Here is a 57,671-nt window from a genome sequence, read left to right as displayed (position 1 = left end):
CGCATCACTCACAGGGCCTGCCAGATATTGGCCCAGCCCCATTGCGATTACAAAAGAAGTCATCGTTAATTGAACAAACGAATCATCCGTCGAAAATGCTTGCGCCATATGCGGCAAGGAAGGCAAATAAATATCGATGCTCATTCCCGCCAAAGGGACAAGAAGATTAGCCAATACGGCATACCGAGTTTTATTCATATTGGCAATAATACTCTTTGTAATAATCAGAAGCCAGACAGCATTGCAAGAACGATAGTTACCGGAGACTGCTATCTCAGCTCATCAAGTTTTAGTTCGGTTTCAAGTTAAAAACAACGCGTTTGCCGGAATGACCAAAAAACATCTTACTATAAGGAGACTGGCTTATCACCTCTTTATTTTTATAAAGTCTTCGTTTCGATTTTCTTTAATGAATTGCTCTACAATACTTGAAGCATCTAGTGGCGGACGGCGTTCAGCGCGCTGCCATAGAGCATACCCACGTCTTTGAAATTGGCTTTCCTCAGCAAAACGAAATCGTTGATATCCTTTCTTTTTATTTTCGTCCGTTATCATGATATTCCATAACTTATCGAGATGCTCTGGAAGTAAAGCTTCTTGAAGCGAAAAAAAACCATTGTCAATAAATAGCTTGACTGTTGCCATATCATTGGCACATTTTTTTGCAATTTCGGGATTGACTTGATTTAAATCAATTTGATTAATAACTTGAATAAGTATTTTTATTTTATCAAAGTCAAGGTAAAGAGGCATTTTATTTCCTTTGTTATCGATATGATAAAGCTGCCTGAATGATCCCGTTCCCACAATAAGATAAGTATCATTATAGTGATCCGGAATAGGAATTTCAGGAAACGTGGGCAATATATAAATTTTATATTCTTCTCCCGCGCCAATAACCTGTAATCCGGATTCGTCGTATTCTTTTGGGATGCCGCGACGACGAGCTTGATATTCATCCATTCTCTTATTATATCGATTATTAACAAGAAGACTTAAAAAAGCCAATTCAGGATCCTTCTTTTCATTTGCTTCTTTTAAGAGAAAATGCGTTAAAGCCTCAGGCCGAATAAAAATAAATTCATCAATTGGCGTATCGATTCGATCCAATATTCTATCCCATAAATAAACTGGTGACTCACCTTCTTTTTGGGTAGCAGGCTCACCTAATAATTTATAAAGGATAACAGGATCAAAGTTTAATTTAAGCATTCCTTTATTCCAGCAATCAGTAACGATAAACCATTGCAATTGATGTGTAAAATCACCATGTCGCGGCGACACTTCCGGATCTTTAAAATGAAAACCCAAAGCAATTATTTTCCTAATCAAGTCAGGCGATAAGTCACCGCCTATCATCGAAGGTGTTTTCCTATAACTCCAAAGTGATGTTTTACCATATCGGGGCGTTTCTTCTCCTGTTTTTGATTTCTCAATTATTTTTGCTTTTCCTTCAGGGCTAAATTCAAGATCAGGAACTTGATTGAACTGAAAATGATCAAACCAGGATGAAAGCAAGCTACTTAAAAGTTTATAATTTTTTGCGATTCTTTTGGCAGATGGGTTTTTGTCAGATTGATTTTCCTGAAGTATGGCTTCATATAAGCCATTTTCTTTAGCAAGCTGAATCAGCAATGAATTTAAACTCTTAAGAGAAGGAATACAGCGCTCACCGTTACTTAACAATGCGCCAATATGCGCAAAATCCTCTCTTGCTTTTTCGTCCAGAGAAGGATAATCTCTATCGAATTCGCGTTTAAGTATTTGATAATAATCATCATGAAACATAAACAAACCCATTTCATATAATGATATTAATTAGTATATCATTTGTATCAGAGTCGCAATTCAATTATTAATACGGCCGCAAGTCTTCCGGGATCGCCGCTGTCATTGGATCACTCTGTGCCAGAGGGATTTGAAATTCAATTGCGAGGAGCGTGACTGTCTTGGCATGGCTGGTCGGTGTTTTAGCATCACCCGCAGCATATTATCATCCCGTTATCTGATCGCTAACACTGGTCAATAACACCATCAGGTTGATGAATTTCGAGTCAGTGACTGAATCACCGCTTAACGCATTGCAAGGTCAAATGATCAGGTATTGCGGTTTGTTATATCGAATTAGCCCTCCAAAGATGTAAATTGAAAGGCTAAGGCTTAGAATTTAATCGCAGCGTGTGTCACGCATGCCTGTTGAAAGAGCATTAACACACAAACTGCAAGATCATGATTATCATGGTTGAATATTAATAATACATTAATATTCAATCTATATAATATCAAAAAAATTATATACATACGAGGATTTTATGCAGCGCCAAGTAACAGTTACTACGCCAACAAACAGCCAAAGTGTCATTACCATTGATGATTCCAGAATGCTGGGCAAGGGGAATTATGGGAAAGTATATGCCGGTAAAGTCACTATCACCAAAAAAGAGCTGGCCGTTAAATTAATCGCGGTATGTGGCAGCAAAGAAAAACAAGATTGCGACAATGAAATTGCGACAATGAAATTGCTGACAGGAGCAAAGTTCAAGAATATTATCCAGCTTCACGGATATGATTTTTCAATAAATTCTTTTAATTCCACCTTTACAATTGCTATGACATATGCGGCTAATGGTACGCTGCTTGATTGGCTGACCGGAAAAAGGCAACCGTATTTTCCGCCTCAACAACAAAAACAAATAATGCGTGGTATTGCAAATGGATTGTCATATATACATGAGGCCAATGTCATTCATTGCGACCTCAAGACAGATAATATATTGCTTGATGATAATATGGAGCCAATGATATGTGACTTTGGGCTCTCCAAAAGAGTCGGTGTTGACGACCTTTACAATATTCAAGGGAATAAATTGTTTTCATCACCAGAGCTCTTATTAGCCATTTGCAATGGACAATATGAACGTCATAGTGAAAAATCCGACATGTATGCTTTTAGTTTGCTATGTTGGTGCATCGTTACAAAATCCGAAGTTCCATATAATTATTACGATAAAAGAGGCGATCTGAATGGATTATTCAATTGGGTGGTCGTCCAAAATAATAGAGAAGTTATTCCGCCTGAGCCGCAATGCCCTAAACAGGTTGCAGATGTCATAGAACTTGGATGGGACAGGCTCCCTGAAAAACGTCCAACGGCAAGACAAGCATTTAAAATGCTAAGTGATAACCAGGGTAAACGTGAAGTTGCGGATGAGAATGTGAGCGATTCCCCACTTGCTGCCGCAGTTTCTGCATCAAGCAATACACTAATTTCTACTAAGATCTCGCCCTTAGACGCCGCATCATCTGCTTCTTCGTACACAAACTTACTCATTACCTCAACAATCGTTTCAAACACCGATTCATCTAATATAACGACATCGGCATGTGAATCACCGCATATTCAGCACTCACAGGCGCAGCATTCCAGGGATTCATTGGTTGAATATAACCAAAAATCCAAAGACTCTGATTGTTTCGCAAGATTATTTTCAAGATTGAATGAAGTGTTTATTAATCCTGATGAAAAGAAAGCACATCTATATACTAGGAAAATCTTGTAATCTTGTTTTAAACCGGGTCAGGCTTGCATACTTTCTAATTCTTTCTTAAAAATAAGATATTGAATCATTTAAATAACTCCGTCTCCTAAGTTCGATTTCATTCCGAATTATTTATAGAATCCTGGCGTGCTATAATATAAATAATGTCAAAACATTCCAATAAAACAAGAACGACGGAGTAAATCATGGAAGCGCGAAACAATACCGAAAAATTGATTGCCTTGGCAAACAAAAAGATAGAACGTGGAATTTATACGCGGCTCGCTCAAGCCCTGAATTGTGAAGCCATCAGTTTTGAAGATTTACTCAATGGTAATGGATCCATACCACCCACACAGACCAGAGTTACATTTTATGGGCACAGTGATGGTGATGTGTTTGGGGGCGGACATAAATATTACAATGCGGAAGAGTTTTCCAATCACGTGCTAGCGATTTTGAAAACAAACCCCGGCATTAGAGAAATCGATTTGCTTGCCTGTAATGTTGGTGCGTTTGACATGAATGGCGAATGCTATGCATCCAAAGTAAAGCAACTGTTATCGAAAAGTGGATATGACATTCAGATCAATACCTTTGTCGTAGATAATAGTGATAACAGTATTGTAAAATCATTTTTCGTCGTTGGTAACCTGAACGTGGATGATCAGTCTGGTGAGAAAAATGCGACAGGCACGTCATATTTGAATGCAGACGAATTTTCTCTGGATATACTGCGCAGTAGTGACCAAGGCCTTTATGCTGCATACATGGCTGTGCGGGAAGACAGGGAGCATCTGGAAGAATACAAACTGATTTCAGCAATTTTAAGCACATTTTATGAAATCATAGAAGCCGAGATGAATTCGGATGAATTCACAAAACAGGATGCTCTTAAAATATTTAAAAAAAGCATGGCCACTCATAAATTTTTTCGTGGAACTGAGGATTTCGAGTCCACATTAGACTACATTATCAAGAAATATAACATTCAATTTATGGAAAATGAAAAAACAGCATCCTTTCGCTTCAATAATGTATCTTACGGGTTCAAATATCGCAAGGATATCAGTCGTGAAGCAAATTATTTTGATGATATGCAGCTTGTTGCAAAACAAAAATATGTCAAATCCTATAATGAATGCTCACAAATGCGATCTGAACGTGCACGAGTCATGAAAGGCAGTCTATCTGACATACGTACACACCTGAAACCAGTCATGCTTCCTGGCAAGACGGCAGTCAGAACAAAATCACCTCATGGCGCCCGTGATTTTCGCATACAAAGCCATGCCAGCAGTTATTTACGTAAATCCAACATTAATGATTTCAAAATATTCAGCCATGCCAGCGGCGATATCTTGTCACAAAAGAGTTATGACGGCGAAGCAATCACTGTCAGCGTCAGACCACCGCCTAAGGGTAAGTAACTCTTAACCTATGCCATCCGGACACATTTGACCGGCTGTGCGCCACTTATTCCTCAACTTAAAAACACACAGTCGCACCCTGGTATATTGAAACAAAATTAACAATGCATGCGTTATCAAATCGAGAACAATTGAACGCTATTGTTGCTCGTACACCCAAGAACAGGATACATCGTCAATGCAATCTTTCTTGACATGGTTAAACTCTTGTTAATTGTTTAAGCATGTGACAACAATGGAAACATTACCCTGCTTTCTGTAAAAACGCCTGTTTTTCCTTTTCGGATGAATAACGCATCATCGTTTGCAATTTCTCTTGACTCAAATGATGAGCAATCTCTGGGAGTAAAGCCCAAAACAATGGTTTCTGCTCCCTTACACGGTAATAGTAATATATTAATTATTTCCTCCAGATCAACTTCAGCCTTACAAAAAACATCGTATAATACGAGTTGATTGTTATTAACTTGCGCGATTGCAATAGCGTCCAGTAAAGGTAGGTAATAAACGCATTCACTTAAAATTGTAAGGCCATAAAACATCACGAGATCAGCATTTTCATGCATAGACAGCACACTTATAGGATATGAATTTTTTGCATATTCGTAGAGTTTGTCTCTATTTCCCTGTATTTTCATATCCAGCTTTTCAAAACTTCCTGATGCATTGCCTTTTTTTATATCTTTAAAATACTCATATTCTTTAACACGGGTAAAACCCAGTTTCGGATAAAAGTTTAATACAGAATGGTTGGCAAAAAGATAAATCAGGTCACACCTGGTATTCCATTGATCAAGAATATGCTCCATTAGAAACTTGCATAATCCCTGATTCCTATACTTCATAGCGGTCATTACTGTACCGATTTGAATATATCGCTGCCGCCTGCCGAATACATAAAAATCCATGATATTCACAGACACATTGGCAACCGCGCTGCCCTGATCAAACAGGGTATAAGGAATATACTTTTCCTTCCAGAAACCCGACTGATACCAGTCTTCAAAGGAAAGCTTGAATATATCAACGGCCAGCTGATTGAAAGAATCCCGCAGCTGATTATCCGCCTGGTAGCCAGTCAAAAACCTGTATTGATCCGCGCTCAATCTCATCGTATCTTAATCCGCTTGCCAGTTTGTCCATTCTTCAGGCGAAATAAAACTCAAAGTATTTGCTGTCTGATTGAATGACTATTTTTCACCATCGAAATAATCCCACGATATTCTTTTTCATAAGATTTCCCGCAAAGACATCAGCCCGTGGATTTTCTCATAATTTTAGAATTTTGTCGTTGACAATTCATTAATATTCCCTACAATTTATTGGCGGTCACCAATATTGACACCTCTTTCACGTTCTATCGGGATGTTCTCGGATTAACGCCGCTGGTCAAGGAGTGGTTTGTATGACTCCAAAAATTCTTGGTATCAGCGGTATAACTGGCGCCGGCAAAACAACGCTATGCAAAGCGCTTGCGCATGAATTCAAATCAACGTCGATTTTCTGGGATGATTTTGATCTGATATCCACCAGCCCCTCAGATTACGTAGCTTGGTATCATCGCGGACAAGACTACAACGAATGGGATTATCCTGCTTTGGCTGAAGGAATCAGATTGCTGAAGACTAATCATCCCTTTTTGCATCCTGTACATCAATCCATACTGGAACCATCTGAATTTATTATTTTTGACGCTCCGCTTGGCAGACGCCATATTCAAACAGGACAGTTAATCGATGTTGCAATACACCTGTCGACGCCGCTGGATGTGGCTCTGTGCAGGCGATTGCTCAGGGATTACAAAAGTGACGCTCAGACAAAAAATGATCTCCTGGATGACCTCCAATACTATTTGTCATATTCAAGGCCTTTGTTTTTTGATGACGATATCAAAGCGCATGCCGACTTGATTATTGACGGCATGCTTAGCCTTGATGAACAAGTCCAGCGCATTTTGGAATACTTGTAATGGCACCTATTATCCTTTATCAACATCTTGTACAATCGATGACACACAATGAGCGCACTATACAAACAACTATAAGACGGGATTGATTAATGCCCACACTATTCATTAAGGGTTTGATCATTGGCTTTGCCATAGCCGCACCCGTTGGCCCAATTGGGGTGTTGTGTATTCAACGCTCACTTCATGACGGATTCAAAATTGGCCTTATGACCGGGTTAGGTGCGGCCTTCGCAGATGGCACCTACGGCTTAATTGCTGGATTTGGCTTGACAGCCCTATCTTCTCTTTTGATCGCTCAGCAATTCTGGATTCGGTTAATCGGCGGCATATTTTTGCTTTATTTAGGCATAAAGCTTTTCCTGACTCCGCCGCGAGAAAGATCAGCCGGCAGTTCTGATCGATCACCCTGGCACGCGCTTGGCACTACCTTTCTGCTGACACTAACCAACCCGGCCACAATCCTGTCATTTCTTGCTATATTCGCGGGACTTGGTTTGAGTCAAACAAGCTCTGATTACCTACATGCCATTACTTTAGTTGTGGGTATTACGCTTGGTTCAGCTATCTGGTGGTTATTGCTGAGTGGCGGTGTTGCTTTTATTTTGCATCATCGATTAAGTCCGGCTTTAATGCGCACTATCAATAAATTTTCTGGCTTAATTATTTTAATTTTTGGCATTTTTGCCTTATCAATGAAGTAGCACACAGCAATAGTTACATTCATCATGATTTCTTTATATCAGACTCAAGTCGCAAATCTGACAATAGTCCTGAACTATCGGGATGTGGGAAGCCTATATTATTATTTTCACTGCCAATCCATGTTAGTTTACCTTGCTTATATTCATCTGTATCAGCCAATACAATGCCAATTCTCTCCAAAGCTAAAAGCAGTGCTTGTACCTCATCAATGCCGCCGCACCAGTTGACCTTTTCATCCCTCAACCCGAAAATTTGATAAGGACAATAATAATCCTGCCCGTCAGAAAATTTCTGGGGTTTTCCAATTGATATAATAACCAGACGAGTTGCGTTATTATCTGTCAGCGTTAACGTTCTGCTTGCAACTACTTGACCAATTTCTGTTAACTGCATGTTTGTCTCATTAATTATTCACTACAAAATTATTTTATAAGCCAAAACGACTCAGCGTTCAAACAACCAATTTACCTGCCATGACGAGCAGTATGTCGTTTCAGCACCTCTCCCTTTAACTCCAAAGCACGGTCAAGCAATTTGCCTGTTTCCGATCTTCCCACCCCTCCTTTATCATACTTCTCATTACTATGGACTACACTGCTTAACTCGCGGATATCCATACCGCCTGAAAGATACTGAAGCACATCTTGCAAGACCGCATATTTTTGCGGATATCGAGAAGTAGCATCATTCCATTTGTTATTCTTGAAGCCACCGTCTTTTTTTATTTTCTCCATTTGGAGATGGATATCCTGAACAAGCAAGTCTTGTCTGTAATTGACTTTAACCTGATCCAATTTTTTTCTTACTGCGGAAAAATTTTTTTCAAGCCTTCCTTCATCATGTGACACTGCGTTTCTGTGTCCGCTGCTACTTGGGATTTCTTCTACATCATAACCATGAACATAGTCGTTTCTTGATGGAACATAGTAATACTCCTGATATGTTCTGATGTTTTCAGAGAGTTTTTCACAACGACGAACCAACTTTTCAATTTCATCTATCAAGTCTAAAGGCTCCAGATTGCTCTTTTTTAGCCTGTTCATTTCTGAAATGAATTCTTCACTTATTCTGGTTTTTAAATAGCCTAATTCACCATGCGTCGCTTTTTTAGACTCGCCTTTCTTCGGACTTAATAATTCATTCTGCCTGCCCGCATCCATATCATCATCAGCCCAGAAATGGGCCGTGTACTGAAAACTTGAAAGAGCTGATGCGATGATTTTTTCGTTAGGAGTCATGGACCGCTTGTTTTTTGGCATACCCCCTCCTCTGATATTTCATTTAGTTATTATTTTTAATATATCAGCCACGGCACAATTTTTCTATTGATGACTTGTTTGAAAATTGCAATGAGCCTGATGCCGCCATTCTTATTTTTTGAGTGATTCCATATACTTATCAATGAAATATGACATGATGAATATCAGGCATAGAATGACATGATTAAGAACAACATAGCACAGCGCATGATACCGTTTGTATGCCTTATTTCAATCCCTTAATGACACTTGACATATTATATGTATGCATTTAATGATGGGCGTATCTCCTGATGTATACCATTCACTGGCACAAGATGACAAAGAGCTCCCATGCATAAATATCAAATTAAAACCGACAGATTGGGCATGCGCCTGCTACAGATGAGCGACCTCGATTTGATCGCCGAACTCAATGCTGACCCGGAAGTGAGAAAATTCTTCCCCGATGGCGTCGTCAATCGGAAGCAAACAGCAGAGAGAATGCGGGAGTTCATCTCATTTTACGACAGCATGGGACTACCGTGTTTTGTCATATTTGACCTTGAAACAGGTGAATTTATCGGCCGCTGCGGATTTGGTCCCATTGAAACCGGCGAGATTGAAGTAGGCTACCTGATACGGCGAAAATTCTGGAACCAGGGTTATGCTTCTGAAGCACTAAAAGCATTACTAGATTGGGCCAAAGGAAACATTGATGCAGACTACATCATTGCCTTCACACCAACTGAACATCGCGCATCACAACGTGTCATGCAAAAATGCGGCATGAAATATTATAAAGTTGACATCGGCCATGGCCTGCAATGCTGTTTTTATAGAATGAAAAATCGATAACCATTGAAATAGGAAAACGTCAACCCCAACCTGACTGTATTTCCATTAAAGGCACCTACGCCAAAAGCGGCAAAATCGGGCTCACAGCCGCGTAAACGCGTGCCATCGTCGTAGTGAGCAACGAGCAGCCCAGGTTTTACCGGCAACCTGGCCGCGACATAAAAAACACCTCCGCATTTAAACGATGCCATTCAAATTAAAACACTTCTCGACTACCATTTATCTAATAACTGCAGGCTGATATAATTTCGCCGCCATTTGCTGTATGTGTTTCATAATACCAGGAACCGCCTGGTGGATTACAATTACCAGGTGAAAAAAAACATTGTTTAGTAGCGCTATTCCATACGCAGGTAGAGCCGTCATTGGTATATTGGCCTAAACTTACAGCGGTTCTTGAACACGCAGCGGAAGTCATGGGAACGGAATTTTGCTGATTATAACAAAGCGCTGCAAAGGAATAACCTGATAGTAGAAAAGTTAATGAAAACACTAATAATTTGGATTTAATCAAGTTACTACCCTCTCCAATAAATTTAGGATACATTTTAAATATAGCCCATAAAAACTGATCTGCCCACAATAAATCAGACCACCGAAATTTAGAGAAATCCGGCAGAATTACTCCTAACGAAAGGAAATATTTGCCATGAAAAAACGATTATGGAAGAATCTAATGAAGTGCATTTTGATCCTAGACAGTTAGTCAGCTCTGTTAATTAACCACACCAGTATGGAATTACTCAGGCATATCCTAGGCATTCTATTGCAAGATATTATTAATATATAACTCAAAGTAACGTAATCATTCAGCAATGTCCATTACTGAACGATTTCATTACTATAATAAAGCTATAAAAATTGTGAGCTATTATGTTTAGTTTTGCTTCATTCGTTATAGTGTTAGTAATTATTTGAAGGCAAGTGAGAAAGCCTTATGGAAAATTAAACTATATTGGGAGTTTTTTTTATTTCAAAGATATTTGCATCAATAAAATAACTAAATAAAAATTTACAATCTTTACAAAAATCCATTTCTGACAATTTATATGGCAACTCAGTGTTATAGGACTGAAATAACTTGGGGTTATTTCTAGCTCCTCTAACTAAGGTTTGCATAACCACTTCCTGCAATTTTAATTTTTGCTCCATCCATGTATAAATGACCTGACATGCTTGCTGCCAAGTAGTTTTTTCATTGGCCGCATCAAAGATATTTTCGATAACGGGCTTATAGAATTCTGATAAGCTATGATCGCTGGAAATTTTTGCAAATACTCTGGATAGTATCGTACCAGCAATATATTGAGCAATTTTATCATTATCTTTAACCGATGCGCGATCTGAACTATAAGAACCATTAGCCAACAGACAAAACGTGGGGCCTCCATCCACCGCGACAAGATTTTTTAGGCTGATCGGAGGCAGATTGAAAGCCTGACCGGCTTTATCGATCTTCATTTTTAACGTAACGAGTTCATCATTTCTAATTCCTTGAGAAAAAGAAATAATGACGCGCAGATTTCTGATATTTTTAACATCCCTCATGAAGTCATTTACCATCATTTGAAATGGACCATATTCAGCATTTCCATGCTCACCAAATGAGTGATACAACCCTAGTTTTACAACAGTATTATTTTCAGAATAAACAAAACCAATTCCCACACATCCAGCGAGATTGCACGTATAAAGTAGTGGCGGCACATTATATATAGGAAAGGTTATATAGTGTGGGTCACGCATAAAATGCGTCACATCTACATAGTATGGATTATTGCGAGAAATAGTCATTTTGTACCTCTATATTTTTATTATAGCAGGAGCAGGATAACATCTTGGAGTTGCAGCATTCTTAAAAAATGAGGACTTAAATGGGAAAGACCATCACTTTCAAATAAGCACCGCAATTTTTCTTGCAACCTGTTATTCCGTAGGAAGACAGTCACGCTTGCCCGTGGTTAACACCTTATTTCCAGAGATAATTTTTCCAACGTTTAAAGTGCACAATTTTGCTATACTTCATTTAAATCGAGGAAAATAAGAATGACAAGCAGTACGTGGCTGCCAGATAAAGCAGCAGTAAAGAAAGAGTATGATGGTATATCATGGGGATACAGAGGTTTGAATGAAACTCCAACTCTGCCTGATGGATACGGCCCGTTTATTGAAGATTGCGCCAAAATAGCGGTATTTTTACAAGATGAGAACGCTGTTATCAATCAGCTCAAACGATTGAATGTCTTATTAAAGGAAGAAGCGAAAATACAGGGCTTGAAGGTAAATGAACCCACTCCTTTTGGATATTTACAACATAAAAAAGTGTTGAGAAATGTTCTGGAACGAGAGTTGGCAAAAATGGGATTTCAACCCGATTTCGGTAAGACAACAGGCTTTCTTAAACCAGAAGTTTTTCGTTCTGCAATTAGCGCCGGTTTAATTGTAAAAGATCCCGGTGTAAGTATAGAACATGGTGAATTCACGCATGCAATTCAATGGCTATTGATTGCATGGCAGCAAAGTGATTCCGCATTTTTAAGCAAACCTGTCATCGATGTATTCAAACAATTGGGAGACGACCGCTCTGTGTATCCGCAATCATCCGGTACCGAAAAAAATATCTGGGATGTGATTGTGGATCAACAACCGACGGTTAGTCCGGATTGCAGATCACCTGAGCATTTGCACAAGCTTATTTTGACCAGCCAGGATAATGATTTGTTAATGCTGAAAATCCTGTGCGAAGAAAGGGCAAAAAAGCGCAGAGCCTCATTTCCAGGAACTGACGCTAATCCAAATAAACAAACAACACATAAAGAATATCAGGAATCTAATAAAGATAAGGCTTTACTTGTGCCGGCTCCAAAAAGTAAATTGTAATTGAAATGCTCGCCGGTATCTTCATCGTGATGGGTGCTTACTCAAAGAATCTGTGTACGCCCCCAAATGGGAAAGGCCCGATTATTCGGAAAGTCACACAGTTTTGCCGAAAGATCGCCAAAATGAGTATAGCCTCGTCAAACATCCTCTTTGACGGAGCATATTTACAGTGACATGATTCAATAGGTCATATGGCCATCATAATGCACTTTATCCGGATATTGTTTATAAGGAGAATTGCCTGTGATGGCGCTAAAAAGATGGCGACCCGTCTACCTTCTATTGAAGAGGTTGAAGCTGAATTAAGTTCTGATTAAAAGACTATTATGTGTAAAGCGATTGACATGCCGAGTTACATTATCGAGACTATATCTATGCATAAAACAGTTTTAGAAATATGAGCAATGACATTACTAAATCAACGACAGGATTGCTATTCATGACTTCCCAATATAATCATAATCTGACGTCTAAAATAACGAAGACTTTGCGTAAATTATTACAACCTATACAGCCTAATGGCACGATACTCATCGCGATTAACAATGATCCTGTCTATCAGCAATATTTTGGGTTTGCTGATATAGGTGAAAATCAATCAACATCTTTGCAAACGCAATATTTAATCGCCTCAATCACAAAACAGTTCTCCGCTGCTGCACTATTGAATGTCTTGTATATAGCGGCAAAAAACGGCAGCAAAACGGATGCTGAATTAGAAAAAAATGTAACGACAGCACTACAAAAAGCTGTTTCAAACTATTTACCTAGAACACACGAAATATGGGCAAATTCCATGCCGGAATGGGCCGACACAGTCACCTTGCATCAGTTGTTAGTACATTCATCAGGCATACCAAATTATACAAGCTTGCCTGGTTTCGACAGTTTGAAAAATATGAATGATGTCGATATTATCAGCATTTTTAAAATACATGCACTTGAGTTTGTCCCAGGAACAAAATTTTCATATACGAATTCCGGTTACTTTATGCTGGGAACGCTTATTCAAGAAATTTCCGGACAACCATTTGATCAGTATTTACAGACAACATTCTTTAATCCTCTGGAAATGCATTCTACTCATTTGCCTGTTGGCGGGACAGTTAATGATCTTAAGCAACATGATTCCAGATTTTCCAATTTAGCACGCGGATATACATATAACATTACAGTGCCGCATGCAAAATTAACGGAAGTTGATCATTACACAGCCATGCAAATTCCTGGCTCAGCCGGAGGCCTTGTATCGACAGTCTCTGATTTATTAATATGGAACAACGCGTTATATGGCGGGAAAATCCTTCCTTCATTTTTAGTGAATATGATGTTGCAGTCCTATATTCAAACTGAAAAACAAAATGAATATTATGGTTATGGTATTGAAATAAAAAACACACCATCGTTTGGCGTATACTATACGCACCGCGGTGGAATTCCTGGTTTTCAATCCAGATTGACATATATACCAGCATATCAATTATCGATTGTGATATCTGAAAATGTCCGTGGAGATAAAGAGAGACTATATCCAGAAATCGAAGCGATTAAACTTGAACTGCCGAAAACATTGCCTGAAAGTGAGCTATCACAAAGACTAGAGGAAATACTTGAAAGTAAATATCCAAGTGTTGCAGAAAATCGAATTCACTACCAGCTGACACCTCTAGAAGATTCCGTGATTAATGTATTGGCTAACTCAGCAACCCCAAGAGAGAACCATCATGAATAATTCTAAAATCATGCGTTATATTATACGTTATAATGATAAAGAATCTATTCGATTGAAAATATTGCCAAGAAAGTGGCGTGACGAAATTATTCAACAGATCCAAAAATCAGCCAACATGACGCCTACTCATTGATGACTGATGCTTACTTTGTTTTTGCATTTGATTTAGCAGGTTTTGTAAGGTTTGCGAGGTTTTGAGGAGTGATTGATGATGATGAGGCTGAATATTTCTCATGACCTGATAAAAAGAATCGACTTCTTCTTTACGTCCCTTTATTATACGCACAAAAAATCCTGTATAATTTTCAGAACATCTTTGTTTAACTTTACCAATCAATTCATTTAAACTTGAATGATTATACTGCGATAAGATATTAATAATGTCATTAAAAGTTGATGGCAATTCATTGCGATCACGCATAAGACTCATGAACTTGACAATCAAATCCAGCACCTTAGCTTGCAAGATACGTATACTTGCCGGATTAATTTCATACCTTGAAACAAAATTTCTCACAAAATCATAAGACCTAGCGGGAGAGTCATTAATTATCCGATGATCCTGGATAATTTGTCGATGGGTTTTCTGACGTCCTTTCGGCTTGTCAGATAACCACTGATCAACCACTGTTGAAAGCGATAAAGAGGGATGAGCCCTATGAATTCTCCAGCGTAATTCTCTTAATGAGTCGATTTTAGATTCAGAATTACCCCATATATTTCCATGCAATCTGCCTATTTCTGCATTAATAGCATGTATAGCTCTTTCTTTTAGCAAGAGATGATATTTATCTTGATTATTTTTTTCACTTTTTAAATGAATTCCATCCTGAACAACCTTATTCTGTTTTAATTTTTCAATTTCACTATAGATTCTGGATCTGGTTGAATCCACCATCTCATCTTGTTGAACAAGAATCTCATCTTGCAAATCACTACAATAAGCTGATAAAACAGCGCTATGACTTACAACCTTTTCTTTCTTATCAAAACTATTTGCCTTTAGCTTTAATACGTTGCTGCTATCTGAAAATTGTAATTCTGGTATGGTTGCTACCGCACCTTTAGGCTGTTTGCCAATAGGATTCAACCCAATCATGCACTCTTGATGATTCATCCTGTATTCTAAAAATAATTGAATAATCCAAGCCCTGAATGATGTGCTATTTTTAAAAACAAACAACCCCAAATTAGGATCAAAAAATTCGATTTCCCCCGTTTTTAATTTGCGCAATCCCATTGCATGGCCCGCATCCAGACGATTAAAGGAAAGCTTGTAAATTAAATGAGTGTCGAGTGATGCTATGACATTATCAACAGCTTCCCAAATATCCATTACATTTTTGCAAATGATTCCGCGTTCTTTTTGGCCTTGATTATTTTGATAAGAAAAGGTTTTTTCATCATGTCTAGGCAATGCCAAATATTTTCCGGCCGATTCAACTTCATCCTTCCACTTTATTACATGGCCATGACATACGCCTTCAAAATCTATAGATTCACTCAATCTTCCCCGAATAGGGTCAAGTCCTTGCATTGAAAGAATGAATCTTGCACCCAATTGATTAGCAAATTGATAGAGCGGGTCTGATAAAACACTACTGGATTTATACTTGCTTACGCTAAAAGAAATAGATTGAGCTGCTTGCTTTACCCCTTTAACGCAAGCTTTAATTTCTTCAAAGAGTAGACGATGCTTTCTTGCCAGCTTGTGATAACGCCCGTTTGGATCTTCAATATCCTTGAACAATTGCTCCATCATTGCCAAAGAAAATCCTGCACCATGCTGCATTGCATCGATGGATTCTTCGATTAAATCAATTTGAGTAATATTTAAAAATTGTTTTGATATTGTTATTTCGCTTGATTTCTGGAGTTTTTTTGTCTTCCAATAATTAGCAAGTATACCCGAGCTTCGTAACCAACCGCGTTGAATATGCTCAAAGGAACGAATTCTATTCTTCAATTCATTGAATAGGTTATTTTCCTCCTCAGACAAAATAGCCTTATTTTGCTTTTGGTAGCTTTCAATGTCTATAAGGACACGCGCAAGTACGAGCTGGGAATGTTTAGCCATAAAGATTTTTAATAATAATATTTTGTAATATCTATATATAAATAATAGCTTGTAAAAATTATATTTGATTATTATTAAAAACAGATTAAATGGTCATTGCCTTAAACCTTCCTTAAGAGCGCGCCACACACCAGATATCCACTGAACTATTAACTGGTATTGCGCCATATTAGACAGAGCATCTTAATCCGCTCAGAGTGTTTTGCAGCAAGATAGATAAAATTGCAAATTAAAACATAAACTTACATCATCTAATAGTTGCATTTATTAGACTGGGTTTCATATTATTGGTAACTATATTTAACTCCTTAATAACAATAAATATTTTCTTAAGAAAATATAACTATAATTATTATCAAATTGTTAGTATTTTTCACAAAACGGGAAATCTCATCTATGAACAGCAGACAATTTCTTGATTTAGCAGAAGCGATCAAAAGCAAACAATTCGAGAGATGCTTGGAAATTATTACTCAGAATCCTGAAGTGCTCGATCAGGTTTCCCGTACCAACGAGATTTGCGCTGATGCTATTTCACGGGCGAATTCAAATTTAGAGGTAAAGCGAGGCCAGATTACAGGCACCGGCTTGACTCCCCTGCATTTGGCAGTCATATCTGGAAATATACCAATTATTCAATTATTACTGGTAAAAAGACCTGATCTGGTAGATAAAATTCCTATCGAAGAAGGGAACAACATCCAGCTAACGCCTCTGGAATTAGCGTTCTATTTTGAAGACGAAGTCTTGATCTCATTATTATTTGAAAATGGAGCCGATATAAAACTCGTACAAAATCATTTCAAATCTATAGGTGAAGAAGAAAAATTTGAACAAAGTCTCTTATCCTTTAAAAACACACAACTTGCTGAAAAAATTCGTCAAAAATTGAAACCCGCAAGCAATGTGGATGACGAGCAAATTCAACCAAAAGAAGTCAGACAGATGCTCATTGACGCCTATACTCAGGCGTTATGGGACAATTTAATAAGTAAAACTAATGGGGTTGTTGGCAATATTAGACCTAATGTCGTCCGCTCTCTATATGAGGAATTGGCGGCCAAAATTAAATATGATTTTAAGCAAGATCGTGAAAAAGAAAAATTATTTGCAGAAACAGTTATTGATGAGGAAGTCATAAGAAATATTCTTATAAATATAACAAATAATTTAAAAAACGATAAGATTGATTTAAAAATCCTTGGACATACTAGAACATGGTTCACTAGCACCGGAAAAGAGCCATTCAAGCTGCTACTAAATGCCGCCAAGGCATGGCCCGATGTTTTTGAGGAAATAAAACCTACTCCTGTTGATAACAAGACTGTCACTGAAAATCAGTCTCAACCAAAACAAGATGCCGTGACTACGCGTGAATCTCAAACACAATTAGAAAATAATGACGAAGATCTTCTTGGCTTTGGCAATACTCAAGAAGCACATAACATCGGGGTTGATACTCCACCCATACCAACAGGTACACCGGTCATAGAAAGTCGTTTTAAACGCGAAAGTCGATTACAACCTGACGACGTATATTATGCTGCATGCGGTATCTTTAATGAGCATCAATTTACTTGTATTGATGCCATTACAGGTGATGGATATCCTAAAGAACTCGCAAAGATATACCGCAGGTCAGATGATGGTATGCTTTATATTATGTATTATCCCGGCAAGGATAATCATCATCCAACAACGCTTGAAAACCTGGCACAACCATTAGACCATATTATGCAAAAGGCTAATGATGCTATTGCTAAAAAATATGGAACACTTGCCTTAAACAATGCAAAAAAAATATTCGTCCTAGCGGAAAGCAATACGTATTTTGGTGTTTCTATCCGACATTATATAAAAGGCGATTTGACTGATGGAACACTAACGACAGTAGACTCCATCAACAGGAGTTATGACGAATCGTATGTCACTCAATCAAAACATCTGACACATACTAAAAGAAAAACAGTCAAAACTGGTTATCAAAATATGATTTTGGATAATTGGACTTGCGGATATCATTCACTTGAAGCCATTGAAAGAGATATCATGGGACAGGCCGCGCCAAAAGAATTCAAAGTCACCGATGATGTGATAACCAAACACGATAGATATTACAAATCAGGATTTAATACAGTTGTTGTTTCAACTTCTTCTTTGCAAGAAAACACGGAAACATCTATTTTAATGAAGGGCGCAGAAGAAGAGTCAGCCCAACAACGTGACACTTCGCCTGACGCTGCCTATAACGCTGACGAGATAAATGCGTGCATTGAATCTTACGAATTATCACGGTATCCGGAATTTCTCATCCAACCCGACTCCATCAAAGAGAAAAATGGCGGGTATGACGCATTTTCGTTAGTCACTCAGAATGAGGACAGCATTTTCGGCGATGACAATTTTTTCTTGCGAATATTGCTCCATTATATAAGAAATCAGATCAGCAAGGGCAAGAATATCAATCAATTACGCATTGCGATTCCACTTCATTTTGGCAGCGAAGGCTCCGGGCATTACGTACCCTTTGGCATTCAGCTGGATGATATTAATTCTGAAATTGCCAATAAAATACACTCGCACTTAATGGACAACCAGGAAAAAATTGATCAAATACTCGCAAATGATCCTTTTAAAAATTTATTACGTCAGATATATGGAAGCGTGACTGCTCATTTCTTCGATTCAACAGTTTTATCCTATCTTGATGAAAGCAGAGACTCAGACCGAAAATGGAAGTTCATTGCCGCATTAAACAAAAGCTTTACTAGCGTTAAGATGATACAGAGCACACCAATACAACAAACTGATGGCACATACAAACAAGGAACAGATGAAGAAAATGCAGGCAATGGATGCGGCCCCATTACAGTTGAACACAGCGTATCGTTCTTATACACTGGCGAACCAGTTACCCTGTCAGAAAATGATATTCATACCAGGGCACAATATATCGCTGAAGCTCGGCAAAGACAAGCTAAACAGCTTCAGGAATATAGACGACGCACTGAAGTGACAGCAGAAAGAGCCGATTTGCATAACGATGATCAACCTAGTTCATTTTACGTGGAAGCTACATCCTCCCCCGATGTCAAATCGGGTGAGAATAGCAGCCAATTACCTGCATATATCCCGATAAATTCAGATGATTTTATTGAGATTTCGCCTAATGAGCGCACGTCAGCTCCTCACATGCAGACGTTAAATACTACTGGGCGTCCGACGAATGATCAGAGTGAATTTTTTCCAGACTGGATAGAAAACGATATAGAAAGAGAAAGAATTTGCATTCTAAACCTTGATGATAAAGAACGCTTGGCAATTTCCAGCAAATATCAACAAGATATTTTTACCGGCCCTGCAGATTTAATCATGCAAGGCAATCCAAATATTAGAGCCGAAACAATAGCAAAAGCAACCATCTATAAAAACAGAGAAAATGAGATTTTTGCTGACTGTGTTGTTGATGCCGTCAATTTAAGCGTTATCCCAAAAGGAATCCAAGAATCTACTCATTCCGACTTGACTAAAATAAGACAAACACATGTGTCAGGAAAAATATTATTTCGATACAAGTGGGAAAACGATAATTGGCATATCCAATTCACAGGTACCACTGATGTCAGATTAAAGAAATTGTTATTAGGCCAATATCCTGAACTCGATAAAATTCGAGCCTTACAGAGAGAAGTGGATCAAATTGACCCGATTAAAAGCGATTTAACCAAGAAAAAAAATAAATCAGAAAAGCATCAAGGTTATTTAACCGAACATATAACAAGACAGAACCAATTAAAAGCGGAATTAAATAACCTCACAGAAGAATTTATTCATAAGGTAGCAGTAACTATTCCCATTCCTGTCAGTGGAAAAATTGGCAGCAACGCGGATGATTGTTTTATTACGGTAAATGACCTTGAACGATCCTTACGCCGATTTGTCCGAGATGGAAATTTAGAAATTGTTCCCAGAGAACAAAATGGAACCATTACATTAAAAATCTATACAACTGGTATCATTAGCTTGTTTGAAGATATGGGTCTTAAAAAATTACGCGACGCAAATAATCACTCGTATTATGAGGTTACCATAGACAGAAACACAGCCAAACAAAACACAGATGCCAAAGAACATTTGTTCGGCCTACGAATTCGAGTCAATGGTGAATCAAAATCAATTGATGTTTCCCATCTGTTTACCAAAGAACAGATCCAGCATTTTAGAGCGCGAGCCAGAGCAAAGACTGATAGAGCCCATTCTCAAGCAACTGTATCAACACCAACAACTGAGACACAATCAACATCAGTCGGAACGCAACCTGTTTCTTCCGGAACAAAAGATCCTGTGCTGACTGCGATACGGAAGGTTAATCATTATCTCAAAAGACGTGCTGGCGTTACCTCAGGATTATTTGCTTCAATCACTGGGTATTATAACGGCAGCGATTACTATAAGCGAAGAACAAGCTGGAAAAAGATATTAAAAAAGATCAACGCTCATATTAATGATCTTAATAATCCGAATCCCGATCTTCAGTCGCGCAAAAAATTATTGAATTTCATTCTCAGTGAAGCCAATAAATTTGATCAGGGATTTTTTGGCCTTTTTCAAAGTAATTATTATACAGCTTTGATAAATTTGCACGCAGCTATTTCTCAAAACCGGGATTATGATTTCAAAGCAATTGCCGCGCCCATTGCTACATATTGTCAAATCTATGATGAAATGGATATGTACAAAAGCGCAGCGAAGAAATATGTAGATAATTATTCCGCATTCTTTACTTCTAGCAAGGAAAAGAAAGGTAAAATAAGAGCTGATCTTGAACGAGAATTATATGACGCGCATTATGACACGCTCAGCGAAGAAGACAAAAAAGATTTTATGGATAGCAAGACAGAGCACATGTCTGAATACGATAATATGCGACGTTTTGACTATTAAAGGCTCTTATAGGCTTCGGAACCTTGAAAACTCTCGGCTTCGGATTAGAGTACTGTGCTCATAGGTGAGCACCCCTGAAATGGGGGAAGACCACATTTAGCTAATTGATTTTACTACATCTGTTGGCGCGCAGACCCGAACTACGGACCTACTGATTATGAATAGTCTATTTTCCCGTCCTGCACTCCATATGCACTCCTGACTACTGAACCCCTGAGCCGATTAGGACTGATAATCGGCTTCAGCGCGGAATGAATCAAGAAACAATTCGAGCGCAGGACACGACAAAGAGGAGATGCGCAGGAATGATATCAAGGAATATTTGTTTCAATCTGCCGATAAATTACGTGGAGACGACCCGTTTTTAAACGAATCGGCAGACTTGGAAATGCGGCGCTTCTGTGATTACGATGTGTAATGGAAAATATGATAGGCCTAGCATTGAAATTTATGAGTTTATACAGAAAGAAATGGAAGCGGGTCATGCCATGACTGTGACTACACACGAGAGTATTGAGAATAAATATCAGGGTATTTATGGCAAACATGCTTATGCTGTTACAAACGTTCATATCGATGATCTAGGCAATCGATATATCATCTGCATAATCCCTGGAGGAATACATCGCGGCAGACTTCCTGGGATCCTAAAAGGTTTGGTCTGGTGAAATGTAAATCTGATGATGCAGAATCAGTGATTGAACTGGCTGAGTTCATAAAAATCATTTCCAATGTATCATACCAGGACGTTTCACACTTGATACGAGAAATGAGTAAGCATGACCGCACGCAGTATTGTAGTGCATTCGAGGGATGTGCAAAACAACGACCCGTGAGCGCAGCGTCCATGTTTATTCGAGTACAAGTTTAACGTGCAATGGAAGCTCCTGCATCAGTCGCTGTCCTGACAGCTACCGCTGCTGCAGCGGCGCCGAAAACAACGGATACAAATATAGCGTCAACCGGCATTCGACCGACAAGCAGTGGTGTTTTCTGATGTTGAAAGATCCAATGACATGGACACTGGGGTTGTTCAGCACGCCGTATTATTCCACTTTCATTATACTGAGCCGCATTTTTTCTGAGAAAAATCCACCTGCAAATCACATCATCAGTATTGATACCTAAGGATGGCGGAGCGCCGCATTACATTAATTCTTATTACACCCATCGACTTAATGTTTGGCGCAGCGCGCAAACATCGAGATAGAGATAGCCGTGAATAAAAGTCCGTCGGGGTCAAGACCTGGTGTAGGCTGCCATTATGGCTAGAATTCTTCACAAAATGACGTCGCTTGGCATGCCAAAATCAGTAAAAGTCAGCTTGGAGAAATAAAGTTAGCGGGCAAATCACTCATAGTTTCATAGGGTTGATTTGCGCAAAAACGCCGTGAATTATCAACAGACCTGATTGAATTAACTACGAATTTTTCACCTTCATCCCTCCTTTTTGTTTTAACAACTATACTTAAATCAAAGAGCAAAATAACGAGGGTGGAGGTGGGTTATGGTTTCTCCTGAAGAGTGGAATGAAGCAGTAAAAATTCTTGCTGGAGCTTTATCGATTATTAAAGAAGAGATTGGAAATTATAATTATGGAGTCATGGGAAGTGGTGCTTATGTCTTACATGGCATCAAGTATGATAATCCAAGGGATTATCCAGATGATATTGATATTGCGACGACCCATCCACGAACAACACTGGAAACACTAGAGAGTCTACACGAATCAGGTGAAATCACTCTAAAAGAAGAGCCTGATAGTGGAGCTTCAGTGAAAAGATATAAGGTTACAATTAATACCGAAAAACCCTTTACTGTTAATGTTGATCTCATTCACGCAGAGGAATTTGGGATAGATTCGTCTATCTTAGAAACTAAAAATGACATACAAACGACTTCACTAATAGAAACTCTAAAATCAATTTATCACCGGCCTGAACACAGAGTTAAAGATCTCATCGCATTTAGAGATTTAATCAAAAATAATATGGATACATTGCAACCTTTAGTAAATTCGCCGCAATTTAAAAAAATGTTCGAACATAATATTAACTTCAGAAATGCAGTTAAAATGATGGTAGATATATTTGCCAATCCAGGAAAGTCGAAAAATGATGAATACGTTGATAGAGCTGTCGCAAGCTTATTGCCCAGCTTAACAAGCGAAGCAAAAAAAATATGGGATACAGAAATTTTACTAAAACAAAAAGAACCTCATCTGGCAAAAAATCCGCAATCATTATTTGATCATCATGCTCAAAAGAGTCAAGCTCCGGCTCCAAAAGGGCCGCCTTCTGCGGCGGAAAGACGACAAGCGCGACAAGCTCGACTGGAGCGACAAAAAATTGAAGAAGAGCAACGAAAAGCAGGCAAGGTGGAGCCTGGTAAGAGCGAGACAAAAAAGATGGGTTATTAGGGTCTGTTGACAACTTGTTAAAGAACCGGAGCGTCGGCGTTGTGGTGTAACTTGCAGCATATTATGCTTACACGAATTGACTGATGATCTTTGCTAAAGATGCTACGGAAATGCACTTATTTTTTAATAAGCTGCCGCTTGAGCGATAGATTTCAAACATGCAAGTGGCTGCCGGATTTGTTTGATCAGAAGCATTGAGCCGCGCCTGGCTTCTTCATGATCTGCGCGTCATTCCCGTGCCAGATCAAATCGCAGGACGATTTAAGGTTGACTCTTCCGTGATGATTGTAATAAGGCACCAGCGGGTGCATTACGAATTTTTAAAACTTTGAGTCATATTTCGCTTGCGATTGCAAAATATCTTTCACATTTGTCTCTGCCCATGTACGAATTGCTTCAACAACTCTAATTAAGCTTTTCCCCAATTTCGTTAATGTATATTCAACTTTTGGCGGTACGGTTGCATATATTTTACGGACAATTATCCCGTCTCGCTCTAAGCCTTTTAGTGTTTGCGTTAACATTTTTTGCGTTATGCCTGGAACAGATCGTTTAAGTTCATTAAAACGTAATGTACCACTCGACAATTGGCCTATAATTAATACAGTCCACTTATCAGCGATACGATCCAAGATTAATCGAGTAGGACAATTTGCATTATAAATATTTGGTATTTTCTTCATTATATAAGTTTCCAAATAGTAACTATACAACAATTAGGTGCCTACTTGCGAATATATACTTATCTAACTATAGTTGTAAATCTTTTAATATCAACGAAAACCCATGGAGATAATATGAAAAAAATCAAACTAGCAACTATTTGCGTCGTGACCGCACTGATGACAAGCACATCTTTTGCATCAAGTTATCAGAAATTACAGCACAACAAAGAAGTTGTCACAGCTTTTTATGAAGCAGCCATCAATAACAAGGATTTTTCTGCAGCAGAAAAGTATATGGGGTCTTATTATAAACAGCATAATCCTATGGCAGAAGATGGCAAAGAGGGATTTAAGAAATTTATTGACTATCTGCGAAATACTTATCCAAATTCACACAGTGAAATTAAACGCATCATGGCAGAGGGTGATTATGTCATATTGCATGTACACTCTATTAAAGTACCTGATGCCAGGGGACAGGCAATTGTTGATATTTTTAGATTAGAAAATGAAAAAATTGTTGAACACTGGGATGTTATACAAGATGTGCCTGAAAAATCAGCAAACGAGAATGGGATGTTTTGATTAAGCGAGATAACAAGAAAAACCTGCCGATTTGGCAGGTTTTTATACGGAGGCGAGTCTGTAAAAATTTCTGTGTAACTACCCACACCATTAAACGGTGACTCTGTCACCGAACTCGATCAGAAACCGATTCATCGCTGGCTTCCAGTTGTGAATCGGCATGGTCCATTTCCGGGAAATCCGTTCAATCGCCAAATAAAGCATATATTTTTTTAAGTGGTGGCTGCACAAGTGAGCATGTTGTAGTTCCCTCTCTCACCCCGGAACGCTATAATAACTGCGCATTAGAATCATTATAAGTACCTGTTGTAGTTCGGTAAGCCTTCCGTTTTTAGTGCACCACGCCAGTAGGCATTCGCAATTTCTCATTGAATTGCAATGGGGTCAAGTTGCCCAGTGCTTCGTGAGGCTTTTTGCTGTTGTAATTGATCAACCATTCATCAGTGATAGATTGAATATGGTCAACGTTCGATATAGCCATTCCGTGCTGGTTTGCCAGGTTGAATGAATTTGATTTTCACGCCGTTGCTTGCAGCTCAATTCGACATGACACACGAGATATTTTCCGGACCATTATCAACCCGTAGTTCACATGGATAACCACGTCTTTCGGCGATTTCATCCAGAAATTCGGTGACACGCTCAGCGGGCAGGGAAAAGCCAGCCCTAATACCTAATGCTTCACGGTTAAAATCATCAATCACATTTACTGTACGAAATCGTCTGCCATCCATCAGTGCATCTTATGCGTGCATATATTATATACAAAACAGCAGAATACAAGCAGGAACTCGTTAAAGCAAGTTGTTGATTTAGATCAATTTTTCCATGATGGAACCTTGGTAGGGTCCAATAGCTGAGAATTTTGGCCAAAGTCCAGTTCTACAGAGTTGTAAAAATGACACTTGAAAATTTGAAGCCACTTATAAATCTTATTTAATACTCAATTAAGGCAAAGTGGATATAATTAAGCCAAATATTGATAATACAACGAGTGTAAAGCCGTGTTTAGACCCAATTTACTAACTCTTCCAATTGAAACTGTGATGCACATTTACTCTTATTTAAACATAGAGTCACAAAGCGCAAGCGCATTGGTATGTACAGATCTTTACAATATGACTGCCTCCAATCATCGTTTTTGGAGAAAAGCAATAGTTGAGCACTTCCCTCACCACCAAGAAGAAGTCACTCATCTTGAACAAGCACTTCAATTGAAAAGTGATGATAACAACAATGATGATGATAGTGATCCCGCTCCTTGGTATCAGCTTTTCTGCAAAATCTACAAAGCGGAATACCTTAATTTAACAAAAAATCAACGCGAAACGTTTTCTTTAATCAAAGCAGGTCAACCTTATGATCATCGCACACTGCTAACATTGGATCAAATCACAATGGTTCGTGATATGTCAGGTATGAGCATGTTAGATTGGGCGATCAAAAAACGCAATCAAGTATTTTTAAATTATGTTTATCAAGTGGCAATCAAAGAACTATCTCAACAATCAAATCCACAAGCATTACTTAAATATGCTGCATTATGCAATCAATCATTCAATATTATTGAAGAACTCATTGCAAACGGTGCACAACTAAATCATTTTTATAAATTCAAAAAAGATGAACGCTACACAGCCCTACAAATCGCCACATACTACAATAATCTGGATGCAATAAATGGTCTCTTAAAAAATGGCGCTAGTGTTGATATCAGAGACAGAAAAGCTAGCGTTGCACAGACAGCTCTGCACATTGCTACTGAAAAGGGCCACTATGAAGCAATGGATGCACTTTTAACACATGGTGCAGATGCTAATAAACCGAGCAAACACCATGTACACTCCAGCGCTTTACATATTGCAGCTTATTATGATGATAGCAAAGCGATTGAAATACTGCTTAGATCTGATGCAAGCATCACTAGGCAAAATCGCAATGGCGACACAGCACTTCAGCTTGCACAAAAATATAACAATGAAACAGCTTGCAAAGCATTAGGTGGCAATCTGGATAATGTGCAAGATATCTATAATTATCAAATGAATAGTTAATTATGCAATCAATTTATTTCTTATGAGTAATAACCGTTGGGAACATGTTTGCTTCATAATAAATGAATTCAATATTACTAAATCCAGCGACTTCTGATGGACCCACATCCTTGAGGCAGCTGAAATTACCAACTTTCGCTGGCATGACATGCGGCATCATTTTGCCTCCAGACTGGTCATGGCGGGTGTCGATCTCAACACCGTGCGCGAACTGCTGGGACACTCGGAAATGACCATGACATTGCGTTATGCGCATTTGGCACCGGAGCATAAGGCGAAGGCGGTGGAGAAGCTGGTAGCGGCTGCAGTTAATACGCGAATTGAGGCTAGAGAACAAACAACGGAAATTGAACCCAATTGAATAAGGAGTGAGTGTTTTGTTAAAGGAAACCAGCCTGGATCATATTATCATAGACCCGGATTATCGGGATTTTTTGTCCGAAATCAAAAAGCGTTATCAGACAGCACAATTAAAAGCCGCCCATGCCGTTAACAAGGAACTAATCCATTTCTACTGGCAGCTTGGAACTGACATCATCGAAAAACAGGCCAATGCCGCCTGGGGGAGCAAATTCCTTGACCAGCTTTCCCGAGATTTGCAGTCATCCTTTCAAGGTGCCAAGGGTTTTTCAGTCAGAAACCTTAAATATATGCGAAAGTTTGCCGAAACGTATCCGCAATTGACAATTGGGCAACAGGCTGTTGCCCAATTGCCCTGGGGGCATATCGTTGTCCTAATTGAGAAAATAAAAGATCCGGAAGCAAGGGAATGGTATGCGCATAACACCCTCAAAAACGCTATCTCCCGGAATATCCTGATTATGCAGATTGAGCAGGACTTGTACAGCAGACAGGCAAAACCAGAGTCAAAAGTCTCCAACTTCAAAAACATCTTACCCAAACCCCAATCAGATCTAGCCACGCAGATGCTCAAAAATCCTTACAATTTCGACTTTCTTACTATTGGATCAGAAGCACGAGAACGAGAAATTGAATCCGCCCTCACCCAGCATATCTCCAAATTCCTCCGGGAACTTGGAGTAGGCTTTGCATTCATGGGCAGCCAATACAAACTGACAGTTGATGGAGATGATTATTTTCTCGATATGCTTTTTTATCACACCAAATTGCATTGCCATGTGATCATAGAATTAAAAGCGACAGAATTCAAACCGGAATATACCGGGAAACTGAATTTCTACCTTTCAGCAGTAGATGATTTATTAAAATCACCACAAGACAATCCCACCATTGGCCTGTTACTCTGCAAGACCCGAAAGAAATTCAAAGCTGAATATGCGTTGAGAAATATTACCAGTCCAATCGGAATTTCAGAGTATGAGCTAATAAAGGAATTACCGGAAAAGTTGGCTACCAGTCTGCCAACTATTGAGGAGATTGAAGCTGAGCTGAGTGAAGATGTAGCAGTTAACTAGCTACTATTATTCACAGGAGGTATGACTATCTACTCTTTCATTTGGCACCCGAAAACATGGAACTCAGCTTGCCTTTTTAAGATCAGGCTATAAACTGGATAAAAAAGGGGGCATCATTCATTACGGTGGATTACGATAGACCGGTTTTGCACTCCATATGCACTCCAGTGCTTTTTAGCGGGATGGGAATTGAGGGATTTACGACTGTAACTACTTGATTCTACACCTGCCGGCGCGCAGACTCGAACTGCGGGCCTACTGATTACGAATCAGTTGCTCTACCACCTGAGCTACGCCGGCATGGTCATGAAAATGCAGGCGAGAGTATAAAGAAAAATATCCTCTACTGCCAGAGAAATGGCAGTCTGCTATCGTTCATTTTTTGTCCTTTCTGGCGGGTATTTCATTTTGTCCTAAAACCCGTCTCTTGCTTGCAAGTCAATATTTATACATCTTTTGGTTTCGTTCTCACTCCTTGTAATCGATTTTCGGGACAATGAAATCAATAAACGAGCGCAGCTTGGGTTCCAGATATTTGCTTTGCTGATAATAGAGATACAGGTTGACGCTGAGCTGAAATGTATTGGGGAACAGCATGACCAGCCTGCCCTTGCGTATTTCTTCCTCGGCAAAAAACAGGGGCAGTTTGACGATGCCGGCACCGGTTACCGCACTGGTGAGCAGGGAAGTCATGTTGTTGACGACCAACGCGGGATTTAAGTAAATTTCAATATTGTTTTTGAATTTCAGGCTTTCATCCGGCAGCCTGAAACTGTGCGTGATATAGATATGCTGATTCAACTCATTGGGCAAAACGGGTTCGCCAAACTTTTTCAGGTACGCGGGTGATGCGCACAAAATTACACGAGAGGTAATCACCCTGCGCTGCACCAGGTGTGGAATATCCAGCGGAGGCGCGCCCACCAGCAAGTCATAATCCCGGTTCAGGTTGTCGATGTGCTCTATCAGCTGCAAGACGATCTTGACCTTGGGATAGGCGCGCATGAATTCATGCAAATGCGGCACAATATATTTTTCGCCGAAATAAACCGTACTGTAAATCTTCAATTCCCCTGAAGGTTCCTTGCGTATGGATGACATGGCATTTTCGACTTCTTCCAGCTTTTCAATAATGGGTTTGCAATGCTGGTAAAAAGCCTTGCCGCTGTCGGTTAATGTCAGGTAACGAGTCGTACGCCGGAACAACTGCAAGCCCAGCTGTTCTTCCAGCGCATTGATCTGTTTCATGACTGCCACGTTGCTAATCCCCATGGCTTTCCCTGCTTTGGCGAAATTACCCAATTCCACCACATTGATAAATGTATATATGTGACTGATCTTCTGCATGATTATTAACCTGTCGTTAGCTATGAAGTAATTATAGCACACATTATCAATATCAGGTTTTTGTATTATTCTGGATATAAATGGAACAGAAGAATAAGGAGTATAAATAAATTCAAATACTTACAATTAACGAGGAGTCACATCATGCAAAGCAGAGAATATGATAACACACAAACCAACCTGGAAACGGCCAGCAGCTCAGCCATAACCGCACAAGCCGCTTATGGATCGGTCATTTTCGGCATGTTTACCAGCCAGAATCTGATAGCCGCCTTGTTAAACGGCATAGGGCCCATGATTCTCGCACCCATTTCACTAAGCATTGCCTTGACCAAAGCAAGTCTGTCACTGGCCCGGTTAATCAAAAGCCGTAACCGCAATGCCGGTCTGGTCGGCGGTTTTCTTGTCGATTTACTGGTATCAATGATAGTCGGCACTTCCGCCATCGGAAGCCTCGCATTTTCCACTGTCATGGGTGCCATGGTTCCTTTGTTCATCCTGGCGACCCTGTCCATAAACACCCTCTATAACCTTGGAAAAGCCGGCATCAATCTGTTCCAATGGCTGCGCACAACTGAACCGCAAAGCCGCGCCCGCTTCAAGGCAGACACGATCAAGCACGCTATCAGTTCATTGATCAGCCTGGGCATTACGGTTCCCGTCGCCCTTGTAGTTATATTTAAAATCGCGCCGGTTGCCCTCGCCATTACCGCATCCACAGTCAGCGCGATCGGATTCACGCTGGGATTGACAGGCACCATAGCCAACCATATCCGCTCAAAACGTGCTGCCGCTCAGCAATTCATAGAAATGGAAACCTTTCCAACCACAAGCACACAAGAAATCAACGAGGAATTGAGAGCCAGGTATTCCATGAGGAAAACCCAGGTAATCAATCCTGATCCGCTGGAAGAACAAGCCGTATTCAACACACCCAAGGCAAATACCACACACAAATGGAATTATAATTATCAAAAGAACAGAATCGGCCGCGCTCATGAAAAACACCTTGACCTCGATACGACCAAGGATTATCTCTTCAAAGAAGGCGCGAAAAAAATCCGCTATCTGGATCAGATGCTGCGCAGCCGCTCCATTCTCGATCGAATCCAGTCATCAAAACGGCTTGCGAAATTGATCGTTATCAGTGACTGGTGCGCCTTGATGCTGAATGCAACGGAACGTGGCTTGCTGCTGGCGATAGAAGAGACCAATCTCTCGCCAGAACAACGCGCCATACGTGACGCCGTAAACCGGCTGGCCGCAGAAAGAATCACTAATCACATTCAGCTGCAGGCATCAAACCGTTATCAAAATCTTTTGAAAGACGCATGCCAGTCCTTCTTCAAAAATATAGGCGACACCGAAGACTTCATACGCAGCGCGGAATCCTACTTCCACGGCAGGGAAGCAAACGAAAGACTTGCGCAAGCTCAGACTCAGGCAAACCCCGTGATGGTTGACATGGATATGGAGGAATCCTTACCGCCAGTCGCGAGCCTGTCAACAGCCCAGTCTGCTGCAAATACCAGCCAGCCAGCGACGCAGGCGGCAGTGAGCGAGGCAGCCAGTCTATCTGAATTTGAGATCCGCACAGCGGCAGCTGCAACGTCAGAACCGGTTGATGCCGTTACAGAAAATACGAAAGCCTTGAAAGCAGCCTTGAATGCGCAAATCCGGTTATTCAAAGCTGCACGAAAAGCAGGCGTACATCATCAGCTCGTTCAGCCGAATTCTGAAAGTAATTCTTCACTATCGGTATCTCATGGCGAAGAATCTCCATCAGTTTTGCCTCAACCCGCCAGAGTCAGCTGATCAATCATTACCAGTGTCCTCGTTTATTCAGGCGCCGCGAGGCGCCTTTTTTTTGCCACCTCCTTGCGTGTGTATCGTGTGTGTCTGGATGAAAAAAACAGGTTGCGGTTATTTTGCCTGTCAGGCTATAGTGGATGTTCTGCTTTTCATCGTTCACTCCCTTTCCTCTCTTTGCAAATCCGCGCGCACGCGCGTCTCGCCTCATGGAACTCATATTCTCCATACAAAAGGAATTTTTTATGCGTCACTCACTTAATGCTCACGGTTTTAATTCTCATGGTTTTTCATTGATTGAACTGATGATTGTCGTAACTATCATCGCCATTCTGGCCGCTGTTGCCATTCCCTCTTATCAAAACTATACGCAGCGCGCGCGTTTCGCGGAAATCATCAGTCTCGCGGAAGTGTTTAAAACTGCCGTCGCACTGGCGCTGCAACAAGGCGTTTCAGCGTCCGACCTCTCCAATGGAAGTTACGGCATTCCCGCTCAGCCCAAACATACCCGCAATCTCGCCAGCCTCAAGGTCGATCACGGCATCATTACCGCGACAGGAACCGAACTCGTCAATCACGCCACTTATATTTTAAAGCCCGGCACTGACGGCAGCCAGTGGACAGTCAGCGGGACATGCTTGAAAAGCGGGCTGTGTCATGACTGATTCCCTCTCCCATCAGGATTGGTCTGAGGCTTCTCTCATCGGATTAATCGCCTATTTTGTGCGTGACGGCCTGCTGGACGTGTCTGCGGCTTCTTCCGCACTGGAAGAAGCCGCGCGCCAGAATATCCCCCTTATCACTTATCTGGTACGTTCCGGACGGATTTCCAGCGAAGCGATTCTGGCCAGCTGCGCGAAACATTTCACCTGGCCAGTCTATGATTTGACTGATTACGATTCTGTCTTGCTGGATAATTCACGACTGAATGCCGAAGTGATTCATCGCTACCGGGTCCTTCCCCTGCGGCAGGATGAACACTCCCTGGATCTGGGACTGACCGATCCCACCCGGCATGCTGTCATTTCCATGCTGGGCTTTCACACGGGTCTTCGCATCTATCCCATGCTGGTCTCGGAAGCGCTGCTGGATAAAATCCTGAAAGCGCATGCGCGCGCTCCGCGATTTCGCACACAGCTGGAATCCGCGCTGGCAAAAATACCGCCCGTGGAAGAACAGTCCGGCGCGTATGAAATCCACGAACAGGATGCAGATGACGGGCCGGTCAGCGAATTTGTGACCAGCCTCATTTCCGATGCAATTGAAAAACGGGTTTCTGATATTCATATCGAGCCGTTCATGCAGAATTGCCGCATCCGTTTCCGGCGTGACGGATTGCTGTATGAAGCCGCTGCCGCACCCGCGCATTTCGCCGCACGCATGATCACCCGCCTGAAACTGATTTCACACCTCAATATCGCGGAACGGCGGCTGCCGCAGGACGGCCGCCTGCGCTTCCCGCCTTATCCGCATATTGATGTGCGCGTCAGCACTTGCCCCACGCTCCGCGGCGAAAAGATGGTCATGCGCATACTGGATACCGCCGGCGGCAAAAAGAATCTGGACACACTGGGATTAACCAGCCAGCAGCAGCTGCTGCTGACCGCCAGCCTCGATCAACCCCAGGGACTGATTCTTGTGACTGGCCCGACAGGAAGCGGAAAAACCAGCACTTTATATGCGGCGCTGCATTATCTGAACCGCATGGAAAAAAATATATCTTCCGTGGAAGATCCGGTCGAAATTGAAATGCCGGGAATCAATCAGATCAATGTGAATCCTCGCGTAGGGCTGGATTTTGTCACCGTGTTACGTTCTCTGCTGCGCCAGGATCCGGACATTCTCATGATAGGGGAAATCCGCGATCTCCAGACTGCCGCTATCGCCGTGCAAGCTGCTCAGACCGGCCATCTGGTGTTATCCACATTGCATACTAACAGTGCCGTGGAAACCATTATGCGCCTGCAAGGCATGGGGATCGCGCCTTATCATTTTATCAGTTCAGTCTCACTGATCATCGCCCAGCGCCTGGTACGCAAACTGTGTGATCACTGCAAAAAAACCGTCCGCACAGGGAATCGCCACTCGCAACCGGCCGCGGATTGCGAGTCCGGCGGCTGCGATGCCTGTCATCAGGGTTATCAGGGACGCACCGGGATTTTTGAATGTCTCCCGATCACGAAAAGCCTGGCGTCACTCATTCTCTCGGGTGTTTCCGCCATGGAATTGACGGCGGCAGTCCGCAGGGAAAAATGGATGACGCTGCGGGAAGCGGGGCTGGAAAAAATCCACGCTGGCATCACCACTCGCGCTGAATTGGCGCGAGCCATCAGATGTGATGATCCCGCTCTCACCATCCAGGCGGGGTAGCACATCATGAATTTCAAACGCTTTCCTGATGCCGGCATCGGATTTTCACGACATGGCGGCAGGATCACGGCACGGGAGAATGCCGTGTTCCTGCGCCAGCTGGCGGCCCTGTTGACAGCCGGCATTCCCATTATCCTCTGCTGTGAAATCCTGGAACAAAGCCAGACCCGGCCTGTGATGCGCGCACTGATTTTTTCCATCCGGCGTGAATTGCTGGCTGGAAGGGATTTTTATCACAGTCTGCGCTGCCAGCAAGGCGTGTTTGATGAATTAACCTGCCAGATGGTCAAGATAGGTGAACACACGGGCCGTTTGGATTCGCTGTTATGCCGGGTAGCCGATGAAAAGGAAAAAGCCTTGGCGCTGCAGACGCAGATCCGTCAGACACTGTTTTATCCCGGTATCATCATGGTAACAGCGTTGCTGGTGACACTGGGCATGTTTTTGGTAGTCATTCCCCGGTTCGCGGAATTATTCGCCGGGTCGCAAGCCGCGCTTCCGCTGCTCACGCGCGGGATTTTTTACCTTTCCTCAAGTCTGCGTCAGCACGGATTCATACTGTTATTATCCGCACCGTGCGTCGCGCTGGCTCTGGTTCTGATTCCCCATCCAGCCTGTGCAGCATTCAAAAACGCAGTCTGGCAGCGCTTGCTGCGCCTGCCCCTGGTGCATAAGGAAATCAGGCAACTTCTGCTGGTACGTTTCACACGCAATCTTTCCATCACTCTGTCCGCGGGCCTGTCACTTTCCGAGGGGTTAAGACTGGCGCTTTATTCAAATCAGCATGCCGAATTCGCCCGTTCGCTGGCACAGCTGCGCGGCTGTATTCATTCCGGCCTGCAATTACATCAAGCCATGCGGGCATGCCCCGGCTTCCCGGAAGTACTGGTGCAAATGGTAAAAATCGGTGAAGAATCCGGAACGCCGGAGCAAATGCTGGCCAGGGCGGCGGATTTCTTTGAAGCCGGGATACAGCGGCGCATCAGCCGGCTCTGCCTGCTGCTGGAACCCTTGATTATGCTGGTGCTTGGTGTTTTAATCGGTGGATTGGTCATTGGCATGTATTTACCCATTTTCAAATTAGGAAACGTATTATAATCATGGACATTTTGCAGTTCTTTGCAGCCAATCCTGATATATTCCTGATCGTGACAGCCTTTTTTTCCCTTTTTATCGGCAGCTTTCTGAATGTGGTCATTTACCGCCTGCCGCGCATGATGGAACAAAACTGGAGCGAGGAATGCCGTATCTATCTGGGTCTCAAGCCGCATACCGATATTGAGAAGCTGAACCTGTACCTGCCTTTTTCTCACTGCCCACGCTGCAAAAAAGTCATTCGTCCGTGGCATAATATTCCCATACTCAGCTATCTTTGGCTGCGCGGAAAATGTGCTTACTGCAAGGCCCAGATTTCACAACGCTATCCCTTGGTGGAAGGGCTCACCTGTGTAGTCTCTGTTTACGTCGCCTGGAAATTTGGCGTGACCTGGCAGACCGCCGCCGCTCTGTTGTTCACCTGGCTTTGCATCTGCCTCACTTTTATCGATCTTGATTATCACCTGCTGCCTGACCAACTGACCCTGTTCTTGTTATGGGCCGGATTGTTTTGCAGCCTGTTTGGTCTTTTCACTGACAGTCATGATGCCATCATAGGCGCCATTGCCGGATATATGATCTTTGCCGCCATACAAATCGTGTTTGGCTGGATCACACACAAGACCGGCATGGGCCAGGGTGATTATAAATTTCTTGCCGCTCTAGGCGCTTATCTGGGCTGGCAAATGCTGCCTCTCATCATCCTGCTGGCTTCCATCAGCGGAGTCATCTTCACCCTGACTTACATGGCGATCAAAAAACATTTCAAGAGCACGCCGCTCCCCTTCGGGCCATATCTTGCTGTCGCAGGCTGGGTAGCGCTGCTTTGGGGAGATGAGATCATGAAGTATTATTTACAAGTGATATGATATTTTGCATTGACGGTTCATTGGAATAGCCATTAGCAACCTATGGGAATCAGTTCATGCTAGTAGTGGGATTAACCGGAGGAATTGGGTCAGGCAAAACGACTGTGGCCAATCTGTTTGCCGAACGCGGTGTTCCCGTCATAGACGCGGACATCGTGGCGCGTGAAATCACCACACCTGACAAACCGGCATTCGCGAAAATCGTGAAGCATTTTGGCGATGACGTTGTAATGCCAGGCGGCACCCTGAACCGCTCCAGATTACGCAGCATCATTTTTGCCGATAAGCGTGAGCGTTTATGGCTGGAAAACCTGTTACATCCCTTGATACGCGATGAAATGCGCAAACAATTGTCCGCTCTCTCCGTGCCTTATTGCATCGCAGTCATACCGCTCTTGCTGGAAGTGGAATTTTATTCTTTTATCAACCGCATCCTGGTGATCGACGCTCCGGAATCCGCGCAAGTCGACCGCGTCCTGTCCCGCGACCGTTCTTCCCGTTCAGAAATCGAAGCCATACTCAAATCCCAGGCCAGCCGTCATGACCGCCGGGCGAAAGCACATGATGTGATCGTCAATGACGGAGTGATTGCAGATCTGGCTCCGCAAATTGAAAAACTGCACGCAATGTATACGCAGCTGGGGCGGGAAAAAAACTGACGTTTCTGCCGGTTATCCTTTCCGGATTCCACAGCAAACTTCTCGCAGCGCAGCCTCAGATTAGCCAGGATGGAAGAAACGGCGTTCTCCATCCTGACTGACTGTTAACTAAAGACAGGATCGTTTCGTTTTATATTCATCAGGCGTGCAAAATACCACAGTGTTAGACTTCCAGCTGTAGGCAATCCCCTTGCTGACATAGCCATGCACCGTGACAGCCTGTTTTTCAATATCTATGCCAAAGAATGCGCTGTGATTATTACTGTCTTCAACACGGATATAAGCTTCCTTGTTCAAATCCAGCACCCTGCTTTCAGCCTGGGCTTGAGTTGAGAGAGTGAAAGTCGCGGGAAAATCCGGTAGCACATCCGGATTAATGCCTACTGTAAATGTCAACGATCGATCAAAATGATTTACAATAATCAAATCATTTGCATTTTTGGCATTAACCGATAAAGGCGCTAAAGCGACAAGCCCCGCGAGCAGTATTCCAATGTGATTGCGGCATTTTTTCATGACAACATCCTCTTTGAGTTATTATTAATGGAAAAGCCATCGATTATAGACAGCAAAATGAAAGAAAAACCAGCCGGTATTTCACTTTTTTCCACCGCCGCAGTCATTCAGTATGAGGATAGTGTGGATGGCCGCACTCACTGTGCGTGGTTGCGGTGATGGATTCCCGCTTATGCGGGAATGACGAGAGGGGTGAACAATCCTTCGAGACAGACACTGACGTGCCCTCCTCAGGCCTGTCCTGAGCTTGTCGAAGGAGCGATCGGATTGAGTATTTCCCGTTCGTGGTGAGGAGCCGCGCAAGCGGCGTCTCGAACCATGAAACACGTTATCATTGCTGCTTAGGCGTAAAGCGTAAAAAATATGTGAAATCCGGATAGAATCCTTGTCTATTTTCAAATCAAATCATGTTATCATGTGGCTCGGGTACCCTGATGCAGCCTAGTGACATGAAAGAGACGATTATTTATGATCATCCGCTAAACGAAGTCATTCGCGTGTGTCTTCGGTTAGAGCAATTATTTGAACAAATCGATCATCAATTGAGTGATATGTCGATTTTTGGCACGCGCAGTCTGGTCAACCTGATTATCAATGTCTTGCACATCCTGGATCGGCCTGACCTCAAGGCCAAACTGGCAAAAGAATTAAGCATACTGCTGGCCAACCTGCAACGCTATGGCCACCTTCCCGGCATAGATGAACAGAAATTCAGGCAATTGACCCGCCAGCTGGATGAATTGTCCCGCAGCCTGATTGACAGCAGCGGCAAGATAGGCCAGCGCCTCCGGGACATTGAATTACTGAATAACCTGCGCATGCACCTCGCCAGCCCGGGCGGCGGATGCAGTTTTGATATACCCATCTATCATTACTGGCTTCAGCAGTCCGTGAGTGTACGCAAGCAGACTTTGCTGGAATGGCTGAGTGATTTCACGCAAATCAGAACCGCGTGTGAACTGGTGCTGCAGCTGGTTCGCAATAACGCGAGAGTGGAAGACAAGACGGCCATACACGGCTTCCATCAGGAATTGCTGGACCCGCAATCAAATCTGCGCATGATACGCATAGGAATACAACACGAAATCCCCGCCTACCCGGAAGTCAGCATCGGAAGGCATTTTTTTAGCGTACGGTTTTATTCGCCGCATGTTGAAAAGCGGCCGACCCAGTACACGGACAACCTGGCATTTACAGTGGAGTATTGTAATTCCTGAATCCGGGATACACCGCCATGACTATAGAAAAAAAAGATATTGTCTGCCCAACGTGTGGGAAAAAGGGAACCTGGACCCAGGAAAACAAGTTCCGTCCTTTTTGCTCCGATCGCTGCAAACTCATGGACCTGGGAGACTGGGCGGACGAAAAGCACCGGGTGCCTGGAGAACCCGTAGACCTTCATGAATTGCCGGACGACAAGCAGGATGAATAAACAGGCCTGAAAAACTCCGGCGCGTATTTCAGAGTCCGAAGAACCTGACGGGATTCATTCCGCACTCCACAGCAGCTTTAGTACGTGAATTTGCTATAGTCATCTTGCGGCGGGGAGGCATCCAGCAGACGACTCACTCCAGCCTGCGCAGCCGTCGACACCGTCACTTCCCGCTGCATGTCGCGGCTGCCAAACAGGGTCGCCGAATGCGGAACAGGAGATACCAGGAAATCGTCGGCAAGCGCGGGCGTATCACTGGTCAGTTTGCGCTGACGTCTGAATTCATCAAAATCCATGTCGCTGACAGAATCAATCGATGGGTGCGTATCTTCGTCATAGCCTGATAATACTGCGATCTTCAAAACATTTTCATAAAAATTCATATCCGTTTCACCCGTTCCTTGCACGGCGACAATTTTTTCATCGCTTAATCCGTCTATGTCATTCGTCCTGATGTGTTTATTGCGCGGCAAATTACCAGAATACGGCCAGAATTCCATTACAATATTTTTAGGCATGAGGTCAGGGTTAGCCTTGAACGCCTTCATCAGCGCCATGTAAATATCTTCCCGATCTTCGAAAAACGCGAGCGTGATTTTATCCTTGGGGTACTGTCTCGCAAGATGATGCAGCATGGCATAAACCAGGGAAAACTTTTTCTGATCGAAAATATAATCATGGTGTTTTTCTTCTTCCTCCCGCTGATGAGAGGGATTGAAAAGCACATCCAGGATCAGCTTGAAACTGACTCCGGGATCGAGTTCTCCGTAGAGATCAGCCAGCAGAAACATATCCAGCACACACTTCACACCGCTTGTGCCGGCGGAGAGCAAGTCATTGATTTTATCCCGCAGCGTTATCATCATGGGAAAGAAAGACCCGCTGGCGTTTTCTTCGTTATTAAAATCATCCAAGGCCTTGGACTGTCGGTTGGATCCACACAGCAAAACCAGCAGATCAAATTGCTCTGCCGTCACACGCGCAGCCAATTCAGTTAAAAATGGTTTATTGGCGCACAATACCATTTGATCCAGCACTTTTTGCCCCAACGGACCCATATGGCTGAGATATTTTCGATAAGCAGTTTTGGCATCGAGTAAAATGGTATCCCTGTCGGAAGAATCCAGCGTTGACGGATCGCGAAAACCCAGCAGCTTTAATATCTTCTCCATCAGCAACGGTACAGGTTCCAGGCCTTGCACTTGCACTGGACTGCCGTTCTGATAAGACGTGGCTTGTTCAAGCTCTCTGAGTAATTCAGTCAGTTTTTCATCGATAATACGCTGGTTCTGCCGGTAACTTTCCGGGTCGCGGCCATACTTGAACAGAAATTCCTGATAATTGGCGATAATGTGCAATTGCAGCCATTCAGCAAGCGGGTTAAATACGCACCCGTCTGCGTCAGTCAAAGCCACAAGAATTTTTTTTTCTCTAGCCAGCATAACAAGACCTTAGCCAATATGATTGGGCAGACAAACATCCGTGCGCCCTGTGCAACACACAGGGCAGCATCAGATATGTTCAAGGATTAAAAATAATAATTTCTCGCGAAGGGGTTGCCGACATGCATCCCTTGTCTCTGGCCTTCTTGCGACGGATCCTGCGATGAATCTGACGACCGGGCCGCAATCGCGATCGGTTTGCTGGGCTTGATTTCTCCTGTCAATCCATACAAATCGTCTATGTTCATCGAGTTTGCATCCGCCGCCTCGGCCAACTGTGCCAGCATCTGTTTTAAAACTCTTGATTCCACTCTTTTCAAGACAGTTTTCAAACGCTCATGCACAGTAGGCATGGATGGCTTGCTGGCAGTCACATTCGGAACAGTGACCGGCTTGGTAGACCCCGTGAACAACGATCCCCAGAATGGCGTGGTTTTATCCTGAACAGGTACCGTTGCCACTGACATGGCGCTCGCCTCGTCGGACGCATGTATCTTGCTCAGATTATTCTTGTCCAGCATTTTCACCATCAAATGCTTGAACCGGTCTGCAAAGCGGTATTGCAGCTGTCTGATCATGTCCGCGGTTTCAGACGGCAGTTGCCGTGTAATATTTTCAGGAATATCGCGCACGATATCCAGAGTCTCCCGGGTGTTGCCTTGCAAATCCCTGCCCAGCTGATGCAGCTGTCGGGTGAACTCTTCATCGCCCAGCAATTTGGCGAACTCGACATTTTCACGGACTGCCCGGCAAAAACCAGCCAGCTGGGGATCGAGCAATTCAAACAGACAGGGTTTCATCTGCGCGATAAATTCCCGCAGGGAAAGCCCGTCATTTTTGAGCAGCGACTGCGCTTCCACAAGATATTCCTGGTAATCGCGCACCCATTTGGTCTGGGCTTTCTTCACCGCGATATTGTTGGCATACTCCATTTTCTGCGCTTCCAGGCTGGCAATGGATCTCGCAATCACAACTGTTTTTTCCGCCCGCGTTCCTTCTTCCATCTGCCCGTCTCTTTGCACACGCTCCAGCTCATCTCTCAATAACAAAATCTGTTGCTCAAGAATCTTTATGGATTCTTCATCTGAACGATAATCCAGATGTTCCGGCGTAATGCCGTCCAGAATATCCAGCTGATCGCGCAGCGCGAACCGTATCTGATCCAGCAGTTTGCTTTCACAATCCTTGAGATTGCGCATGACACCGTAAGTATCAAACTGAGCCGTGCCCTGAGGAAGCTGGTTCGCAACCAGACGCAAATAGCTGTCACGCGTAGTGGTTGGATTCATTCCCTGGATCATGGCAGCCAAATCACCGCGCAATTCCCGATTGCCATTCAGTTCCATTTCATCCTTCACCTGGCGCTGCAATTTCGGAATAGCGAATTCAATGCGGTCATTCAGCAACCTGATATCGACTTTTTCACCCCGCAGCAAGGCGTCAAAATCAGCGGCGATCAATTCCAGGACCATATTCAGCAGCAAATATCTTGGCACCTGAACATGAGAATCCCGGCTGGCGTCCACCACCCCGACAATATCGCTTTCCAGGGCGGTCGACTTGCCTTGCGATTTCTTCTTTACCTTGACGGTGGGATCATCACCCCAGGTCAGGAAAAGAGCATCCAGCTCGTCTTTCGACATCTTGGCGACAATCTGGGTGACGAAGCCGCCTTCATGCTGGGCGATTTCATGAAATTCCCGGATAAAGTCACGTCCCGCATCGGCGAGCACCGCATCATTCCTGTAATAAGTCTGATACGACGCCACGGCAAGATAACATCTCAAGAACGCCTTTTTATCCACCGGTTGGGAAGGTTTCAGGCCAAAAATACGGTCCAGTCTTTCGCGCGCCCGCTGGCCGCGCAAATCCGTCAATCCAATGAGGTCTTGCTTTGCCTTCCTTGACAGCTCTTTGTAATCATCGCGAATACGTTCTTTCAGAAAATAGTGTACCGCCTCTGCTTCTTCGCGATCAGTCGGGTTTTGACCATACCCGGCCATATCCACCGCGATTTGCGCGTGCACAGTCAAGGTAGTAGTCAGCTCATGCAGGAACTTGCTGCGCCATTTATCCAGATTCTCTTCCGTCAGCGCGCGGGGATCTTCACCGGTAAACGTCGCTTCGATTTTTTCCCACAGACTTAATTCGCCCGTGCGCAGAAATTCCATCTGGGTTTCATATTTTTTCAGGATTTTTTTGTAATCATCCTCAAAGTGATCGTATACCAGTTTCCTCTTGGCGTCGTATATCGCCTTGCGCAACTCGGCATCGTCTTTCACACCATCCGGCAGCACAGATTCCAGATCATCCAGATAGCGTTTGGTTTCCTTGATGGATTTCTCTTTTGCGATTTCTGATTTCAACGCTGAAATGACGGCTTTACGCGCCGCGCCCAGCGCATCGGTATACATCGCATTGGCTTGAGTAATGAATTTGAGCCTGTGCTTCAACGCTTCTCGCTTTTCCTTGCCGGGTGAAGCCTGGGCCAGGCCGGCCAGGTCGACAAGCAGGGATTCTTTCAGTTCTGCCAGTTTTTCACGGGCCGTGACTTGTAAAAACTTCTGCTGTACGCCCGATAACTGTTTGAGCAATTCTATCAATGGATTGCTCAGCTCGGTATTGGGCTTGTCCAGCCAGAGAACCGCGGCGATGAAATGTTCAACATCAAGCGTGGTCATTTGACTCGCAGCAGTATCATCCAGGAGCTTGACCCAGCCTTTCTATATCAAATCCAGGCTCTTGTACTGGTTGCGCTTGTTTTGAATGTCTTGATATAGCGCGATATCAAAGGCTTTCAGTATCTCCTGGTTTAATTTATCCCATTTGCCAATATATGCCTGCGCTTCTGATGCGTCAGTGTATTCTTCCAGAGTCTTGTTCACATGCCCACGGATGGCAGCCTTGGAAGCGTTGAAGCAAGGCTCTTCAGCATAGCGCTCATCCAGCGTGTAAAACTGCAGGTGTTTTTCCAGGATTGAAATCAGCGTACCTGTCTTGAGTTCGTCAGCGACCTGCAGATTGGTTACATTTTCAAGCACGACTTTCCGCAAGCTTTCATCAAAGACTTTGGCTGCTTCTTTCACTCTGGGCAGCGCGGATTTGAAAGCGCGAATGGCATGATCGCGCATTTCTTTGACTGCGTGGACGTCCAGCGCTCCGGCAAGCAAGGCAGGGCCATTTTCCTGCAAGGCTTTCCAGGCTTGGTAATCCTTTGTAATTTCATCAAGGTAACGGGATAGCGCGCCGCCAGCATCCAGACATTCATATTTCGCGGTTTTCAGGTTTTCAATAAACCGCAGCGCTGTCTGCGGATCCTCGAAAGCAACAGCCTGCTGTTTTATCGCATTAATGACCGCCACTCTGGCTTCATTCAATGCGGCCGCGCCGACAATCTTGTTTTCCGCCAGAAATGCGAATTGATTGGTCAACAAAGAAGGCTCGGCCGATTTCGCCAGCGCGCCGACCTGGGCAACGATTTTGGACTGCAGCCGAACCACGAATGATTTAGCTTCAGCCTTATAGCTTCTGTGATTCAGCAAACTGCCGACCGCGTTTCGCAATTCATCCACTTCCGCGCTGCTCAGACTGGCAGGGGTTTGTAATAATTTGTCACCCAATGCTTTCATGACATTGCGAAATTTGACCCATTCCACGCCGCTGGCCAGACGTGTGTAACTGTCTTGCAACGCCTGGGCGACTTTCTGCCGGTTTTTTAACGCTTCCAGTTCCTGCTTTTCTGAAGAAAACCAGTCGCGGAAAAAATTAATAAAAGCACCGCGATTTTTACGTGCAAGTTCAATGCGCTGAATTTCCGCAACGGTGCTGGAGCCTATATTGCTGAACTTCACATGCACCTGCATCAATCTGGCCTATATAGTCTGTGACTTGCTTGGAAAAATTGCTGCCATCCTCCTTCAATTGCTCTTTGGGAAAGTTTTTCTTGGCGTCATTGAGTTCGGTGACATAATGTTCCACTTGCATTTCCGCCTGGGCCTGGATAAATGCCTCCGGAGAGTCATTCAGTGCCGTCAGCAGATAGGCTTCTTTTGGAACAGGCACATACCATGGGGTTTCAACGATCTTGCTCTCGGCATAGCGGGCTACTTGCTGAAGCCAGGTTTTTGCGCGCTGATACGCCGCGTCATTCGCACCTATCCCCAAAAAGCCGCCGGAACGCGCCTTGATGGCCTGGAATGCCAGCTGCGTCAAAAGATTAAACAAGAGTTTCAATTGCTGTTCTTGTTCGTAAGCCTGCCTGGCGGATGAATGCATATTCGGAAACAGAAAATCTTCCAGATGCTCGAAGACAATGTCGGCTTGAAAATTGAATTTCTGGTTCAACGCCATCAGATAAACTGCATGCTTATCGTTATATTCGCGCAGCTGTTGTTCCAGTGTGCGAAAGAAAGCCTCATCAGCGATCCCAGGCATATCGGGTGAAAGGTCTAGCTGAGCCTGGCCGGTGACATGCCCCTGCGGGTCATGAAGATTATAGTCAATCTTATTGTTTTTTCTCGTTTGTGCCATGGGAACCTCTCTTTCACACCGTAAAAGTAGATGAAATCCGGCTTTGAAATTCCCTTTCTCCTTTATCCTGTTCCCTTTCCCTGGAAACAGCTAATTCTTCGAACGTATCATAACAATCTTAAGGAATTCTTAAGAAATACCAAGTCTTAACAGTACTTTCATGTTCCCGCTTGCGCGGGAATGACGGGGGATAAACAGCCCTTCGACGGGCTCAGGACAGGCCCTTCGAGACGGACACTGACGTGTCCTCCTCAGGCCTGTCCTGAGCTTGTCGAAGGAGCGTACGGGTTTAGTGCTTTTTGTTCGCGCTTCAAAAATCAGGGAATATCAAGCCGCGCCCATCACACTCATGACGGCATCCGAAATGCAGCCGGATGAGTCCGCACGCAGCAGCTGGTGCAATTCAGTAAACCGGGCCTGAAGCGTCTGGACTTTTTCAGGATGATCCAGATAATCCAGCAGATGCTGGCAGATAGCCTCAGGACTGGCCGCATCCTGTATGAGTTCCGGCACCAGCAACTCATTGGCCAGCAGGTTGGGCAAGCCCACGTAAGGCGTTTTCACCAGCAATTTCGCCAATTGATATGTCAGGGCTGACATGCGGTAGGCAATCACCATGGGTTTTTTAAACAACATGGTTTCCAGGGTTGACGTGCCCGATGTCACCGCGACCACATCCGCCGCCGCCATCACATCTTGTGAACGGCGGGTAAAAAACTCCAGCGGCAGGTCCGGTGTATAGAGTTTGTAATATTCGTAAAATTCCTGATAACGCTGTTCATTCACATGCGCGGTGATAAAACGCAGATGAGGCCTCAGCTTCCAGGCCTGATAAGCGGCGCGCAAGAAAGGTTCCGCCATATAGCGGATTTCCTGCCGCCGGCTGCCGGGCAGCAAGGCGACATATGTCGCATTTTCTTCAATGCATAACGCGCGCCTGGCTTCAATTTTATCCGTGTGAAGGGGAATCTGTTCAGCGAGCGGATGCCCGACATAACGCACGGGCACTTGATGCTGTTCATAAAATTTTGCCTCGAACGGAAGCAGCGTCAGCATCAGATCCACGGCTTTCGCAATCTTGCGCACACGATACTGGCGCCACGCCCACACGCTGGGGCTGACATAATGAATCACGGGAATGCCGGCCTGACGCAGCTTCAATTCCAGACCGATATTAAAATCAGGCGCATCGATACCGATAAACACATCCGGCGGATGCTGAATGAAGTGGCGGTATAAATCACTGCGCAATTTGATCAAATCCGGAATACGGAATAAAGGCTCGATAAATCCCATCACTGCCAGGCGTTCGATATCAAAGAGATTGTCACATCCCGCGGCAGCCATGGCAGGACCGCCTATACCTTCGAATTGCAGATGCGGAAACCGTGAACGCAACGCCTGAATCAGCCTCGCTCCCAGCAAATCACCGGAAGCTTCCCCTGCAAGAATGCCAATTTTTTTGACCTGCTGATGTTCCAACTTGCCACCTCTGTCACGCAGCTACGCCCCGCACAATCCGGGGTGTCAGCGTACGATGCCGGAATTGGATGTTTCTATAAATTGAATCAGCTGCCGGATTTCAGGCGAGCCCATCTGTCTTAATTCTTCAATGGCTTTCGCAATGGTTAAACCGTTGCGATAAATAATTTTATAAGCGCGCCGCAATTCGCTTAACACTTCTTCAGCGAAACCACGCCGCTGCAAGCCCACGGTGTTCAATCCATACGGCTTGGCATAATAGCCGGAAACCTTGACGAAAGGAGGCACATCCTTGATGACCACCGAATTGGTGGAGACAAAACTGTGCGCGCCCACGCGGCAAAACTGGAATACGCCCGAAAACCCGCCCAGGGTGACGTAGTCGGCTACGCTGACATGCCCGGCAAGGGACGCATTATTTGCGAAAATGGTATGATTACCCACTTCACAATCGTGAGCAATGTGCACGTACGCCATCAGGAGGTTGTCGTTGCCAATGCGGGTAAGGGATTTATCCTGCGCAGTCCCGCGGTTCAGAGTGCAAAATTCGCGAATGACATTGCGGTCGCCAATTTCAAGATAGGTTTTTTCGCCGCGGAATTTCAAATCCTGGGGAATTTCACCAATCGATGAAAATTGATAGATTTTATTGTCACGTCCGATACGCGTCGGGCCCTGAATGACAACATGCGGGCCTATCCATGTTCCTTCACCAATTTCCACATCGGGACCTATGACTGAATACGGGCCGATATGAACATGATTTGCAATCCTGGCGGAAGGGTCAATTATCGCGGTTTTATCTATCACAGCCTTAACCTCTTTGTATGCGTGCACTCATAAATTCTGCTGAACAAGCCAATTCATCTCCAACATACGCCGATCCTTCCAGCTTCCAGACATCACGCTTGGAACGCATGACACTCACTTCCAGGCGCAGTTGATCACCAGGTTCCACCACGCGGCGAAACCGGGCATTATCAATGCCGGCAAAATAGTAAAGTGTCTCATCCGGCGTACTGCCTGTTGACTTATAAGCAAGCACACCGCCAGCCTGCGCCATGGCTTCAAGAATCAGCACGCCGGGCATGACGGGGCGGTTGGGAAAATGGCCGGTAAAAAAGGTTTCATTCATGGTCACATTTTTAATCGCGACCAGTGACTTGCCCATGTCAATTTCTATCACGCGGTCTATCAATAAAAAAGGATAGCGGTGGGGCAATAAGGTTAAGATTTCATGTATATCCATCACACATTTCATGACTCTTTTCTCTCTGTCAGCTCTTTTAACGCGATTTCCAGTGATTTGACCCGTTCCATCAGATTTTCCATCCGGTGAAAGCGGGCATTGTTTTTACGAAATTCCTTATTGGTGACGGCACCGACGATGCCGGAAGAATATATCCCCGGTTCGCGAATGGATTTGGTCACGGCGGTCATGCCCGTAATCATGACATTGTCGCCGATGGTAATATGTCCGGCGAAAGTGGATGCGCCGCCTATCATGCAGTTTTTTCCAATAACCGTGCTTCCGGCAATGGCAACACAGCCGGCGATAATGGTATTTGCGCCAATGCGCACATTGTGTCCGACCTGAATCAGGTTATCCAGCTTCGCGCCGTCTTCAATCACGGTGTTTTCCACCGCACCCCTGTCTATGGTGGTATTAGCGCCTATGTCGACGTCATCGCCTATCTCCACGCTGCCCAGCTGCGGAACCTTGTGCCATACGCCCTTCTGGTTGGCAAAACCAAACCCGTCACTGCCTATGACAGCACCGCTCGCGATGCAGCAGCGCCTGCCAATCCTGACCTTGTGATAGACCGCCACCCGGGCATCCAGCTGTGTGCCCTCGCCTATCTCCACATGATCTCCAATCGTTGAGCCTGGCCCGATCACGACATTGGCACCGATTTTCACATGCCGGCCAAGAGTGACGTGCGCGCCGATTACCGCAGACGCGTCAATGGAACAGTCTTCTCCCATGACTGCCGCAGGATGCATGCCGGTCGCCGTATCATATCGGTCGGTAAAAAAAGACGCGATTTTCGCATAAGTAAAATAAGGATTGCGGCTGATCACCGCATTCACAGGACACAACGCTGCGTCACCTTCGGCCAATATGACCGCTGACGCACGCGTACCAGCCAGATGTTTGCGATAAAGGGAATTAGTCAAAAAAGTGATATGGCCAGGCTGTGACTGCTGGATAGGGCTGATGCCGGTAATCAGACAGTCCGGATCACCTTTGAGTATCACATCAAGGCCGCTGATCAGATCAGCCAGTTTATATGCCAATTTGTTTGCAGACTTCATGAATCAAAAACTCGCATTGTTTTTTTGCGACAAACCATCCAGAGGCAGACATCGCAAGGAAAATCGCTGTAACTTTAAAAACGAATCTCCCCCATTAAGGGGGAGATGGTCATACCTGAAGATGAATACTGTCAGTTAGTTTTTAACGTTAAACTGCTTGGAAACATCTTTTGTAATGTCGTTGCCGTTGCCGGAATAGATAACAGCCTGTGAGTCAAGCACTAAAGCATAGCTTTGTGACTTGGCAATCGTGGATACGATACCGTTCAGATCGCTCAGGATATTTTGCATGATCTTGTTTTGTTCTTTTTGCAAATCCTGCTGATAAGCAACCACTTTCGCTACCAGGTCAGAACGCTGGGCAGATATTTTCTTCTGCATGGCGTCTTTGTCTTTCTGGCTCATGGTGGGTGATTCTTTCTTGAATTTATCCATCATGTCCTGCAATGATTTTTGTTCATCATTGATTTTGGCCTGACGATTTTTAAAATCATTTTCAAGTTTCTTGCTTAAGTCAGCAACACGCGGGGACTGTTGTAAAACCTGTTGTACGTTAACAACAGCAACCTTGATCTGAGAAGGTAAGTTCATTGTCACAGGCGCGGTTGCAGCAGTTTCAGCGGCTGCACATACTTCAACGCCTGCCGCAAGCGCAAGAGCCCCGAGTAAAATGCCAAATTTTTTCACAATCTTCATGATGATCTCCAAAGTAAAATTAATTGCCATGTCCCTAAACCTAAAGTCAGTCATTGTACCAATTTTGTCGCGCGATTGGCACACCTTAATACAACAGCATGCAATAATGCCATGTTTATCAGAAATTCGCACCTAGAGAAAACTGGAATGTTTCTCTTTCATCACCCTTGCGCAGGTTCAGCGGCTGGGACAGGCTGATCGCAATAGGACCAAATGGAGTCAGCCAGTCAGCTTCTATACCGGTTGAATAACGCAGGGGGCCTGCATTGGTGCTGGCACCGCCGAAATTCTTGTTATTTGTGGTACTGAATACGTTGCCCGCATCCACAAAAACACTAGTGCGCAAATTGTCCGAAATATAATTCGGGAAAATCAGGTTAAGACTGCCGTTGACCAGCGTATTCGCTCCAAATACATGATAATTCGAGTCTTTTGGTCCAAGTGAATAACCCTGGTAACCATGCACGGAATCAATGCCGCCCGCATAATAGTTTTTGAAGAATGGAAAATCACTCGTGCCGTGTAACCCATTGCCATAACCCAAATTGGCTTTGGCCAGCATGATGAACTGGTTCCAGATAGGCTGATAAAACCTGCCGGCATAGTTTAATGTATAAAAACTGACCGACCCTTGGGATAAAGGCGCATACATATCCAGGAACAAAGACTGTGACGAACCGCGCGTCGGGAAAATGGCCCGGTCACGACTATCGCGGGAAATACCCAGTTTGAAATCCGCTTCCTGGGTATGCCGGGTATGATTATTGATAAAGGTATTGACCTGATTGGAAACCTTGCCCGGAATCAGGTGAACCAGCAGGTTCTGATAGCTGACACCCGCGAGCAGGCGGCTGATCGCGCCGCGTTCCTGGCCTATGGGTATGCCGTACAAGACACCCATGTTGTATTCATTGGAAGTATAACCAGCATCCACGCCCGCGCCGCCCGGGTCAACACGTGACAAGGACAGGCTGAAACTGCGGCTGATGCCGTCTTCCGTATAATAGGGGTTGGTATAGTCTATGCCATAGAATTGTTCGTATTTGCTGCGCGACAGATTCAGGCCCAGGGTATTGCCCGTGCCTAAAAAGTTCTTCTGGTTCAGGCCGGCGCCGAGAATGAGACGATAAACTTGTGAATACCCCAGCTTGAATGAAGCCTGAGCGGAGTTTTCTTCCTTGACCTTGTAATTCACATCCACCTGGTCGTCAGCGCCAGGGACTGGTTTGACGGACATGTCAGCTTCCTTGATGTAAGGAAGCAATAACAAGCGCTGCTTGGATTCATCCAGCTTGATGGTGGATGCCGGAGAGGCTTCCAGCTGTTGTACTTCACGGCGCAGCACCACATCATTGGTGCGCAGATTATCCGAGAATGTGACCTGGCGCACATAAGCGCGCTTGCCCGCCTTGATATCAAAAGTGAGCGACACCTTGTGTTCGGCTTCATTTACCGCTGGACGCACAGACACGACCGCGAACATATAACCCTTGTCACCATAAGCGCGGTTCAGCAACTTTTGTGTATCCAGGACTTGCTGTCTGGAGAAAGTGGTGCCTGGCTTGACGAGCACGCGCTTCATTAACTCGTCACGCGGTATGATCATGTCACCCGCCACATCCACACTTCCTACGGTGTAAGGCTGTCCTTCGGAAACCACAATGGTGATATAAACGGATTTTCTGTCCGGCGTCACTTGCGCCTGGGCGGATTTCACTTCAAATTTGAGATAACCGCGGTCCATATAATAACTGCGCAGTTTCTCAACGCTGGATTCCAGCTTTTCTTCAGAGTAACGGTCTGTCTGTGTGATAAACGTGAGATAGCCGGTGGTGGTCAAGTCCATCTGTTTGACAAGCGTGCTTTCATCAAAAACATGATTGCCGATAATGGAGATGCGGCGCACTTTCGCCACCAGGCCTTCGGAAATATTGATTTGTACCAGCACGCGGTTGCGCGGCATGGGTGTCACGACCATATCCACACGCGCATTATACCGGCCCAGCTGATAATACTGGTTCAACAGGCTTTGCTTGATTTTTTCCAACACTGCAGCGTTGTAGACGCGCCCTTCGGCGACATCCAGTGATTTCAACACCGTAGTGAGCTTGTCTGTGGGAATGACCGAATTGCCTGAAATCTTGAGTTGGCCAATGGTAGGACGCTCAACCACATGCACAATGAGAGTGCTGCCTTCTCTTGACAAACTGACTTGATCAAAAAATCCGGTTTGATAGAGGGAACGGAGAATCGCCGCTGTTTTTGCAGACTGCAAAGTCTGGCCGCGCTTGATCGGCATATAACTTTCAACAGTCGCCGGAGAAAAACGCTGCAATCCCTGGAATTGTATCTGTTTTACCACAAAAGACTGCTGTGCCCAGGCACCGCCGCCAATCAACAAGTAAGAAATCAAAATCAAATATGCTAATTTTTTCATTGTATTTATTTTTTTATGCAGTCATTGCCAATATTGGAGTTGCCAATTATCTTGGCTTTTCAATTTAAAATCCAGTTCTTTTCATCTGGTCCATTTGAAAGCCCGTCCTGACGCGTGATGCGTGGTGTGCCAGAACAGTGTTAAAACTTTTTCCAGCGCGCATGAAAATATTGTCACGCCGCGGCGCAAGCGCGCACAAAGTGAAACGCTGGCTAATTAAGATACGACCCCAGCAGAATTCCGCCCAATACAAAAACAGGCGCCGCCGCCGTCAGACTATCAATCCGGTCCAGCAATCCACCGTGGCCCGGCAATAATCTGCCTGAATCTTTCAAACCAGCCTGGCGTTTCATCATACTCTCAAACAAATCGCCGACAATCGAAAACATCACGGTCACCAGCGATAACAGCAGCGCCCAAGGCCAGACGGCATACCGGATCTGACAAATCCATAAGGTAAGCAGCGCAATCAGCACGGAACAGACTTGTGCGGCCCACACACCCTGCCAGCTTTTTCCCGGGCTTACCAGCGGCGCCAGTTTGGTTTTGCCCCATTTCTTGCCGGAAAAATACGCGGCTGAATCCGCACCCCAAATGAGGACAAAGAGAAACAGCAGTGAATACAATCCTTGAGCCTGGCTGCGTATATAATTGACAGCCGCCCAGCATGGCAGCAGCGTCAAAATACCCATCAAGCCGCGCGCGAAAACGCTGCCGCCCCACCACTGGCTGCAGAGCGGATAGCAAAGCACCAGAAACAGCGCCAGCAGCCACCAGACAAATGCGGCCGCGAATATCAAGGTCACGGGAATAAACATGGCGGAGACAAAAGCCGCTGCGGCGATGAGCACATATAGCAGACGGCCGGCGAAAGACCGGACTTGCATCAGGTTAGACCATTCCCACGCCGCCCCCAGCGAGATCAGGCCGGTAACGATTAAAAACCACGGTGCAGAAAGATAAAACAGGATGCCCAGCATGACCGGAATCAGAATCACTGCCGTGATGATGCGCTGCTTCAACATGTCAACCTGCCAGCTCGTTTAATTGATCACTGCTATAGCCAAAGCGGCGCTCGCGCTCCGCATAGTGAGAAAGTGCTTTTTCCAGCTCAGCCTCATCAAAATCCGGCCACAGTGTTTCGGTAAAATAAAGTTCGGAATAAGCCAGCTGCCAAAGCATGAAGTTACTGATGCGCAGTTCGCCGCTGGTACGAATGAAAAGATCGGGATCAGGCAAATCCGCGAACGACAAGTTTCGCCTGATCAATTCCGGCGTGATGTCCTGACTGGATAAAGTGCCAGCTTCAACGGAACGGGCCAGCTCCCGCACCGCCTGGCAGATATCCCACTGTCCGCCATAATCGGCCGCGATGATGAGAGTCATCCCGGTATTGGCGGCGGTGAGATGTTCCACTTCGGTAATTTTGCTGCATAACTTTTCATTAAATTTGCTGCGGTCGCCAATAAAACGCAGGCGCACATTGTTTTCATGCAGCATTCCCACTTCACGTTCCAGGCCGGTGAGAAACAACTCCATCAAATAACTGACTTCCTGGGCCGGGCGGCGCCAGTTTTCACTGCTGAAAGCAAACAGGGACAACACCTTGATTTTGTGTTTCGCGCAATTCCTGACTATTCGGCGCGCAGACTCCACACCCGCTTTATGCCCCGCGACACGCGGCAAAAAGCGCTTTTTCGCCCAACGTCCATTTCCATCCATGATAATGGCGACATGCTGCGGCAAGCTGGATTTGTTCATTAAAATTATATCGCCATGAGATCGGTTTCTTTGGCTGAAGTCAATTGATCCACTTCAGCAATACACTTGTCCGTGATTTTCTGCACGTCGTCGATAAGACGCCGCTCTTCATCTTCGGTAATGGTTTTGCTCTTCAGCATTTCTTTGAGCTCGGCATTCGCGTCACGGCGCAAATTGCGGATGCTCACGCGCGCGGCTTCCGCTTCATTACGGACTACCTTGATGAGTTCCTTTCTCCGCTCTTCGTTCAACGGCGGCATAGGGACGCGGATAACCGTGCCCGCGGTGGCAGGATTCAAGCCCAGATCAGAATTCAGGATGGCTTTTTCAATGACCTGAACCATATTCTTTTCCCACGGAGTGATGGTTAATGTCCGCGCATCCGTCGCGTTAATATTCGCGACCTGGTTTAACGGCATTTCATTGCCGTAATAATTGACGCGGATATGTTCCAGGATACCGGGATGGGCACGGCCCGTACGCAGTTTTGCAATTTCAGCCTTATAGGATTCTATACTTTTACGCATGCGTGATTCTGCGTCTTTTACTATCTTGTGCATGAATGAATTCTCCACTCTAACAGATTGCCCTGTTGTCATCCTGAGCCGCGTTTCACGCTTTCCGGGGCACTCGGAAGCGGTGCGGGTTACCTTCATGCGGCCTTGCATCAAGCATCAGGGATTCATGCAGGCAACCATGGCCATACTGTCTATTCCAGCGTCTGAATCAGTGTTCCGATATCCTCGCCCAGCATGATACGCTTGAGCGCGCCTGGCTTATTCATGTTAAAAACCCGCAAGGGCAATCCATGGTCCTGACAAAGCAGTATCGCTGTCAAATCCATGACACCCAGCCGCTTGCTGATGACTTCATCGTAACTGAGCGTCTGATAGCGTTCCGCCTTGGGATTTTTTATGGGATCATCATTAAACACGCCTTCCACCTTGGTGGCCTTGAGGACAATATCAACGCCGATTTCAATGCCGCGTAACGCCGCGGCGGAATCCGTTGTCACCAGGGGATTGCCGGTACCCGCCGATAAAATGACAACACGCCCCTGACGCATGCATTCCTGCGCCCTGTAGCGGTCATACTGGTCGGCGATACTGGGTACAGCAAAAGCAGACATAAGCGTGGCAGGAATAGACCTGGACTGAAGCGCATCGCGCAACGCAAGACCGTTGATGACGGTGGCCATCATGCCCATCTGGTCAGCTGAGATCCTGTCAAAGCCGGCGGCGCATAAATCCGCGCCGCGAATCAGATTGCCGCCGCCTATTACCAGCGCGACTTCAATGCCCAATTGTGTCGCGCCCGCGATTTCCTGGGCTATACGCGACAGCTTGCTCGCATCTATCCCGAACAAATGATCGCCTTGCAGCGCTTCACCACTGAGTTTGACCAATATGCGCCGATAAATCGGTTTTGCAGATGCGTCGTTTTCCATATGGTTTAACCACCCTGAACTTGAGACATCACTGCTTCTTTAAAGTCTTCAGTTACCTTTTCTATCCCTTCACCCACTTCGTAACGATAAAACGCCAACACCTTGGCACGGTGTTTGTTCAGCAGACTGCCCACGGTGGTATCGGGATCCTTGACAAAAGGCTGGCCCGTCAGGCTGATTTCATCCAGGTACTTCTTCAACCGGCCCAGCACCATTTTCTCTATAATGTCTTGCGGCTTGCCGCTGTTTGCCGCCTGTGCCATATAAATTTCTTTTTCCTTTTCAATAATGTCTTTGGACACATTGTCAGGAGAAACCACAACAGGCTTGCTCGCGGCAATATGCATGGCGACATCCCGGGCCAGGTCCTTATTATCCGTATCCAGTTCCACGATGACGCCGATACGGCTGCCATGCAAATAAGTACCGGTTGACACAGCAGAAGGCTGGCTCAACACGATGCGGCGTATCTGCACATTTTCTCCGACCTTGGAAACCAGTTCCTGGCGCGATTCTTCCACTGATTTGCCATAACCTTGCAGAGGCAATCCGGAAAGTCTGCTTACATCTTCTTCCGCGGAATTCAACGCCGTTTCTGCGACCGCCTTCACAAAAGCGGTAAAGTTATTGTCGCGGGCGACAAAATCCGTCTCGCTGTTGATTTCCACCATCACGGCGCGCTTGCCATTATCCAGGATCGCGACCGCGCCTTCCGCGGCAATGCGTCCGGCCTTTTTGCCAGCCTTGGTCACGCCGGCCTTGCGTAATTCTTCGATCGCGCGCTCCATGTCTCCGCCGCTGGCCGCCAGCGCTTTCTTGCACTCCATCATTCCCGCGCCGGTGCGTTCACGCAATTCTTTAACCTGAGAAGCTGAAATAGTTACCGTCATGTCACATCCCCTCGTTATTTACCCTGCTCACTGCCATCTGTCTGGTCTTCTTCATCCGCTGCGGGTGTTTCGGCGGCTTCGGCTTCCACTTCCACAAATTCATCTTCGCCTTCACTGCCATCCAGCGCGCTCGCGCGGGCTTCCTGCACCACATCGGCGACAGTAGAGGCAAAAAAGCGTATGGCGCGGGTAGAGTCATCGTTTCCAGGGATAACATAGGAAATGCCGTCCGGATCATTGTTGGAATCAACAATGCCAATGACAGGGATACCCAGGCGGTTTGCTTCGCGGATAGCGATTTTTTCATGGCCCACGTCAACAACAAACAGCGCATCGGGAATACCGCCCATGTTCTTGATACCACCCAGGCTGTTCATCAGTTTGTCCTTTTCACGTTCCAGGCCCAGAATTTCCTTTTTGGTCAGGCGGCCGAACTTGCCGGATTCAAACATGGCTTCCAGCTCTTTAAGACGCTTGATCGATTGGCGTATGGTTTTATAGTTTGTCAGCATTCCGCCCAGCCATCTGCGGTTCACATAAGGCATTTTGCAACGCTCGGCTTCCTGCTGGATGATATCCTGAGCGGCATATTTGGTGCCTACAAACAGGATCTTGCCTTTTTTGGCAGCGGTGCTGCTGATAAAGTTCAGCGCATCCTGAAATAGCGGCAGGGTCTTGCCAAGATCGATAATATGGATCTTGTTGCGGGAACCGTAAATGTAAGTCGCCATTTTAGGGTTCCAGTAACGGGTCTGGTGGCCAAAGTGCACGCCAGCCTTCAGCATATCTTGAATAGATACTTGCATGGATTGTTTCCTCTCGGGTTAAGCCTCCGCCCATCCTGTCCGCCAACCCGTCTTTATCATCTGACAGGGCACCCAGCGAAAAGTTGTGACAAGCGTGTGGACTATAGTTAAGTTAGTTATTGCTTAATAAAGCACGCCTTTATACCATAGAAACCCTGTCATCAACAATATGCGCGTAACAAACAAAAAGCCGGCATCCGCCCGCTATGACCCAAGGGAAACCATGACTGAAATCACGATCAATAACAATGAAGACATTGAAAAAATGCGTATCGCCGGAAGACTGGCCGCAGAAGTCCTGGAGATGATCAGTCCTTACGTCAAGGAAGGGATTACCACTGACGAGCTGGACAAAATATGTCATGACTACATAGTTAATGTCCAGAAGGCTATTCCCGCCCCCCTCAATTATCATGGTTACCCCAAATCGATTTGCACCTCGGTCAATCATCAGATCTGTCATGGTATTCCCGGACCCAAAAAGCTGAAAGAGGGCGATATCGTCAATATCGATGTGACCGTGCTGAAAGACGGTTACCACGGGGACACCAGCAAAATGTTCTGCATAGGCAAACCATCGGTTCTCGCGGAGCGCCTGATCAAGGTGACCCAGGAGTGCTTGTATGCCGGAATCGCCCTGGTCAAGCCCGGTGTTCACCTGGGAGACATCGGGGCCGCTATCCAGGAACACGCCGAGAAAAACCGCTTCAGCGTTGTGCGCGAATATTGCGGACATGGCATAGGCAAGGTTTTTCATGCGCCGCCCAATGTGTTACATTACGGCAAACCTGGGACTCGCGAAATTCTCAAGGCAGGGATGATTTTCACCATTGAACCCATGATCAATGCCGGCAAGCGCGACGTGAAGCTGCTGCCGGACGGATGGACCGTGGTGACCAAAGACCACAGCCTGTCAGCGCAATGGGAACACACGATTCTTGTCACTGAAACAGGCCATGAAATCCTGACCCTGCGCGATGAAGAACGCATTTGACATGGGTTGGCGGCGCAGCCGCCATACCATGCCAGCGATCCCGCTGGCGGACACAATTGATATCATTGAAGGAGAAAATCATGTTTGAATTACCCAAACTCCCTTATGCGATGGATGCCTTACAACCCCATATTTCCAAGGAAACACTGGAATATCATTATGGCAAGCATCATCAGGCTTACGTAAACAATCTCAACAACCTGACCAAAGACAATGAATTCACTAACCTGCCGCTGGAAGAAATC

At 44.5% G+C, this 57,671-nt stretch carries 53 protein-coding genes and 1 tRNA gene (2 of these 54 only partly in view); 24 read left to right on the top strand and 30 right to left on the bottom strand.

The genetic code is table 11. The features are described from left to right. Both AQULUS_RS03295 and AQULUS_RS03290 read right to left on the bottom strand, forming a co-directional pair. Nucleotides 1-198 carry the start of an MFS transporter gene (locus AQULUS_RS03295; RefSeq protein WP_148338628.1) on the bottom strand. The gene continues 963 nt to the left of window position 1, outside the view, so only the first 198 of its 1,161 coding nucleotides appear in the window; its start codon is at nt 196-198; its stop codon lies off the left edge, out of view. 168 nt (nt 199-366) lie between these two features. After that, a complete protein-coding gene (locus AQULUS_RS03290; protein WP_148338626.1) occupies nt 367-1,788 on the bottom strand; it encodes a LirA/MavJ family T4SS effector in 1,422 nt (473 codons plus the stop codon). A 524-nt stretch (nt 1,789-2,312) separates the two neighbouring features. On the opposite strand from AQULUS_RS03290, the gene AQULUS_RS03285 reads away from it, so the two are divergent. Together AQULUS_RS03285 and AQULUS_RS03280 are read left to right on the top strand one after the other, a co-directional pair. Further along, nucleotides 2,313-3,560 (top strand): protein kinase domain-containing protein, encoded by a 1,248-nt coding sequence (locus AQULUS_RS03285; RefSeq protein ID WP_148338624.1) that lies wholly within the window; start codon nt 2,313-2,315, stop codon nt 3,558-3,560. Nucleotides 3,561-3,745: 185 nt separating this feature from the next. Next, nucleotides 3,746-4,969: a hypothetical protein gene (locus AQULUS_RS03280; protein ID WP_148338622.1), complete on the top strand. Its 1,224-nt coding sequence runs from the start codon at nt 3,746-3,748 to the stop codon at nt 4,967-4,969. A gap of 218 nt (nt 4,970-5,187) precedes the next feature. On the opposite strand, the gene AQULUS_RS03275 is transcribed toward AQULUS_RS03280, so the two are convergent. Continuing rightward, the gene (locus AQULUS_RS03275) at nt 5,188-6,051 is read right to left on the bottom strand and encodes a GNAT family N-acetyltransferase (RefSeq protein WP_232051822.1); all 864 of its coding nucleotides are present in this window, start codon (nt 6,049-6,051) and stop codon (nt 5,188-5,190) included. 323 nt (nt 6,052-6,374) lie between these two features. On the opposite strand from AQULUS_RS03275, the gene AQULUS_RS03270 reads away from it, so the two are divergent. Together AQULUS_RS03270 and AQULUS_RS03265 are read left to right on the top strand one after the other, a co-directional pair. Beyond that, nucleotides 6,375-6,938: a nucleoside/nucleotide kinase family protein gene (locus AQULUS_RS03270; RefSeq protein ID WP_148338619.1), complete on the top strand. Its 564-nt coding sequence runs from the start codon at nt 6,375-6,377 to the stop codon at nt 6,936-6,938. Nucleotides 6,939-7,027: 89 nt separating this feature from the next. Continuing rightward, complete coding sequence (locus AQULUS_RS03265) at nt 7,028-7,639, top strand: LysE family translocator (RefSeq protein ID WP_148338617.1); 612 nt, start codon at nt 7,028-7,030, stop codon at nt 7,637-7,639. Nucleotides 7,640-7,661: 22 nt separating this feature from the next. On the opposite strand, the gene AQULUS_RS03260 is transcribed toward AQULUS_RS03265, so the two are convergent. Both AQULUS_RS03260 and AQULUS_RS03255 read right to left on the bottom strand, forming a co-directional pair. Continuing rightward, complete coding sequence (locus tag AQULUS_RS03260) at nt 7,662-8,033, bottom strand: DUF6968 family protein (protein ID WP_148338615.1); 372 nt, start codon at nt 8,031-8,033, stop codon at nt 7,662-7,664. A 71-nt stretch (nt 8,034-8,104) separates the two neighbouring features. Further along, nucleotides 8,105-8,899, bottom strand: a complete 795-nt coding sequence (locus AQULUS_RS03255) for a hypothetical protein (protein ID WP_148338613.1) — start codon at nt 8,897-8,899, stop codon at nt 8,105-8,107. 333 nt (nt 8,900-9,232) lie between these two features. On the opposite strand from AQULUS_RS03255, the gene AQULUS_RS03250 reads away from it, so the two are divergent. Continuing rightward, the gene (locus AQULUS_RS03250; protein WP_148338611.1) at nt 9,233-9,736 is read left to right on the top strand and encodes a GNAT family N-acetyltransferase; all 504 of its coding nucleotides are present in this window, start codon (nt 9,233-9,235) and stop codon (nt 9,734-9,736) included. On the opposite strand, the gene AQULUS_RS03245 is transcribed toward AQULUS_RS03250, so the two are convergent. Together AQULUS_RS03245 and AQULUS_RS03240 are read right to left on the bottom strand one after the other, a co-directional pair. Next, complete coding sequence (locus tag AQULUS_RS03245) at nt 9,715-9,927, bottom strand: hypothetical protein (RefSeq protein ID WP_148338609.1); 213 nt, start codon at nt 9,925-9,927, stop codon at nt 9,715-9,717. The genes AQULUS_RS03250 and AQULUS_RS03245 overlap by 22 nt on opposite strands. A gap of 754 nt (nt 9,928-10,681) precedes the next feature. Next, nucleotides 10,682-11,530 (bottom strand): hypothetical protein, encoded by an 849-nt coding sequence (locus tag AQULUS_RS03240; RefSeq protein WP_148338607.1) that lies wholly within the window; start codon nt 11,528-11,530, stop codon nt 10,682-10,684. A 252-nt stretch (nt 11,531-11,782) separates the two neighbouring features. Here AQULUS_RS03240 and AQULUS_RS03235 point away from each other — a divergent pair, with 252 nt between their 5' ends. Next, nucleotides 11,783-12,616: a LirA/MavJ family T4SS effector gene (locus AQULUS_RS03235; protein WP_148338605.1), complete on the top strand. Its 834-nt coding sequence runs from the start codon at nt 11,783-11,785 to the stop codon at nt 12,614-12,616. Nucleotides 12,617-13,055: 439 nt separating this feature from the next. Next, nucleotides 13,056-14,348: a serine hydrolase domain-containing protein gene (locus AQULUS_RS03230; protein ID WP_172622713.1), complete on the top strand. Its 1,293-nt coding sequence runs from the start codon at nt 13,056-13,058 to the stop codon at nt 14,346-14,348. Between the two features lie 106 nt (nt 14,349-14,454). Here the strand turns inward: AQULUS_RS03230 and AQULUS_RS03225 are convergent, their stop codons facing one another. Further along, nucleotides 14,455-16,425, bottom strand: coding sequence for a YopT-type cysteine protease domain-containing protein (locus tag AQULUS_RS03225; protein ID WP_148338601.1), 1,971 nt, complete (start codon nt 16,423-16,425; stop codon nt 14,455-14,457). A 396-nt stretch (nt 16,426-16,821) separates the two neighbouring features. Here AQULUS_RS03225 and AQULUS_RS03220 point away from each other — a divergent pair, with 396 nt between their 5' ends. The 3 genes from AQULUS_RS03220 to AQULUS_RS03215 all read left to right on the top strand — a co-directional run bounded on the left by AQULUS_RS03220 (nt 16,822) and on the right by AQULUS_RS03215 (nt 23,788). Next, nucleotides 16,822-21,369: an ankyrin repeat domain-containing protein gene (locus tag AQULUS_RS03220; protein WP_148338599.1), complete on the top strand. Its 4,548-nt coding sequence runs from the start codon at nt 16,822-16,824 to the stop codon at nt 21,367-21,369. A 295-nt stretch (nt 21,370-21,664) separates the two neighbouring features. Continuing rightward, nucleotides 21,665-21,787: a hypothetical protein gene (locus AQULUS_RS13115; RefSeq protein WP_269472863.1), complete on the top strand. Its 123-nt coding sequence runs from the start codon at nt 21,665-21,667 to the stop codon at nt 21,785-21,787. A gap of 1,089 nt (nt 21,788-22,876) precedes the next feature. Then, the gene (locus AQULUS_RS03215; protein ID WP_148338596.1) at nt 22,877-23,788 is read left to right on the top strand and encodes a hypothetical protein; all 912 of its coding nucleotides are present in this window, start codon (nt 22,877-22,879) and stop codon (nt 23,786-23,788) included. Nucleotides 23,789-24,108: 320 nt separating this feature from the next. Here AQULUS_RS03215 and AQULUS_RS03210 read toward each other — a convergent pair whose 3' ends face one another. Further along, the gene (locus tag AQULUS_RS03210; RefSeq protein ID WP_148338594.1) at nt 24,109-24,471 is read right to left on the bottom strand and encodes a winged helix-turn-helix transcriptional regulator; all 363 of its coding nucleotides are present in this window, start codon (nt 24,469-24,471) and stop codon (nt 24,109-24,111) included. Nucleotides 24,472-24,585: 114 nt separating this feature from the next. Here AQULUS_RS03210 and AQULUS_RS03205 point away from each other — a divergent pair, with 114 nt between their 5' ends. Beyond that, nucleotides 24,586-25,038, top strand: a complete 453-nt coding sequence (locus tag AQULUS_RS03205) for a nuclear transport factor 2 family protein (protein ID WP_148338591.1) — start codon at nt 24,586-24,588, stop codon at nt 25,036-25,038. Nucleotides 25,039-25,369: 331 nt separating this feature from the next. Here the strand turns inward: AQULUS_RS03205 and AQULUS_RS03200 are convergent, their stop codons facing one another. Then, entirely contained in the window at nt 25,370-25,519 is a 150-nt protein-coding gene (locus AQULUS_RS03200) for an integrase core domain-containing protein (RefSeq protein ID WP_148338588.1), read from the bottom strand. 55 nt (nt 25,520-25,574) lie between these two features. Continuing rightward, nucleotides 25,575-25,772 (bottom strand): DDE-type integrase/transposase/recombinase, encoded by a 198-nt coding sequence (locus tag AQULUS_RS03195; protein WP_148338585.1) that lies wholly within the window; start codon nt 25,770-25,772, stop codon nt 25,575-25,577. A 270-nt stretch (nt 25,773-26,042) separates the two neighbouring features. On the opposite strand from AQULUS_RS03195, the gene AQULUS_RS03190 reads away from it, so the two are divergent. From AQULUS_RS03190 to AQULUS_RS03180, 3 genes are all read left to right on the top strand, one after another. Beyond that, nucleotides 26,043-27,092, top strand: a complete 1,050-nt coding sequence (locus AQULUS_RS03190) for an ankyrin repeat domain-containing protein (protein WP_148338581.1) — start codon at nt 26,043-26,045, stop codon at nt 27,090-27,092. 106 nt (nt 27,093-27,198) lie between these two features. Further along, complete coding sequence (locus AQULUS_RS03185) at nt 27,199-27,453, top strand: tyrosine-type recombinase/integrase (RefSeq protein ID WP_269472876.1); 255 nt, start codon at nt 27,199-27,201, stop codon at nt 27,451-27,453. A gap of 73 nt (nt 27,454-27,526) precedes the next feature. Continuing rightward, complete coding sequence (locus tag AQULUS_RS03180) at nt 27,527-28,528, top strand: PDDEXK nuclease domain-containing protein (protein ID WP_232051821.1); 1,002 nt, start codon at nt 27,527-27,529, stop codon at nt 28,526-28,528. Nucleotides 28,529-28,755: 227 nt separating this feature from the next. On the opposite strand, the gene AQULUS_RS03175 is transcribed toward AQULUS_RS03180, so the two are convergent. Both AQULUS_RS03175 and AQULUS_RS03170 read right to left on the bottom strand, forming a co-directional pair. Beyond that, a tRNA-Thr gene (locus AQULUS_RS03175) sits at nt 28,756-28,828 on the bottom strand. Between the two features lie 168 nt (nt 28,829-28,996). Further along, complete coding sequence (locus AQULUS_RS03170; RefSeq protein ID WP_148338576.1) at nt 28,997-29,875, bottom strand: LysR family transcriptional regulator; 879 nt, start codon at nt 29,873-29,875, stop codon at nt 28,997-28,999. 144 nt (nt 29,876-30,019) lie between these two features. Between AQULUS_RS03170 and AQULUS_RS03165 the strand changes: the two genes are divergently transcribed. The 6 genes from AQULUS_RS03165 to coaE all read left to right on the top strand — a co-directional run bounded on the left by AQULUS_RS03165 (nt 30,020) and on the right by coaE (nt 36,677). Then, nucleotides 30,020-31,690, top strand: coding sequence for a hypothetical protein (locus tag AQULUS_RS03165; protein WP_148338573.1), 1,671 nt, complete (start codon nt 30,020-30,022; stop codon nt 31,688-31,690). A gap of 239 nt (nt 31,691-31,929) precedes the next feature. Beyond that, nucleotides 31,930-32,349, top strand: a complete 420-nt coding sequence (locus AQULUS_RS13110) for a pilin (protein WP_148338571.1) — start codon at nt 31,930-31,932, stop codon at nt 32,347-32,349. After that, entirely contained in the window at nt 32,342-34,054 is a 1,713-nt protein-coding gene (locus tag AQULUS_RS03155; protein ID WP_148338568.1) for a GspE/PulE family protein, read from the top strand. Before AQULUS_RS13110 ends, AQULUS_RS03155 begins: the two co-directional genes overlap by 8 nt. 6 nt (nt 34,055-34,060) lie before the next feature. Beyond that, nucleotides 34,061-35,152: a type II secretion system F family protein gene (locus AQULUS_RS03150; protein ID WP_148338565.1), complete on the top strand. Its 1,092-nt coding sequence runs from the start codon at nt 34,061-34,063 to the stop codon at nt 35,150-35,152. Between the two features lie 2 nt (nt 35,153-35,154). Next, the gene (locus AQULUS_RS03145) at nt 35,155-36,018 is read left to right on the top strand and encodes a prepilin peptidase (RefSeq protein WP_148338562.1); all 864 of its coding nucleotides are present in this window, start codon (nt 35,155-35,157) and stop codon (nt 36,016-36,018) included. Nucleotides 36,019-36,074: 56 nt separating this feature from the next. Then, nucleotides 36,075-36,677 (top strand): dephospho-CoA kinase, encoded by a 603-nt coding sequence (coaE, locus tag AQULUS_RS03140; RefSeq protein WP_148338559.1) that lies wholly within the window; start codon nt 36,075-36,077, stop codon nt 36,675-36,677. 108 nt (nt 36,678-36,785) lie between these two features. Here the strand turns inward: coaE and AQULUS_RS03135 are convergent, their stop codons facing one another. Next, nucleotides 36,786-37,193 carry a hypothetical protein gene (locus AQULUS_RS03135; protein WP_148338557.1) on the bottom strand — a complete coding sequence of 136 codons (408 nt, stop codon included), beginning with the start codon at nt 37,191-37,193 and terminating at the stop codon, nt 36,786-36,788. Nucleotides 37,194-37,642: 449 nt separating this feature from the next. Between AQULUS_RS03135 and zapD the strand changes: the two genes are divergently transcribed. Together zapD and AQULUS_RS03125 are read left to right on the top strand one after the other, a co-directional pair. Continuing rightward, entirely contained in the window at nt 37,643-38,410 is a 768-nt protein-coding gene (gene zapD / locus AQULUS_RS03130) for a cell division protein ZapD (RefSeq protein ID WP_172622711.1), read from the top strand. Nucleotides 38,411-38,427: 17 nt separating this feature from the next. Beyond that, nucleotides 38,428-38,625, top strand: coding sequence for a DNA gyrase inhibitor YacG (locus tag AQULUS_RS03125; RefSeq protein ID WP_148338551.1), 198 nt, complete (start codon nt 38,428-38,430; stop codon nt 38,623-38,625). A 77-nt stretch (nt 38,626-38,702) separates the two neighbouring features. Here the strand turns inward: AQULUS_RS03125 and AQULUS_RS03120 are convergent, their stop codons facing one another. From AQULUS_RS03120 to rpsB, 16 genes are all read right to left on the bottom strand, one after another. Next, on the bottom strand, nt 38,703-40,067 hold the full coding sequence (locus AQULUS_RS03120; RefSeq protein ID WP_148338548.1) for a hypothetical protein: 1,365 nt from the start codon (nt 40,065-40,067) through the stop codon (nt 38,703-38,705). Nucleotides 40,068-40,153: 86 nt separating this feature from the next. Beyond that, the gene (locus tag AQULUS_RS03115; RefSeq protein WP_148338545.1) at nt 40,154-42,748 is read right to left on the bottom strand and encodes a hypothetical protein; all 2,595 of its coding nucleotides are present in this window, start codon (nt 42,746-42,748) and stop codon (nt 40,154-40,156) included. A gap of 42 nt (nt 42,749-42,790) precedes the next feature. Then, nucleotides 42,791-43,918, bottom strand: coding sequence for a hypothetical protein (locus AQULUS_RS03110; protein ID WP_148338542.1), 1,128 nt, complete (start codon nt 43,916-43,918; stop codon nt 42,791-42,793). Then, entirely contained in the window at nt 43,866-44,597 is a 732-nt protein-coding gene (locus AQULUS_RS03105; RefSeq protein WP_148338540.1) for a hypothetical protein, read from the bottom strand. Before AQULUS_RS03105 ends, AQULUS_RS03110 begins: the two co-directional genes overlap by 53 nt. Before the next feature lie 327 nt (nt 44,598-44,924). Next, nucleotides 44,925-46,079 carry a lipid-A-disaccharide synthase gene (gene lpxB / locus AQULUS_RS03100; RefSeq protein ID WP_148338537.1) on the bottom strand — a complete coding sequence of 385 codons (1,155 nt, stop codon included), beginning with the start codon at nt 46,077-46,079 and terminating at the stop codon, nt 44,925-44,927. A gap of 45 nt (nt 46,080-46,124) precedes the next feature. Then, the gene (gene lpxA / locus AQULUS_RS03095) at nt 46,125-46,889 is read right to left on the bottom strand and encodes an acyl-ACP--UDP-N-acetylglucosamine O-acyltransferase (RefSeq protein WP_148338535.1); all 765 of its coding nucleotides are present in this window, start codon (nt 46,887-46,889) and stop codon (nt 46,125-46,127) included. Nucleotides 46,890-46,893: 4 nt separating this feature from the next. Continuing rightward, nucleotides 46,894-47,328, bottom strand: a complete 435-nt coding sequence (gene fabZ, locus AQULUS_RS03090; protein WP_456298081.1) for a 3-hydroxyacyl-ACP dehydratase FabZ — start codon at nt 47,326-47,328, stop codon at nt 46,894-46,896. 8 nt (nt 47,329-47,336) lie between these two features. Then, nucleotides 47,337-48,395: a UDP-3-O-(3-hydroxymyristoyl)glucosamine N-acyltransferase gene (gene lpxD, locus AQULUS_RS03085; protein ID WP_148338532.1), complete on the bottom strand. Its 1,059-nt coding sequence runs from the start codon at nt 48,393-48,395 to the stop codon at nt 47,337-47,339. A 135-nt stretch (nt 48,396-48,530) separates the two neighbouring features. Beyond that, complete coding sequence (locus AQULUS_RS03080) at nt 48,531-49,223, bottom strand: OmpH family outer membrane protein (protein ID WP_148338529.1); 693 nt, start codon at nt 49,221-49,223, stop codon at nt 48,531-48,533. Continuing rightward, nucleotides 49,210-51,528 carry an outer membrane protein assembly factor BamA gene (gene bamA / locus AQULUS_RS03075; RefSeq protein ID WP_148338526.1) on the bottom strand — a complete coding sequence of 773 codons (2,319 nt, stop codon included), beginning with the start codon at nt 51,526-51,528 and terminating at the stop codon, nt 49,210-49,212. Before bamA ends, AQULUS_RS03080 begins: the two co-directional genes overlap by 14 nt. A gap of 212 nt (nt 51,529-51,740) precedes the next feature. Next, nucleotides 51,741-52,553, bottom strand: coding sequence for a phosphatidate cytidylyltransferase (locus AQULUS_RS03070; RefSeq protein ID WP_148338523.1), 813 nt, complete (start codon nt 52,551-52,553; stop codon nt 51,741-51,743). Between the two features lies 1 nt (nt 52,554). Next, nucleotides 52,555-53,289 (bottom strand): isoprenyl transferase, encoded by a 735-nt coding sequence (locus AQULUS_RS03065; RefSeq protein ID WP_148338521.1) that lies wholly within the window; start codon nt 53,287-53,289, stop codon nt 52,555-52,557. 5 nt (nt 53,290-53,294) lie between these two features. After that, entirely contained in the window at nt 53,295-53,849 is a 555-nt protein-coding gene (gene frr / locus AQULUS_RS03060) for a ribosome recycling factor (RefSeq protein ID WP_148338518.1), read from the bottom strand. Nucleotides 53,850-53,998: 149 nt separating this feature from the next. Continuing rightward, nucleotides 53,999-54,736 (bottom strand): UMP kinase, encoded by a 738-nt coding sequence (gene pyrH, locus AQULUS_RS03055; RefSeq protein WP_148338515.1) that lies wholly within the window; start codon nt 54,734-54,736, stop codon nt 53,999-54,001. Nucleotides 54,737-54,741: 5 nt separating this feature from the next. Continuing rightward, nucleotides 54,742-55,626 carry a translation elongation factor Ts gene (gene tsf / locus AQULUS_RS03050; RefSeq protein WP_148338512.1) on the bottom strand — a complete coding sequence of 295 codons (885 nt, stop codon included), beginning with the start codon at nt 55,624-55,626 and terminating at the stop codon, nt 54,742-54,744. Between the two features lie 14 nt (nt 55,627-55,640). After that, the gene (rpsB, locus tag AQULUS_RS03045) at nt 55,641-56,432 is read right to left on the bottom strand and encodes a 30S ribosomal protein S2 (protein ID WP_148338509.1); all 792 of its coding nucleotides are present in this window, start codon (nt 56,430-56,432) and stop codon (nt 55,641-55,643) included. Between the two features lie 223 nt (nt 56,433-56,655). Here rpsB and map point away from each other — a divergent pair, with 223 nt between their 5' ends. Beyond that, the gene (map, locus tag AQULUS_RS03040; RefSeq protein WP_197737281.1) at nt 56,656-57,426 is read left to right on the top strand and encodes a type I methionyl aminopeptidase; all 771 of its coding nucleotides are present in this window, start codon (nt 56,656-56,658) and stop codon (nt 57,424-57,426) included. A gap of 77 nt (nt 57,427-57,503) precedes the next feature. After that, a protein-coding gene (locus tag AQULUS_RS03035) for a superoxide dismutase (protein ID WP_148340266.1) crosses the window boundary here: on the top strand, nt 57,504-57,671 show its beginning. It continues 414 nt past the right edge of the window; the window shows 168 of its 582 coding nt (coding positions 1-168); it begins with the start codon at nt 57,504-57,506; its stop codon lies off the right edge, out of view.

This window comes from Aquicella siphonis (genome assembly GCF_902459485.1).
Lineage (GTDB): Bacteria > Pseudomonadota > Gammaproteobacteria > DSM-16500 > DSM-16500 > Aquicella > Aquicella siphonis.
The sequence above is the reverse complement of the archived record's forward strand: the minus strand, read 5'-3'. Positions and strand labels throughout refer to the sequence as shown.

What these genes read in the sequence shown, in the direction of transcription:
- AQULUS_RS03290 (WP_148338626.1), bottom strand. Translation starts at nt 1,788, where the DNA reads ATGTTTCATGATGATTATTATCAAATACTTAAACGCGAATTCGATAGA.
- AQULUS_RS03285 (WP_148338624.1), top strand. Translation starts at nt 2,313, where the DNA reads ATGCAGCGCCAAGTAACAGTTACTACGCCAACAAACAGCCAAAGTGTC.
- AQULUS_RS03280 (WP_148338622.1), top strand. Translation starts at nt 3,746, where the DNA reads ATGGAAGCGCGAAACAATACCGAAAAATTGATTGCCTTGGCAAACAAA.
- AQULUS_RS03270 (WP_148338619.1), top strand. Translation starts at nt 6,375, where the DNA reads ATGACTCCAAAAATTCTTGGTATCAGCGGTATAACTGGCGCCGGCAAA.
- AQULUS_RS03265 (WP_148338617.1), top strand. Translation starts at nt 7,028, where the DNA reads ATGCCCACACTATTCATTAAGGGTTTGATCATTGGCTTTGCCATAGCC.
- AQULUS_RS03260 (WP_148338615.1), bottom strand. Translation starts at nt 8,033, where the DNA reads ATGCAGTTAACAGAAATTGGTCAAGTAGTTGCAAGCAGAACGTTAACG.
- AQULUS_RS03255 (WP_148338613.1), bottom strand. Translation starts at nt 8,899, where the DNA reads ATGCCAAAAAACAAGCGGTCCATGACTCCTAACGAAAAAATCATCGCA.
- AQULUS_RS03250 (WP_148338611.1), top strand. Translation starts at nt 9,233, where the DNA reads ATGCATAAATATCAAATTAAAACCGACAGATTGGGCATGCGCCTGCTA.
- AQULUS_RS03245 (WP_148338609.1), bottom strand. Translation starts at nt 9,927, where the DNA reads ATGGCATCGTTTAAATGCGGAGGTGTTTTTTATGTCGCGGCCAGGTTG.
- AQULUS_RS03240 (WP_148338607.1), bottom strand. Translation starts at nt 11,530, where the DNA reads ATGACTATTTCTCGCAATAATCCATACTATGTAGATGTGACGCATTTT.
- AQULUS_RS03235 (WP_148338605.1), top strand. Translation starts at nt 11,783, where the DNA reads ATGACAAGCAGTACGTGGCTGCCAGATAAAGCAGCAGTAAAGAAAGAG.
- AQULUS_RS03230 (WP_172622713.1), top strand. Translation starts at nt 13,056, where the DNA reads ATGACTTCCCAATATAATCATAATCTGACGTCTAAAATAACGAAGACT.
- AQULUS_RS03225 (WP_148338601.1), bottom strand. Translation starts at nt 16,425, where the DNA reads ATGGCTAAACATTCCCAGCTCGTACTTGCGCGTGTCCTTATAGACATT.
- AQULUS_RS03220 (WP_148338599.1), top strand. Translation starts at nt 16,822, where the DNA reads ATGAACAGCAGACAATTTCTTGATTTAGCAGAAGCGATCAAAAGCAAA.
- AQULUS_RS13115 (WP_269472863.1), top strand. Translation starts at nt 21,665, where the DNA reads ATGCGCAGGAATGATATCAAGGAATATTTGTTTCAATCTGCCGATAAA.
- AQULUS_RS03215 (WP_148338596.1), top strand. Translation starts at nt 22,877, where the DNA reads ATGGTTTCTCCTGAAGAGTGGAATGAAGCAGTAAAAATTCTTGCTGGA.
- AQULUS_RS03210 (WP_148338594.1), bottom strand. Translation starts at nt 24,471, where the DNA reads ATGAAGAAAATACCAAATATTTATAATGCAAATTGTCCTACTCGATTA.
- AQULUS_RS03205 (WP_148338591.1), top strand. Translation starts at nt 24,586, where the DNA reads ATGAAAAAAATCAAACTAGCAACTATTTGCGTCGTGACCGCACTGATG.
- AQULUS_RS03200 (WP_148338588.1), bottom strand. Translation starts at nt 25,519, where the DNA reads ATGGCTATATCGAACGTTGACCATATTCAATCTATCACTGATGAATGG.
- AQULUS_RS03195 (WP_148338585.1), bottom strand. Translation starts at nt 25,772, where the DNA reads ATGGATGGCAGACGATTTCGTACAGTAAATGTGATTGATGATTTTAAC.
- AQULUS_RS03170 (WP_148338576.1), bottom strand. Translation starts at nt 29,875, where the DNA reads ATGCAGAAGATCAGTCACATATATACATTTATCAATGTGGTGGAATTG.
- AQULUS_RS03165 (WP_148338573.1), top strand. Translation starts at nt 30,020, where the DNA reads ATGCAAAGCAGAGAATATGATAACACACAAACCAACCTGGAAACGGCC.
- AQULUS_RS13110 (WP_148338571.1), top strand. Translation starts at nt 31,930, where the DNA reads ATGCGTCACTCACTTAATGCTCACGGTTTTAATTCTCATGGTTTTTCA.
- AQULUS_RS03155 (WP_148338568.1), top strand. Translation starts at nt 32,342, where the DNA reads ATGACTGATTCCCTCTCCCATCAGGATTGGTCTGAGGCTTCTCTCATC.
- AQULUS_RS03150 (WP_148338565.1), top strand. Translation starts at nt 34,061, where the DNA reads ATGAATTTCAAACGCTTTCCTGATGCCGGCATCGGATTTTCACGACAT.
- AQULUS_RS03145 (WP_148338562.1), top strand. Translation starts at nt 35,155, where the DNA reads ATGGACATTTTGCAGTTCTTTGCAGCCAATCCTGATATATTCCTGATC.
- coaE (WP_148338559.1), top strand. Translation starts at nt 36,075, where the DNA reads ATGCTAGTAGTGGGATTAACCGGAGGAATTGGGTCAGGCAAAACGACT.
- AQULUS_RS03135 (WP_148338557.1), bottom strand. Translation starts at nt 37,193, where the DNA reads ATGAAAAAATGCCGCAATCACATTGGAATACTGCTCGCGGGGCTTGTC.
- zapD (WP_172622711.1), top strand. Translation starts at nt 37,643, where the DNA reads ATGAAAGAGACGATTATTTATGATCATCCGCTAAACGAAGTCATTCGC.
- AQULUS_RS03125 (WP_148338551.1), top strand. Translation starts at nt 38,428, where the DNA reads ATGACTATAGAAAAAAAAGATATTGTCTGCCCAACGTGTGGGAAAAAG.
- AQULUS_RS03120 (WP_148338548.1), bottom strand. Translation starts at nt 40,067, where the DNA reads ATGCTGGCTAGAGAAAAAAAAATTCTTGTGGCTTTGACTGACGCAGAC.
- AQULUS_RS03115 (WP_148338545.1), bottom strand. Translation starts at nt 42,748, where the DNA reads ATGACCACGCTTGATGTTGAACATTTCATCGCCGCGGTTCTCTGGCTG.
- AQULUS_RS03105 (WP_148338540.1), bottom strand. Translation starts at nt 44,597, where the DNA reads ATGGCACAAACGAGAAAAAACAATAAGATTGACTATAATCTTCATGAC.
- fabZ (WP_456298081.1), bottom strand. Translation starts at nt 47,328, where the DNA reads ATGGATATACATGAAATCTTAACCTTATTGCCCCACCGCTATCCTTTT.
- lpxD (WP_148338532.1), bottom strand. Translation starts at nt 48,395, where the DNA reads ATGAAGTCTGCAAACAAATTGGCATATAAACTGGCTGATCTGATCAGC.
- bamA (WP_148338526.1), bottom strand. Translation starts at nt 51,528, where the DNA reads ATGAAAAAATTAGCATATTTGATTTTGATTTCTTACTTGTTGATTGGC.
- AQULUS_RS03070 (WP_148338523.1), bottom strand. Translation starts at nt 52,553, where the DNA reads ATGTTGAAGCAGCGCATCATCACGGCAGTGATTCTGATTCCGGTCATG.
- AQULUS_RS03065 (WP_148338521.1), bottom strand. Translation starts at nt 53,289, where the DNA reads ATGAACAAATCCAGCTTGCCGCAGCATGTCGCCATTATCATGGATGGA.
- frr (WP_148338518.1), bottom strand. Translation starts at nt 53,849, where the DNA reads ATGCACAAGATAGTAAAAGACGCAGAATCACGCATGCGTAAAAGTATA.
- pyrH (WP_148338515.1), bottom strand. Translation starts at nt 54,736, where the DNA reads ATGGAAAACGACGCATCTGCAAAACCGATTTATCGGCGCATATTGGTC.
- tsf (WP_148338512.1), bottom strand. Translation starts at nt 55,626, where the DNA reads ATGACGGTAACTATTTCAGCTTCTCAGGTTAAAGAATTGCGTGAACGC.
- rpsB (WP_148338509.1), bottom strand. Translation starts at nt 56,432, where the DNA reads ATGCAAGTATCTATTCAAGATATGCTGAAGGCTGGCGTGCACTTTGGC.
- map (WP_197737281.1), top strand. Translation starts at nt 56,656, where the DNA reads ATGACTGAAATCACGATCAATAACAATGAAGACATTGAAAAAATGCGT.